The 56,140-nt window shown below is 57.0% G+C and carries 60 protein-coding genes and 2 pseudogenes (2 of these 62 only partly in view); 31 read left to right on the top strand and 31 right to left on the bottom strand.

All coding sequences use genetic code 11. The annotated features are described in order from the left end of the window. The 9 genes from AM329_RS19835 to livK all read right to left on the bottom strand — a co-directional run. Window positions 1-659 carry the 5' portion of a sn-glycerol-3-phosphate import ATP-binding protein UgpC gene (locus AM329_RS19835; protein ID WP_003861554.1) on the bottom strand. The gene continues 412 nt to the left of window position 1, outside the view, so 659 of the gene's 1,071 nt are visible here — the first part of the coding sequence; the start codon lies at window positions 657-659; its stop codon lies off the left edge, out of view. Window position 660: 1 nt separating this feature from the next. Further along, the gene (gene ugpE, locus AM329_RS19830) at window positions 661-1,506 is read right to left on the bottom strand and encodes a sn-glycerol-3-phosphate ABC transporter permease UgpE (protein WP_023314971.1); all 846 of its coding nucleotides are present in this window, start codon (window positions 1,504-1,506) and stop codon (window positions 661-663) included. Next, window positions 1,503-2,390: a sn-glycerol-3-phosphate ABC transporter permease UgpA gene (gene ugpA, locus AM329_RS19825; protein WP_003861551.1), complete on the bottom strand. Its 888-nt coding sequence runs from the start codon at window positions 2,388-2,390 to the stop codon at window positions 1,503-1,505. Before ugpA ends, ugpE begins: the two co-directional genes overlap by 4 nt. Window positions 2,391-2,492: 102 nt before the next feature. Further along, window positions 2,493-3,809 carry a sn-glycerol-3-phosphate ABC transporter substrate-binding protein UgpB gene (gene ugpB / locus AM329_RS19820; RefSeq protein WP_032608060.1) on the bottom strand — a complete coding sequence of 439 codons (1,317 nt, stop codon included), beginning with the start codon at window positions 3,807-3,809 and terminating at the stop codon, window positions 2,493-2,495. Window positions 3,810-4,059: 250 nt separating this feature from the next. Then, complete coding sequence (gene livF, locus AM329_RS19815; RefSeq protein WP_022651964.1) at window positions 4,060-4,773, bottom strand: high-affinity branched-chain amino acid ABC transporter ATP-binding protein LivF; 714 nt, start codon at window positions 4,771-4,773, stop codon at window positions 4,060-4,062. Window position 4,774: 1 nt separating this feature from the next. Next, the gene (gene livG / locus AM329_RS19810; RefSeq protein ID WP_003861544.1) at window positions 4,775-5,539 is read right to left on the bottom strand and encodes a high-affinity branched-chain amino acid ABC transporter ATP-binding protein LivG; all 765 of its coding nucleotides are present in this window, start codon (window positions 5,537-5,539) and stop codon (window positions 4,775-4,777) included. After that, window positions 5,536-6,813 (bottom strand): high-affinity branched-chain amino acid ABC transporter permease LivM, encoded by a 1,278-nt coding sequence (locus AM329_RS19805; RefSeq protein WP_003861542.1) that lies wholly within the window; start codon window positions 6,811-6,813, stop codon window positions 5,536-5,538. The genes livG and AM329_RS19805 overlap by 4 nt, the downstream gene beginning before the upstream one ends. Next, complete coding sequence (gene livH / locus AM329_RS19800; protein ID WP_003861540.1) at window positions 6,810-7,736, bottom strand: high-affinity branched-chain amino acid ABC transporter permease LivH; 927 nt, start codon at window positions 7,734-7,736, stop codon at window positions 6,810-6,812. The genes AM329_RS19805 and livH overlap by 4 nt, the downstream gene beginning before the upstream one ends. Window positions 7,737-7,782: 46 nt before the next feature. Further along, complete coding sequence (livK, locus tag AM329_RS19795; protein ID WP_003861537.1) at window positions 7,783-8,892, bottom strand: high-affinity branched-chain amino acid ABC transporter substrate-binding protein LivK; 1,110 nt, start codon at window positions 8,890-8,892, stop codon at window positions 7,783-7,785. A gap of 424 nt (window positions 8,893-9,316) precedes the next feature. Here livK and panM point away from each other — a divergent pair, with 424 nt between their 5' ends. Next, a complete protein-coding gene (panM, locus tag AM329_RS19780; protein ID WP_023314973.1) occupies window positions 9,317-9,700 on the top strand; it encodes an aspartate 1-decarboxylase autocleavage activator PanM in 384 nt (127 codons plus the stop codon). A 117-nt stretch (window positions 9,701-9,817) separates the two neighbouring features. Here panM and livJ read toward each other — a convergent pair whose 3' ends face one another. The 6 genes from livJ to ftsY all read right to left on the bottom strand — a co-directional run bounded on the left by livJ (window position 9,818) and on the right by ftsY (window position 16,802). Beyond that, complete coding sequence (livJ, locus tag AM329_RS19775; protein WP_003861530.1) at window positions 9,818-10,918, bottom strand: branched chain amino acid ABC transporter substrate-binding protein LivJ; 1,101 nt, start codon at window positions 10,916-10,918, stop codon at window positions 9,818-9,820. A gap of 197 nt (window positions 10,919-11,115) precedes the next feature. Next, window positions 11,116-12,381 carry a 4-aminobutyrate--2-oxoglutarate transaminase gene (locus tag AM329_RS19770; RefSeq protein ID WP_032608065.1) on the bottom strand — a complete coding sequence of 422 codons (1,266 nt, stop codon included), beginning with the start codon at window positions 12,379-12,381 and terminating at the stop codon, window positions 11,116-11,118. Window positions 12,382-12,517: 136 nt separating this feature from the next. Next, window positions 12,518-13,375, bottom strand: a complete 858-nt coding sequence (gene rpoH, locus AM329_RS19765; protein WP_000159624.1) for an RNA polymerase sigma factor RpoH — start codon at window positions 13,373-13,375, stop codon at window positions 12,518-12,520. A gap of 250 nt (window positions 13,376-13,625) precedes the next feature. Next, window positions 13,626-14,681, bottom strand: a complete 1,056-nt coding sequence (gene ftsX / locus AM329_RS19755) for a permease-like cell division protein FtsX (protein WP_003861527.1) — start codon at window positions 14,679-14,681, stop codon at window positions 13,626-13,628. Continuing rightward, entirely contained in the window at window positions 14,674-15,339 is a 666-nt protein-coding gene (gene ftsE / locus AM329_RS19750; RefSeq protein WP_006812284.1) for a cell division ATP-binding protein FtsE, read from the bottom strand. Before ftsE ends, ftsX begins: the two co-directional genes overlap by 8 nt. Window positions 15,340-15,341: 2 nt before the next feature. Then, a complete protein-coding gene (ftsY, locus tag AM329_RS19745; protein ID WP_022651969.1) occupies window positions 15,342-16,802 on the bottom strand; it encodes a signal recognition particle-docking protein FtsY in 1,461 nt (486 codons plus the stop codon). A gap of 127 nt (window positions 16,803-16,929) precedes the next feature. Here ftsY and rsmD point away from each other — a divergent pair, with 127 nt between their 5' ends. Further along, entirely contained in the window at window positions 16,930-17,532 is a 603-nt protein-coding gene (gene rsmD / locus AM329_RS19740) for a 16S rRNA (guanine(966)-N(2))-methyltransferase (protein WP_003861523.1), read from the top strand. Beyond that, window positions 17,516-17,797 carry a DUF1145 family protein gene (locus AM329_RS19735; RefSeq protein ID WP_022649670.1) on the top strand — a complete coding sequence of 94 codons (282 nt, stop codon included), beginning with the start codon at window positions 17,516-17,518 and terminating at the stop codon, window positions 17,795-17,797. Before rsmD ends, AM329_RS19735 begins: the two co-directional genes overlap by 17 nt. Before the next feature lie 60 nt (window positions 17,798-17,857). Here AM329_RS19735 and AM329_RS19730 read toward each other — a convergent pair whose 3' ends face one another. Then, window positions 17,858-18,214, bottom strand: a complete 357-nt coding sequence (locus AM329_RS19730) for a DUF2500 domain-containing protein (protein ID WP_003861518.1) — start codon at window positions 18,212-18,214, stop codon at window positions 17,858-17,860. A gap of 129 nt (window positions 18,215-18,343) precedes the next feature. Between AM329_RS19730 and AM329_RS19725 the strand changes: the two genes are divergently transcribed. Continuing rightward, on the top strand, window positions 18,344-18,970 hold the full coding sequence (locus AM329_RS19725; protein ID WP_003861515.1) for a lysoplasmalogenase: 627 nt from the start codon (window positions 18,344-18,346) through the stop codon (window positions 18,968-18,970). A 76-nt stretch (window positions 18,971-19,046) separates the two neighbouring features. Continuing rightward, entirely contained in the window at window positions 19,047-21,218 is a 2,172-nt protein-coding gene (gene zntA, locus AM329_RS19720; RefSeq protein WP_032608066.1) for a Zn(II)/Cd(II)/Pb(II) translocating P-type ATPase ZntA, read from the top strand. 89 nt (window positions 21,219-21,307) lie between these two features. On the opposite strand, the gene AM329_RS19715 is transcribed toward zntA, so the two are convergent. The 4 genes from AM329_RS19715 to tusA all read right to left on the bottom strand — a co-directional run bounded on the left by AM329_RS19715 (window position 21,308) and on the right by tusA (window position 24,575). Further along, entirely contained in the window at window positions 21,308-22,594 is a 1,287-nt protein-coding gene (locus AM329_RS19715) for a TRAP transporter large permease (protein ID WP_003861280.1), read from the bottom strand. Window positions 22,595-22,604: 10 nt separating this feature from the next. After that, on the bottom strand, window positions 22,605-23,114 hold the full coding sequence (locus tag AM329_RS19710) for a TRAP transporter small permease (protein WP_032103648.1): 510 nt from the start codon (window positions 23,112-23,114) through the stop codon (window positions 22,605-22,607). A gap of 12 nt (window positions 23,115-23,126) precedes the next feature. Next, a complete protein-coding gene (locus tag AM329_RS19705; protein WP_023323840.1) occupies window positions 23,127-24,098 on the bottom strand; it encodes a TRAP transporter substrate-binding protein in 972 nt (323 codons plus the stop codon). A 234-nt stretch (window positions 24,099-24,332) separates the two neighbouring features. Then, window positions 24,333-24,575, bottom strand: coding sequence for a sulfurtransferase TusA (tusA, locus tag AM329_RS19700; protein ID WP_032608069.1), 243 nt, complete (start codon window positions 24,573-24,575; stop codon window positions 24,333-24,335). Between the two features lie 169 nt (window positions 24,576-24,744). On the opposite strand from tusA, the gene AM329_RS19695 reads away from it, so the two are divergent. The 20 genes from AM329_RS19695 (at window position 24,745) to acpT (ending at window position 41,396) form a co-directional block, all read left to right on the top strand. After that, window positions 24,745-25,410, top strand: a complete 666-nt coding sequence (locus tag AM329_RS19695) for a 7-cyano-7-deazaguanine/7-aminomethyl-7-deazaguanine transporter (RefSeq protein WP_003861274.1) — start codon at window positions 24,745-24,747, stop codon at window positions 25,408-25,410. Window positions 25,411-25,482: 72 nt separating this feature from the next. After that, complete coding sequence (locus tag AM329_RS19690) at window positions 25,483-26,040, top strand: DcrB family lipoprotein (protein WP_003861272.1); 558 nt, start codon at window positions 25,483-25,485, stop codon at window positions 26,038-26,040. Window positions 26,041-26,175: 135 nt separating this feature from the next. After that, window positions 26,176-27,225, top strand: a complete 1,050-nt coding sequence (locus AM329_RS19685) for an AI-2E family transporter (RefSeq protein WP_003861270.1) — start codon at window positions 26,176-26,178, stop codon at window positions 27,223-27,225. A gap of 125 nt (window positions 27,226-27,350) precedes the next feature. Next, window positions 27,351-28,073 (top strand): beta-ketoacyl synthase chain length factor, encoded by a 723-nt coding sequence (locus AM329_RS19680; protein ID WP_017384119.1) that lies wholly within the window; start codon window positions 27,351-27,353, stop codon window positions 28,071-28,073. Further along, window positions 28,070-28,885 (top strand): 1-acyl-sn-glycerol-3-phosphate acyltransferase, encoded by an 816-nt coding sequence (locus AM329_RS19675; protein WP_023314978.1) that lies wholly within the window; start codon window positions 28,070-28,072, stop codon window positions 28,883-28,885. Before AM329_RS19680 ends, AM329_RS19675 begins: the two co-directional genes overlap by 4 nt. Then, window positions 28,866-29,123, top strand: coding sequence for a phosphopantetheine-binding protein (locus AM329_RS19670; RefSeq protein WP_003861263.1), 258 nt, complete (start codon window positions 28,866-28,868; stop codon window positions 29,121-29,123). The genes AM329_RS19675 and AM329_RS19670 overlap by 20 nt, the downstream gene beginning before the upstream one ends. An 11-nt stretch (window positions 29,124-29,134) precedes the next feature. Continuing rightward, window positions 29,135-29,386, top strand: a complete 252-nt coding sequence (locus AM329_RS19665; protein ID WP_003861262.1) for an acyl carrier protein — start codon at window positions 29,135-29,137, stop codon at window positions 29,384-29,386. Beyond that, window positions 29,358-29,957 carry a hypothetical protein gene (locus tag AM329_RS19660; RefSeq protein WP_003861260.1) on the top strand — a complete coding sequence of 200 codons (600 nt, stop codon included), beginning with the start codon at window positions 29,358-29,360 and terminating at the stop codon, window positions 29,955-29,957. Before AM329_RS19665 ends, AM329_RS19660 begins: the two co-directional genes overlap by 29 nt. Continuing rightward, window positions 29,950-31,296: an AMP-binding protein gene (locus AM329_RS19655; protein WP_003861258.1), complete on the top strand. Its 1,347-nt coding sequence runs from the start codon at window positions 29,950-29,952 to the stop codon at window positions 31,294-31,296. The genes AM329_RS19660 and AM329_RS19655 overlap by 8 nt, the downstream gene beginning before the upstream one ends. Beyond that, window positions 31,283-31,633, top strand: coding sequence for a hydroxymyristoyl-ACP dehydratase (locus AM329_RS19650; protein WP_003861256.1), 351 nt, complete (start codon window positions 31,283-31,285; stop codon window positions 31,631-31,633). The genes AM329_RS19655 and AM329_RS19650 overlap by 14 nt, the downstream gene beginning before the upstream one ends. Beyond that, entirely contained in the window at window positions 31,624-33,315 is a 1,692-nt protein-coding gene (locus AM329_RS19645) for a glycosyltransferase (RefSeq protein WP_023323844.1), read from the top strand. Before AM329_RS19650 ends, AM329_RS19645 begins: the two co-directional genes overlap by 10 nt. Window positions 33,316-33,318: 3 nt before the next feature. After that, window positions 33,319-33,741: a thioesterase family protein gene (locus AM329_RS19640; RefSeq protein WP_003861252.1), complete on the top strand. Its 423-nt coding sequence runs from the start codon at window positions 33,319-33,321 to the stop codon at window positions 33,739-33,741. Then, entirely contained in the window at window positions 33,738-34,343 is a 606-nt protein-coding gene (locus tag AM329_RS19635; protein WP_022651976.1) for an outer membrane lipoprotein carrier protein LolA, read from the top strand. Before AM329_RS19640 ends, AM329_RS19635 begins: the two co-directional genes overlap by 4 nt. Next, complete coding sequence (locus AM329_RS19630) at window positions 34,312-36,633, top strand: MMPL family transporter (protein WP_032608071.1); 2,322 nt, start codon at window positions 34,312-34,314, stop codon at window positions 36,631-36,633. The genes AM329_RS19635 and AM329_RS19630 overlap by 32 nt, the downstream gene beginning before the upstream one ends. After that, window positions 36,630-37,208, top strand: coding sequence for a DUF3261 domain-containing protein (locus AM329_RS19625; protein WP_003861246.1), 579 nt, complete (start codon window positions 36,630-36,632; stop codon window positions 37,206-37,208). The genes AM329_RS19630 and AM329_RS19625 overlap by 4 nt, the downstream gene beginning before the upstream one ends. A 1-nt stretch (window position 37,209) precedes the next feature. Next, window positions 37,210-38,376 (top strand): beta-ketoacyl-[acyl-carrier-protein] synthase family protein, encoded by a 1,167-nt coding sequence (locus AM329_RS19620; RefSeq protein ID WP_022651979.1) that lies wholly within the window; start codon window positions 37,210-37,212, stop codon window positions 38,374-38,376. Next, window positions 38,376-38,849, top strand: coding sequence for a 3-hydroxy-fatty acyl-ACP dehydratase (locus tag AM329_RS19615; RefSeq protein ID WP_003861241.1), 474 nt, complete (start codon window positions 38,376-38,378; stop codon window positions 38,847-38,849). Before AM329_RS19620 ends, AM329_RS19615 begins: the two co-directional genes overlap by 1 nt. Continuing rightward, window positions 38,843-39,574 carry a 3-ketoacyl-ACP reductase FabG2 gene (locus tag AM329_RS19610; protein ID WP_032608074.1) on the top strand — a complete coding sequence of 244 codons (732 nt, stop codon included), beginning with the start codon at window positions 38,843-38,845 and terminating at the stop codon, window positions 39,572-39,574. The genes AM329_RS19615 and AM329_RS19610 overlap by 7 nt, the downstream gene beginning before the upstream one ends. Beyond that, window positions 39,571-40,800: a beta-ketoacyl-ACP synthase gene (locus tag AM329_RS19605; RefSeq protein ID WP_023314986.1), complete on the top strand. Its 1,230-nt coding sequence runs from the start codon at window positions 39,571-39,573 to the stop codon at window positions 40,798-40,800. Before AM329_RS19610 ends, AM329_RS19605 begins: the two co-directional genes overlap by 4 nt. Before the next feature lie 2 nt (window positions 40,801-40,802). Continuing rightward, the gene (gene acpT, locus AM329_RS19600) at window positions 40,803-41,396 is read left to right on the top strand and encodes a 4'-phosphopantetheinyl transferase AcpT (protein WP_003861235.1); all 594 of its coding nucleotides are present in this window, start codon (window positions 40,803-40,805) and stop codon (window positions 41,394-41,396) included. A 60-nt stretch (window positions 41,397-41,456) separates the two neighbouring features. Here the strand turns inward: acpT and AM329_RS19595 are convergent, their stop codons facing one another. After that, window positions 41,457-41,963 carry a phenolic acid decarboxylase gene (locus AM329_RS19595; RefSeq protein ID WP_032608075.1) on the bottom strand — a complete coding sequence of 169 codons (507 nt, stop codon included), beginning with the start codon at window positions 41,961-41,963 and terminating at the stop codon, window positions 41,457-41,459. A gap of 99 nt (window positions 41,964-42,062) precedes the next feature. Between AM329_RS19595 and AM329_RS19590 the strand changes: the two genes are divergently transcribed. From AM329_RS19590 to AM329_RS26355, 4 genes and pseudogenes are all read left to right on the top strand, one after another. Next, a complete protein-coding gene (locus AM329_RS19590) occupies window positions 42,063-42,944 on the top strand; it encodes a LysR family transcriptional regulator (RefSeq protein ID WP_023314988.1) in 882 nt (293 codons plus the stop codon). A gap of 32 nt (window positions 42,945-42,976) precedes the next feature. Beyond that, window positions 42,977-43,771 (top strand): SDR family NAD(P)-dependent oxidoreductase, encoded by a 795-nt coding sequence (locus tag AM329_RS19585; protein WP_022651983.1) that lies wholly within the window; start codon window positions 42,977-42,979, stop codon window positions 43,769-43,771. A gap of 106 nt (window positions 43,772-43,877) precedes the next feature. Next, window positions 43,878-44,438, top strand: a pseudogene (locus tag AM329_RS19580) (HAD-IB family hydrolase); the annotation flags it as partial. Beyond that, window positions 44,366-44,533 carry a SipW-dependent-type signal peptide-containing protein gene (locus tag AM329_RS26355; protein ID WP_350324928.1) on the top strand — a complete coding sequence of 56 codons (168 nt, stop codon included), beginning with the start codon at window positions 44,366-44,368 and terminating at the stop codon, window positions 44,531-44,533. The pseudogene AM329_RS19580 and the gene AM329_RS26355, both read left to right, overlap by 73 nt. 67 nt (window positions 44,534-44,600) lie before the next feature. Here AM329_RS26355 and AM329_RS19575 read toward each other — a convergent pair whose 3' ends face one another. The 8 genes from AM329_RS19575 to pcoA all read right to left on the bottom strand — a co-directional run bounded on the left by AM329_RS19575 (window position 44,601) and on the right by pcoA (window position 52,905). Next, entirely contained in the window at window positions 44,601-45,626 is a 1,026-nt protein-coding gene (locus AM329_RS19575) for a TerC/Alx family metal homeostasis membrane protein (protein WP_015571505.1), read from the bottom strand. A gap of 427 nt (window positions 45,627-46,053) precedes the next feature. After that, window positions 46,054-46,488: a copper resistance system metallochaperone PcoE gene (gene pcoE, locus AM329_RS19565; RefSeq protein WP_000723069.1), complete on the bottom strand. Its 435-nt coding sequence runs from the start codon at window positions 46,486-46,488 to the stop codon at window positions 46,054-46,056. A gap of 217 nt (window positions 46,489-46,705) precedes the next feature. Next, window positions 46,706-48,106, bottom strand: a complete 1,401-nt coding sequence (gene pcoS / locus AM329_RS19560; RefSeq protein WP_001211180.1) for a copper resistance membrane spanning protein PcoS — start codon at window positions 48,104-48,106, stop codon at window positions 46,706-46,708. Further along, window positions 48,103-48,783 (bottom strand): copper response regulator transcription factor PcoR, encoded by a 681-nt coding sequence (gene pcoR, locus AM329_RS19555; RefSeq protein WP_001188930.1) that lies wholly within the window; start codon window positions 48,781-48,783, stop codon window positions 48,103-48,105. The genes pcoS and pcoR overlap by 4 nt, the downstream gene beginning before the upstream one ends. Window positions 48,784-48,837: 54 nt before the next feature. Continuing rightward, window positions 48,838-49,716 carry a copper resistance inner membrane protein PcoD gene (gene pcoD / locus AM329_RS19550; RefSeq protein ID WP_229692861.1) on the bottom strand — a complete coding sequence of 293 codons (879 nt, stop codon included), beginning with the start codon at window positions 49,714-49,716 and terminating at the stop codon, window positions 48,838-48,840. 55 nt (window positions 49,717-49,771) lie between these two features. Continuing rightward, window positions 49,772-50,152, bottom strand: coding sequence for a copper resistance system metallochaperone PcoC (pcoC, locus tag AM329_RS19545; RefSeq protein ID WP_000025662.1), 381 nt, complete (start codon window positions 50,150-50,152; stop codon window positions 49,772-49,774). A gap of 39 nt (window positions 50,153-50,191) precedes the next feature. Then, a complete protein-coding gene (gene pcoB / locus AM329_RS19540) occupies window positions 50,192-51,082 on the bottom strand; it encodes a copper resistance outer membrane transporter PcoB (RefSeq protein WP_001378118.1) in 891 nt (296 codons plus the stop codon). Window positions 51,083-51,087: 5 nt separating this feature from the next. Next, window positions 51,088-52,905 (bottom strand): multicopper oxidase PcoA, encoded by a 1,818-nt coding sequence (pcoA, locus tag AM329_RS19535; RefSeq protein WP_001378117.1) that lies wholly within the window; start codon window positions 52,903-52,905, stop codon window positions 51,088-51,090. A 234-nt stretch (window positions 52,906-53,139) separates the two neighbouring features. On the opposite strand from pcoA, the gene AM329_RS19530 reads away from it, so the two are divergent. After that, the gene (locus tag AM329_RS19530) at window positions 53,140-53,589 is read left to right on the top strand and encodes a copper resistance protein (RefSeq protein WP_001023257.1); all 450 of its coding nucleotides are present in this window, start codon (window positions 53,140-53,142) and stop codon (window positions 53,587-53,589) included. Window positions 53,590-53,877: 288 nt separating this feature from the next. Beyond that, window positions 53,878-54,615, top strand: a pseudogene (locus tag AM329_RS19525) (peptidoglycan DD-metalloendopeptidase family protein). 33 nt (window positions 54,616-54,648) lie between these two features. On the opposite strand, the gene AM329_RS19520 reads toward AM329_RS19525, so the two are convergent. Further along, window positions 54,649-54,846, bottom strand: coding sequence for a DUF2933 domain-containing protein (locus AM329_RS19520; RefSeq protein WP_000843494.1), 198 nt, complete (start codon window positions 54,844-54,846; stop codon window positions 54,649-54,651). Window positions 54,847-54,886: 40 nt separating this feature from the next. Continuing rightward, window positions 54,887-56,140, bottom strand: the 3' portion of a protein-coding gene (gene silP, locus AM329_RS19515; protein WP_001353604.1) for an Ag(+)-translocating P-type ATPase SilP. The gene runs 1,194 nt beyond the window's last position; 1,254 of the gene's 2,448 nt are visible here — the last part of the coding sequence; the start codon falls outside the window, past its right edge; it ends in the stop codon at window positions 54,887-54,889.

Raw genomic sequence — 56,140 nt, 5'->3', positions numbered from 1 at the left:
ACTGGGGTGCCAATCTGCTCGGCGATGCCTTTGTTCATCACCATCACGCGCTGGGCGAGGGTCATGGCTTCAACCTGATCGTGGGTCACATAGAGGGACGTGGTTCCCAGCCGCCGATGCAGCTGCTGTAGCTCAAGACGCATCTGCACGCGCAGTTTGGCGTCGAGGTTTGACAGCGGTTCGTCGAACAGAAATACCGCCGGATCGCGCACGATGGCGCGCCCCATCGCCACGCGCTGGCGCTGGCCGCCGGAGAGCTCGCGCGGGCGACGCTTGAGCAGGCCGTCCAGCTCCAGAATGCGCGCGGCCTCTTTCACGCGCTCCTCGATATGGCCTTTGCCCATACCGCGAATTTTCAGCCCCCAGGCCATGTTCTCTTCCACGCTCATGTGCGGATAGAGGGCGTAGTTCTGGAATACCATCGCGATGCCGCGATCTTTGGGTTCCATCTCGGTAACGCGCTGGCGGTCAATCCAGATATCCCCGGACGTCACACGCTCCAGCCCGGCCACCATACGCAGCAGGGTGGATTTTCCGCAGCCGGACGGGCCGACCATCACGATAAATTCCCCGTCCGCCACGTCGAGCGTCAGCGGCTGAATGACCTGGGTTTTGCCGTCCCAGCTTTTGGTTACTGCCTGTAATTTTAAACCTGCCATCTTATTTCTCGCTATCGACCAGGCCGCGGACAAACGCGCGCTGCATGGCTAAAACAATGACTACGGGTGGGATAAGGGTGAGCAGCATCGCCGCCATCACCTGGTTCCAGAGGGTGGTGCCTTCGCCGGTGGCGATCATGCCTTTGATGCCTGCCACGGCGGTGCCGAGGTTGACGTCCTGAACGATCAGCAGCGGCCACAGATACTGGTTCCAGCCGTAGATAAAGGTGATCACAAACAGCGCCGCGAGATTGGTTTTCGACAGCGGCAGCACGATGTCGCGGAAGAAGCGCATCGGCGAGGCCCCGTCGATGCGCGCGGCTTCAATCAGCTCATCCGGCAGGGTCATAAAGAACTGGCGGAACAGGAAGGTGGCGGTCGCCGAGGCCATCAGCGGCAGGGTTAAGCCCGCGTAGCTGTCGAGCATCTTCAGGTTGGCGATCACCTCCACCGTCGGGAAGATACGCACCTCCACCGGCAGCATCAGGGTAATGAAAATCATCCAGAAAAACAGGTTACGCAACGGAAAGCGGAACCAGACGATGGCGAAGGCCGAAAGCATCGACACGGTGATTTTGCCGACGGTGATGCCGAACGCCATGATGAAACTGTTGAGCATCATCAGCCAGAACGGCGCGCTGTTAGCGCCCACGCCCTGCGTCCAGATAGTCTTCATGTTCTCGAAAAGATGCGTGCCTGGGATCAGCGTCATTGGCGTGTCGAACACCGCTTTGGTGTCCAGCGTGGCGGCGACAAAGGCCACGTACAGTGGGAACAGGATGACGAGGATGCCCAGGATTAGCAGGGTATGGCTGAAAATCGTCAGCCCGCGACGGTTCTCAATCATTGGTAGCGCACCTTACTTTCGACATAGCGGAACTGCACCACCGTGAGGATGATGACGAGGAACATCAGCACGACCGACTGTGCAGCAGAGGCTGAGAGATCAAGCCCGGCAAAGCCCTCGCGGTAGATCTTGTAAATCAGCGTGGTGGTTGCCTGCACCGGGCCGCCCGCGGTGGCGGCGTCGATCACCGGGAAGGTGTCGAAGAAGGCGTACACCAGGTTCACCACCAGCAGGAAGAAACTCACCGGGGCGATCAGCGGCAGCGACAGCCGGAAGAAGCGGCGCACCGGCCCTGCGCCGTCGATGGCGGCGGCCTCCACCAGCGAACGCGGGATAGACTGTAGCGCGGCAAAGAAAAACAGGAAGTTATAGCTGATCTGCTTCCACACCGAGGCGAACACCACCAGGAACATCGCCTGACCGCTATTCTGGGCGTGGTTCCAGTCATAGCCAAACTCACCCAGGAAGTGGGTAATCAGCCCGCGGCCCGGGTTAAACAGGAAGATCCACAGCACGGCGGCCACGGCGGGAGCCACGGCGTAGGGCAGCAGCATCAGGGTCTGATACAGACGGCTGCCCCGTACTACGTAATCCACCAGCGCGGCGAAAAACAGCGACGCGACAAGACCGCTGACGGTGACCAGCGCGCTGAATTTGATCGTCGTCCAGAAGGAATCCAGGTAGTAGCTGTCGTGGAACAGCGCGGTAAAGTTGTCCAGCCCGACAAACTGGCTGGAAAGCCCGAACGGATCGACGCTTTGTACCGAGTACCACAGCGCTTCGCCCGCAGGCCAGATAAAGAAGATGACGGTGATGACCAGCTGCGGCGCGACCAGCAGGTACGGCAGCCAGCGGGAACGGAACACCGGACGGGATGATGACATAGGTTAGCTCAGGTTGGTTTCCCCTCACCCCGTCCCTCTCCCAAAGGGAGGGGGATATGTTCCCTCTCCCTTTGGGAGAGGGTTAGGGTGAGGGCAAAAAGATTAAGACTTCGTCGACTGCTCAAAGCGGCGCAGCAGCTGATTCCCGCGCTCTACCGCGGAATCCAGCGCCTGCTGTGGCGTTTTCTTCCCGGTCCACACGCTTTCCAGCTCTTCATCGACGATGGTGCGGATCTGCGGCATGTTGCCCAGACGCAGGCCTTTGGTGAACGGCAACGGCGGCTTGTTCAGCATCTGACGCGTCGCGATATCCGCGCCCGGGTTCTTGCTGTAGAAGCCCTGCTCGCGGGTCAGGTCGTACGCGGCTTTGGTGATCGGCAGGTAGCCGGTCTTCTGGTGCCACTCGGCGGCGTTTTCCGGCTTCGCCAGGAAGTCGAGGAACTCGGCCACGCCTTTGTAGGTGCCGTTGTCTTTACCCTGCATCACCCACAGGCTTGCCCCGCCGATGATGGCATTCTGCGGCGCGCCTTTGACGTCAGCGTCGTACGGCATCATGCCCACGCCGTAATTGAATTTGGCGTAGTGACGGATGTCTGCCAGCGAGCCAGATGAGGCGGTGGTAATGGCGCAGTCGCCGTTGTAGAACTTCTCGGTGGATTCGTCTTTACGCCCGAAGTAGCTGAAGTCGCCCTTCTTATTGAGTGCTTCCAGCAGCGCGATGTGCTTCACCTGCTCCGGCTTGTTGAACTCCAGCACCGCGTCGGTACCGTCGAAGCCGTTGTTTTTGGTGGCCACCGGCAGGCCGTGCCAGGCGCTGAAGTTTTCAATCTGGATCCAGCCCTGCCAGCCGCTGGCGTAGCCGCACTTCATCCCCGCCGCTTTCAGCTTCGCGGTGTATTCGGCCAGGTCCTGCCAGGTTTTTGGCGGCTGCTCCGGATCTAAACCGGCTTTCCTGAAGGCGTCTTTGTTGTAGTACAGCACCGGCGTGGAGCTGTTAAACGGCTGGGACAGCAGATGCCCGCTTTTGGAATCCGTGTAGTATCCCGCCACGGTTGGCACGAACTGGGACTCGTCAAAGTTAATGCCCGCCTCTTTGAACACCTCGTACACCGGCTTGATGGCTTTGGAGGCCATCATGGTCGCGGTGCCCACTTCATAAACCTGTAACAGCGCAGGCGCGTTACCGGTACGGAAGGCGGCGATGCCCGCGCTCAGGCTCTGCTCGTAGTTGCCTTTGTACACCGGCACAATTTTGTAATCCGGGTGGGTGTCGTTGAAACGTTGCGCCAGGGAGTCAACCTCTTTACCCAACTCCCCTTCCATGGAATGCCAGAACGGAATGGTCGTCACAGCTATTGCGTTCGTCGCAAAAGCCAGACCCAGTGCCAGACCCAAAGCTGTGTGTCGTAACGATGTCATTGTCATCTCTCTTATTGTGCCGGATGCGCGATATCACGCGTTTTATGCTCGCGAGGTAACATGACATGCTCGAATGACAGAAAAATAACTGTTTGTTTACAGACAGGTGACAGCCAGGCGTCAGAGGGATGATGGTTGTGTGAAGGGGTTTAGATGTTGGGTGCGGTCTGGTGCCCTCACCCCGGCCCTCTCCCAAAGGGAGAGGGAGAAAACACTAAAAAGGCAATTTGCGTTGCCTTTTTGCTTTTACCTATCCGCCCAGGTACGCGCTCCGCACCGCTTCGTTCGCCAGCAGCGCATCGCCGGTATCGGAGAGCACCACGCGCCCGTTCTCCAGCACATAGCCGCGGTCAGCGAGCTTCAGCGCCTGGTTGGCGTTCTGTTCGACGAGGAAGATGGTCATCCCCTCTTTGCGCAGCTGCTCAATGGTGTCGAAAATCTGCTGGATGATGATGGGCGCAAGACCGAGCGACGGTTCATCCAGCAACAGCAGACGCGGCTGGCTCATCAGCGCGCGGCCAATCGCCAGCATCTGTTGCTCGCCGCCGGACATGGTGCCCGCGCGCTGAATACGACGCTCCCACAGGCGCGGGAAGAGTTCGTACACCCACTTGATGCGGGTCTGGTATTCATCCCGGTGGGCGAAGAAACCGCCCATCGCCAGATTCTCTTCCACCGTCATGCGGGAGAATACACGACGCCCTTCCGGGACAATCGCCACCGCTTCACGCATGATTCTGGCGGTCTGCCAGTCGGTAATGTCTTTACCATCAAACACAATCCGCCCGCTGGTGGCGCGCGGGTCGCCGCACAGGGTGCCGAGCAGCGTGGTTTTGCCCGCGCCGTTAGCCCCAATCAGGGTGACGATTTCGCCCTGATTGATATGCAGGCTGACATCGTGCAGCGCCTGAATTTTGCCGTAGTGCGCGTTGACCTTGTCGAACGTTAACATCGCTTTTTCCATCTTATGCCTCACCAAGGTATGCGCGGATCACGTCCGGGTTGTTGCGGATCTCTTCCGGCGTGCCGTTTGCCAGCGGCGTGCCCTGGTTTACCACGTAGATACGGTCCGAAATGCCCATCACCAGCTTCATGTCATGCTCAATCAGCAGGATGGTGGTGTCGTGATGGTCGCGCAGCTCGGCAATCAGCTCGTCCAGCTCTTTGGTCTCTTTCGGATTGAGACCTGCCGCTGGTTCGTCGAGCATCAGGATCTCCGGCTGGGTCACCATGCAGCGCACGATCTCAAGGCGACGCTGATCCCCGTAAGCGAGGTTGCTCGCCTGACGGTTGGCGTGCTGGAGCAGGCCGATACGGTCGAGCCAGGTCGCGGCGCGATCGAGCGCCTCTTCCTGCGTGCGGCGGAAGGCCGGGGTTTTCAGCAGGCCGGAGAAGAGGCCGGTTTTCAGCTGCTGATGTTGCGCCACCAGCAGGTTCTCAATCACCGTCATCTCGCGGAACAGACGCACGTGCTGGAAGGTACGCACCACGCCCATGCGGGCAATCTGCTGGCCCGGCAGCCCTTCAAGATGCTGATCGCGCAGCATGATGGTGCCGCCCGTCGGCTTGTAGAAGCCGGTCAGGCAGTTGAAGACCGTGGTTTTTCCCGCGCCGTTCGGGCCAATCAGGGAGACAATCTCTTTCTTGTGCAGATCCAGATTCACATTGTTGACCGCCAGCAGGCCGCCAAAACGCATCATCAGGCCGTTAACGGATAATAAAGGCTTCATGCCTGCTCTCCTTTCGCCTGTGTGCGTTTCAGCTTCAACTGTGGACGGGTCATCGGCAGGAGACCCTGCGGACGCCAGATCATCATCAGCACCATCAAACCACCCAGCATTAACATACTGTATTCGTTAAAGTCGCGCATCAGCTCGCGGGAGACCACCAGCAGGATAGCCGCGAGGATCACGGCGAACTGCGAGCCCATTCCGCCGAGCACCACAATCGCCAGCACGAAGGCCGATTCGGCAAAGGTGAACGATTCCGGGCTGACGAAGCCCTGACGCGCGGCAAACAGCGTTCCGGCGAAACCGGCAAACGCGGCGCTGATGGTAAATGCGGTCAGCTTGATGCGGGTCGGGTTCAGGCCCAGGGAGCGGCAGGCGATCTCATCTTCGCGCAGCGCTTCCCACGCGCGACCCAGCGGCATGCGCAGCAGACGGTTGATCACAAACAGCGTAATCACCACCAGCAGCAGCGCCACCAGATAGAGCCAGATCACGCGGTCGGACGGATCGTATTTGATGCCAAAGAAGTTGCTGAAGGTATCCCAGCCGCCTTCGCGGGCGGTACGGCTGAACTCCAGGCCGAAGAAGGTCGGTTTCGGGATCTGGCTGATGCCGTTCGGACCGCCGGTCACCTCGGTATTGTTGAGCAGCAGGATACGGACGATTTCGCCGAAGCCTAAGGTCACAATCGCCAGGTAGTCACCGCGCAGGCGCAGCACCGGGAAGCCGAGCAGGAAGCCCGCCGCGGCAGAGACCAGCCCCGCAAGCGGCAGACAGGTCCAGAAGCCGAGGCCGTAATAGTGGTTCAGCAGCGCGAAGGTGTACGCGCCGATGGCGTAGAACCCGCCGTAGCCCAGCACCAGCAGGCCAGACAGCCCCACCACCACGTTCAGACCCAGCCCCAGAATCACGTAGATCATGGTCAGGGTGGCAATATCCACCGTCCCGCGCGATACCATAAACGGCCACGCCACGGCAGCCACCAGCAGCGCCACAAGGAACAGCTTCTGTTTCACGGTTGTACCGTCGATCGCCGGCAGGACGAATTTCGGCCCGGAGACGTTTTTCAGCGTCTTCTGGAACAGCGGACGCAGCAGCTGGAACAGGAACACCACAGCGGTGCCGATAAACACCCACTGCCAGCGGATGTCGGGGGCGGTATCCACCACCAGCTTCGTGCCGTCCAGCCCTAACTGGACGCCCATAAAGACGCCCGCCAGGACGAAGAACATGGCGGCAGAGAGCAGCGCCATCGCAAAATGCATCGGTTTCATACTTTCTCTACCTCCGGACGGCCCAGAATACCGGTAGGCATCACCAGCAGAACCAGAATCAGCAGGGCAAACGACACCACATCTTTATATTCGGTGCTCAGATACGCAGAGGAGAGCGCTTCGGCCACGCCCAAAATCAGGCCGCCGATCATCGCGCCCGGAATGCTGCCGATGCCGCCCAGTACCGCTGCGGTGAAGGCTTTCATCCCGGCCATAAAACCGATGTACGGGTTGATTACGCCGTAGAACTGACCGAGCAACACGCCAGCCACCGCCGCCATCGCTGCGCCGATCACGAAGGTCAGGGCAATCACGCGGTCGGTGTTGATCCCGAGCAGGCTCGCCATCTTCAGATCTTCCGCGCAGGCGCGGCAGGCGCGTCCCATGCGGGAGTAGCGGATGAACAGGGTCAGGGCCAGCATCGCAATAAAGGTCACAACCCAGATTACCAGCTGCATGGTGGTGACAGAGGCGGAGAAGTTTTCGCTGGCCCCCACAATCCACTGGCCGTTAAACAGGCTTGGCAGCGCCACGTCGCGTGAACCTTCAGTCAGGCTGACGTAGTTTTGCAGGAAAATGGACATCCCGATGGCGGAGATCAGCGCGATCAGGCGCTTGGAGCTGCGCACCGGTCGGTAGGCTACCCGTTCGATACTCCAGCCGTAGGCGCTGGCGATCACAATCGCGCCGACAAACCCTGCGGCCACCAGCAGCCAGCTGCTGTCGATGCCCATCATCATCAGCGCGGCGATGATCATAAAGGAGACGTAGCTACCGATCATGTACACCTCGCCGTGGGCGAAGTTAATCATGCCGATAATGCCGTAAACCATCGTGTAGCCGATGGCGATCAGCGCGTAGGTGCTTCCCAGCGTGACGCCGTTAAACATCTGCTGCAAAAAGTAGAGAAACTGCTCGGACATATGCAAACCTTTTTATACCCGCCCGGTGAGCCGGGCGGTGGGATGATTATCTGGCGACCGAGGACGAACCGTCGGCGTGCCACTTAAAGACACCAAATTCAAATCCCTTCAGATCGCCTTTCTCATCCCAGTTCAGCGGCCCAATCACGGTGTTCGCCCCGTGCGCTTTTAAATCTTTCACCAGATCCAGCGGTTCTTTGCTGCCGGTACGGTCCAGCGCGGTGGCCAGAGACTGCACGGCCGCGTAGGTGATCCAGACGTACGGACCACTTGGATCTTTCTTCTGCGCCTTGAGCGCATCCACGATAACCTTATTCGCCGGATCCTGGTCATAGCGTTTTGGCATCGTCACCAGCATGCCTTCGGCAGAATCCCCCGCGATGTTGGACAGGGAGGCATTGCCCACGCCCTCTGGCCCCATGAACTGGGTTTTCAGGCCGGTGGCGCGCGCCTGGCGCAGCATCTGCCCCATTTCCGGGTAGTAGCCGCCGTAGTAAACGAAGTCGATATTCTCTTTTTGCAGGCGGGCGATCAGCGCGGAGAAGTCTTTTTCACCGGCGGTAATGCCGTCGAAGAAGACGATGTTCGCCCCGCCTTTTTTCAGGCCGTCCTGTACGGAACGCGCCAGGCCTTCGCCGTACTGCTGTTTATCATGAATGATGGCGATACGCTGCGGCTTAACGGTTTCGAGGATGTATTTGGCGGCGGTTGGCCCCTGAGAGGAGTCCAGACCGGCGGTACGCATGATGTGCTGGTAGCCGCGCTGGGTCAGTTCCGGGTTGGTGGCGCCCGGGGTGATCATCAGAATGCCTTCGTCTTCGTAGATATCAGACGCAGGCTGCGTGGAAGAGGAACACAGGTGCCCTATGACGTACTGGATACCGTCGTTAACAATTTTGTTGGCGACCGCGACGGCCTGTTTTGGATCGCAGGCGTCGTCATACTCCACGCCCACCAGCTTGTCGCCTTTGATCCCGCCTTTGGCGTTGATATCTTTGATGGCCTGACGCGCGCCGTTGAACTCCATGTCACCCCACTGGGCAACAGGGCCGGACATCGCCCCCACTACCGCAACTTTAATGTCGTCTGCCATAGCGGCATGCGAGATCGACAGTGCGACCATCCCCGCGATTAACGTCTTCGCGTTCCTTTTCATCTCTGAATCCCCATTCGTGATGTCGTGTTTATATTTTGTTTTATTATGGTTAAAAAGCATTCTGTACTTTTAATGAACAACGCTATTTTTACCAGTGCCTTTAATGGTTTAGCGCAGTTTTTTGTCAAAAACCAGACTAATATCTCTATTTTTCAGGCGATTAAGCAAAGATAATATTCTGAAATCAGGCGGAGATAAACAAATAAAAGCGCAGTTGGCAGCATAAAATAACGGTACAAAGCGCCGAATAAATCACTGCCCTTCAGGTTAAAATTCTGCTTATTTTTCGATCCATGTGTTTTCAAACTGCGCATTACGCTGTCAAAAAACTAATCACCTGGTAAATGGGAAGAAAAAGAGAAAGCGCCTGAGCAAATAAATTGAGTACACTGGCCCTACTCTTTTTGATTTGGACAAGCAGCTAATGAAACTGACTATCGTGCGTCTGGTGACCTTTAGCGACCAGGATCATATCGACCTGGGCAAGATCTGGCCGGAATATTCCCCTTCATCGCTGGCCGTCGATGAAAACCACCGCATCTATGCCGCGCGTTTTAATGAACGTCTGCTGGCCGCCGTCCGCGTAACGCTGAGCGGCACGGAAGGGGCGCTGGACTCCCTGCGCGTGCGCGACGTGACCCGTCGTCGCGGGGTCGGGCAGTATTTGATTGAAGAGGTGATCCGCGAAAACCCGAGCGTAACCTCCTGGTGGATGGCCGACGTGGGCGTGGAGGATCGCGGCGTGATGGCAGCGTTTATGCAGGCGTTAGGGTTTACGGCGCAGTCGAACGGGTGGGAGAAGCGCTAGATCTGTGCGGCCTGATACCCTCACCCCGGCCCTCTCCCTAAGGGAGAGGGAGAAAACCGGGTAATCCCCTCTCCCCGTGGGAGAGGGTTAGGGTGAGGGCATCAACCCGCACCAGCATTATTTGGCATCAGTAGCAGTGCCATTGGCATGCCAGTCAAACACGCCGAACTCGAAGCCCTTCAGGTCGCCCTTCTCATCCCAGGACAGCGGTCCCATCACGGTTTCCACCGAGTTCGCTTTCAGCCAGGTGGCAATCTCCGCCGGATCGGCTGACTGGTTCAGGCCCGCTTGCAGAGACTGCAACGCTGCGTAGGTGGTCCAGACGAACGCACCGCTTGGATCCTGTTTCTTCGCCTTGATGGCATCGACAACAGGTTTGTTCGCAGGCACCTGGTCGTAGTTCTTCGGCTTGGTCACCAGCAGACCTTCAGCGGATTCACCCGCGATGTTAGACAGGGAAACGTTCGCGACACCTTCTGGCCCCATGAACTGCGTCTTCAGACCCGCCGCACGCGCCTGACGCAGGATCTGCCCCATTTCCGGGTGGTAGCCGCCGTAGTAAACGAAATCGATATTTTCCTTCTTCAGACGCGCGACCAGGGTCGAGAAGTCTTTCTCACCGGCGGTGATACCGTCAAAGAACACCACGTTGGCGTTCGCTTTTTTCAGGTTATCCTGCACCGCACGGGCCAGGCCTTCGCCGTACTGCTGTTTGTCATGAACAATCGCGATGCGCTGCGGCTTCACTTTTTCCACGATGTATTTCGCGGCGGTTGGCCCCTGATCGGAGTCCAGACCGGTGGTACGCAGGATCAGCTTATAGCCGCGCGCGGTCAGCTCTGGCGCCGTCGCGGCCGGCGTGATCATCAGAATGCCTTCGTCTTCGTAGATGTCAGACGCGGGCTGGGTGGAAGAGGAGCACAGGTGACCAATAACGTATTTGATCCCGTCGTTTACCACTTTGTTCGCCACCGCGACCGCCTGTTTCGGGTCACAGGCATCGTCATATTTTACGATTTGCAGCTTTTCGCCCTTGATGCCGCCCTTAGCATTAATGTCTGCAACCGCCTGTTCCGCGCCCGTAAATTCCTGGTCGCCGTACTGTGCTACCGGACCGGACATTGCGCCCACCACGGCCACTTTAATATCGGCCTGCGCCATGGCGCTGAATGCCAACGCGATACATCCTGCCAGTAACGCTTTACCCTTCATGTTCATCCTGAGATTCCCCATTATTATGGTTATAACGATTGTTGTGATGTTGTTGTGTAGCGCTTTATTTCAGTTATAGGCGTGCTGTTCGCGCTTTTTCAGCATACTCTGCTAAAACATACCCCATTTTTATGATTTTGGAATAGCTAATTTGAAATGAAAATATGATAATCCCGGCCTTCATTTCAGCCGGGCTTTTGGCTTTATCGTGTCAGCGAGGCGGAAATAATATCCAGCGCTTTACGAAACTGCGCTTCGGAGATGGTGAGTGGGTAGAGGAAGCGAATAACGTTGCCGTAAACGCCGCAGCTCAAAAGCAGCAGCCCTTCGTTCAACGCGCGCTCCTGAACCTGACGGGTAAATTCCGGCGACGGCTGTCCGGTGTGCGGATCGGTAAATTCCACCGCCACCATCGACCCCTGCCCACGGATATCGGCGATATACGGACAGCCATCCTTCGCTTTATTCAGCACCTCGACCAGATGATGCCCGAGATGCGCCGCGCGGGTGCAGAGATCGTCCTCGTCAATCACATCCAGCACCGCATGGGCCGCCGCAATCGCCAGCGGGTTACCTGCGTAGGTTCCGCCAAGTCCGCCCGGGGCCGGCGCATCCATTACCTCCGCCCGGCCAGAGACGGCAGAGAGCGGCATCCCGCCCGCCAGGCTTTTCGCCATAGTGATCAGATCGGGCTTCACGCAGTGGTTTTCCATGGAGAACAGCTTGCCGGTACGGGCGAAGCCGGTTTGCACTTCGTCGGCAATCAGTAAAATCCCGTGGGTATCGCACAGGGCACGCAGCGCCTGCATAAAATCAGCGGGCGCGACGTTGAATCCGCCCTCGCCCTGAACCGGTTCAATAATGATTGCCGCCACCTGATCGGGCGCGATATCGGCTTTGAAGATGCGCTCCAGGCTTTTTAACGCTTCGGCGGTACTGACGCCGTGCAGGCTGTTAGGGAATTGCGCGTGGTACACCGAGCCGGGGAACGGGCCGAAGCCGAGCTTATAGGGCGCCACTTTGCCGGTCAGCGCCATGGTCATAAAGGTACGGCCGTGGAACGCGCCGCCGAAGGTGATAAGGCCGGAACGTCTGGTGTACGCGCGGGCGATTTTCACCGCGTTTTCGACCGCTTCCGCCCCCGTTGAGAAGAAGGCGGTTTTGGCTGGCCCCTCTATGGGTACGCGCTGGTTGATGCGCTCGGCAAGCGATACATAGCCTTCATAAGGGACGATTTGATAAGCGGTATGGGTAAAGGCGTGAAGCTGTTTTTCGACGGCGGCGATAACTTTAGGATGGCGATGCCCGGTATTCAGCACGGCGATCCCGGCGGCAAAATCAATATACTCGTTACCTTCCACGTCCCACACCGTGGCGTTTTCGGCTTTATCGGCATAGAAGTTACACATGACGCCGATACCGCGCGGCGTCGCCTGTAAACGCCGGTCGTTCAGTTCGTTATTTTTCACCCTGTCACCCTCTGAAAGTCGCCTGCTTAGCGCATCAGTAAGTGTTTGCCAGGGGCAGGGAATTCGCCAGAGCGGGCGCTAAAAAAACAAAACCCCCAGACTCTCATCCAGGGGTTCTCGGTGTACTTCGCGAAAATTACGCTTCGATAGCGGCGCGAAGTTTTTTCATGGCGTTCTTTTCAAGCTGACGCACACGTTCAGCGGAGACGCCGTAGCGGTCGGCCAGTTCCTGCAACGTGGACTTGTTATCTTCGTCCAGCCAGCGGGCACGGATGATATCCTGGCTACGCTCGTCTAGGCCTTCCATCGCGAAGGTCAGCTTGTTCGCCGCCTGGTCTTCCCAGTTATCCTCTTCAATGCCGTCAGCAAAGTTAGAGGTTTTATCCTGTAGATACAGAACCGGGGCCATCGGCTGGCTGTCGGACGCGTCATCGTCGGCAGACATATCAAACGTCATGTCCTGAGCGGCCATACGGGATTCCATCTCGCGGACGTCTTTGCTGGAAACGCCCAGCTCGCGCGCCACCATTTCCACTTCATCCTGATTGAACCAGCCCAGACGCTGCTTGGTTTTACGCAGGTTGAAGAACAGTTTGCGCTGCGCTTTCGTCGTGGCGACTTTCACAATACGCCAGTTACGCAGGACGTATTCGTGAATTTCCGCTTTGATCCAGTGCACGGCGAAGGAGACGAGTCGCACACCCACTTCCGGGTTAAAGCGACGTACCGCCTTCATCAGGCCAATATTACCTTCCTGAATCAGGTCCGCCTGCGGCAGGCCGTAGCCCGCATAATTACGAGCAACGTGAACAACAAAGCGCAGGTGAGACAGGATCAGCGTTTTAGCTGCTTCCAGATCGCCCTGGTAATGCAGCTTTTCAGCAAGCTCCTTTTCTTCCTCAGCCGTTAACATCGGCCAGGTGTTCGCAGCCCGGATGTAAGATTCCAGGTTACCAACAGGGGCTAAAGCTAAAGTTTGCATTTCTTTGGTCATTCATTCCTCTCAATGTTTCTTCTGGTCCAGGTTGTCCCCGTCAGGCAACAACCATGCCAAAGCGTTTGAGCAACGAGATTAGCATTCACTCTTTTATCAGACAGTGATTTTATCCACAAGTTCCAGGTGGAACAGTGAATAAATTACGCACAAAATGTGACATGAAGATGATTACAGGGGAAGAGACAACAGGGACGCTTTCCCTGCAAGCGAACATCTCGGTGCAGGGAAAGATTATATCACGCTTTTATTAGTCGGGAGTAAAGTGGCGTAAATGTTGAACCGTTGCCAGCCATGCCGCCACCCAGCCGATCATGGAGCACACCAGCAGTAACAGCAGGCACTCATCGAAACCTAAACCACTGATATCAAACTTAGTTCCGAAAACCTGCGCCACCTCGGTGACTGCTGACGACAGCCGCATCACCAAAATTTCTGACAATATCAATGAAAGAAATGCACCAGAAAAACCTAATAACGCGCCGCCGTAAAGGAACGGGCGGAGGATGAAACCATCCGTTGCGCCAATCAGTTTCTGCACGTTGATGGTATCGCGACGGGCGAAGATGCTCAGGCGCACGCTGTTACCGATGACGAGGAACACCGCCGCCACCATCAGCACGCCGATCATCGCCGACACGCGTCCTACCAGCCCGGTCAGGGCGGCAAGACGGGCAAACCAGCTGTCGTCCATGCGCACTTCATCAATCCCGTTAATGCGGGTAATGCGGTCGCGCAGGGTGTTGAGCGAATCCGTGCCCTGGAAATCGAGTTTCGGGATCACCACCGCCACCGCGGGCAGCGGGTTCTCTTCAAGCATATCCAGCGCGCCGCCGAATCCGGACCAGTTGCGGAACTCACCCAGCGCTTCATCGCGGGAAAGATAGTTCACCTTCTCCACGCCCTGCTCGGCCTGAATCTGCCCCACCACCTGAGCCGCCGCGTTATCGTCGAGGGCTTTATCCAGATAAACGGTGATCTGCGGCGACGGATAGTACTGGGACGCCGCCTGGTTTACGTTTTTGTAAACCATGTAGCAGACGCTGGGCAGCGTCAGGGAGATGGCAATCACCATCACCGTCAGGAACGTCGCCAGCGGTTTGCTTTTCAGATCCTGCAACGCGCCCTGGAAGGCATACCGCACCTGCTCGTTAAAGACGTTGGTTTTGCGGGAGTTCGGTTTCGGTGTCGCTTTGGCACGCTTAGGCGCATTGCGATTGCCGTCACCACCGCCCTGAGGCTTGCGGAAACGGTCAAACCGGTTGCTGAACTGCCGAATCTGGTTCATTGCATCACGCTTATTCACCGTGGCCTCCGTGCAAATGCCCGTCGCTCAGGGTCAGCATGCGGTACGAACGGCGGGAGATCAGCCCCATGTCGTGCGTCGCCATCAGTACCGTGACCCCCACGCGGTTAAATTCCTCAAACAGACGCAGGATCCCTTCAGAGAGGGCATCGTCCAGGTTACCGGTCGGTTCATCCGCCAGCAAAACGGCAGGCTTGTTCACCACCGCACGGGCGATACCCACGCGCTGCTGCTCACCGCCGGAGAGCTGGATCGGGAAGTTCTTCGCTTTGTCCAGCAGCCCGACCTTATCCAGCGCCGCCGAAACGCGACGGCGGATATCATCGTAACTGGCGCCGGCAATAATCAGCGGGATCGCGACGTTATCGAAAACCGTGCGATCCATCAGCAGGTGGTGATCCTGAAAAATCATGCCAATCTGACGACGCAGGAACGGCACTTCACGGTTCTTAAGACGGCTAATTTCATGGCCGCTGAACCAGATTTTACCGGCGCTTGGCCGCTCGATCCCACAGATCAGCTTGAGCAGGGTACTTTTCCCCGCGCCGGAATGGCCGGTCAGGAATGCCATCTCGCCTGGCTGGAGGTGGAATGTCACCCCCTGTAGCGCTTGTCTCCCGCCGAGATAGGCCTTGCTGACGTGTTCAAAGCGAATCATTGTTAGTCCTCTCGGGCAAATAGTGCCTCAATAAAGTCGTCCGCTTTAAACGGACGTAAATCCTCAATACGCTCGCCCACACCGATGTAACGGATAGGAATGCCGAACTGGTCGGCCACGGAGAAGATCACCCCGCCTTTCGCGGTGCCGTCCAGCTTGGTCAGCGTGATCCCGGTCAGTCCTACCGCTTCATGGAACAGCTTCGCCTGGCTGATGGCGTTCTGTCCGGTGCTGGCGTCGATAGTCAGCATAATTTCATGCGGTGCATCTTCGTCCAGCTTCTTCATGACGCGAACGATTTTCTTCAGCTCTTCCATCAGGTGCGATTTGTTCTGCAAACGCCCCGCGGTATCCGCAATCAGCACGTCCACGTTACGCGACTTCGCCGCCTGGATGGCATCGAAAATCACGGACGCGGAATCCGCGCCGGTGTGCTGAGCAATGACCGGAATATTGTTGCGCTGGCCCCACACCTGGAGCTGTTCCACCGCTGCCGCACGGAAGGTATCGCCCGCCGCCAGCATCACCGATTTGCCCTGCTGCTCAAACTGGCGCGCCAGCTTGCCGATGGTGGTGGTTTTACCCACGCCGTTGACGCCAACCATCAGGATAACAAACGGCATTTTGCCTTCAATATTAAGCGGTTCGTCAACTTTTGCGAGAATTTCACCCATCTCGTCTTTCAGCAGGCCGTACAGCGCCTCGGCGTCGCGCAGCTGTTTGCGGCTCGCCCCTTCGGTCAGGTTGGCGATGATCTTACGGGTAGTTTCCACGCCCACGTCCGCAATCAGCAACTGCTCTTCCAGCTCTTCAAACAGATCGTCGTCGATCTTTTTGCCGCGGAAAAGACTGATAAATCCGGAACCTAAGTTTTCTTTGGTTTTGAGCAGGCTGCGCTTCAGGCGCGCGAAGAAACCTTCTTTTGTCGGTTTTTCCTGCTCCTGAACGATCTCTTCTTCGGCCTGCTCTTCCACCGGTACGACGATGACCGCTTCTTCAGCCGCTTCCGCCGCCAGCGCCTGGGCTTCCAGCTCTTCGTCGGTCAGCTCTGGCTCAAGGACCGCTTCTTCTTCCACCGCCTCAACAATTTCAACGGTTTCCGCTTCGGCCAGCCACTCTTCGGCAGAAACCTCTTCAGCTTTAACCTCTTCGGGCAGCGGCAGCGCTTCGTGTTCGATAGCGGCCTGCGGCGCTTCGGTAAGGGTTTCAACGATAACCGGCTCTGGCTTCTCGCTCTCCTGAACCTGCTCAGTGACCTCAACCACCTCTTCAGCAAAGGATTCAATCTCTTCTTTGCTGTGCGCTGGCTCTTCCGCTTCGACAACCGCAGCGGTTTCGACAGGCGTTTCAGGCTGTGACTGCTCTTCTACAACCTGCTGTTCTTCGGTTTTCTGTTCTGTTTCTTGCTCTTTTTCACCGAAACCCAACCAGGAAAAGAAGCCACGTTTTTTTTGTTTTGCCATCTGCGACTACACTCCTCGCGGCGCTATATACAGGGAAGCTAAAAAAATGATGAAATAGTCTAACACTTTACTTAATTGACATCACCGCCCGCAATCGCAGGGCAATGGTTAACAGAGCTTTCCTGAGATGAAGAAACCCACCCGCGCCCCGGCCGGTCAAATTCGCATTATCGGCGGTCAGTGGCGAGGCCGGAAATTACCGGTGCCGGACAGCCCCGGTTTACGCCCCACCACGGACCGCGTTCGCGAGACGCTGTTTAACTGGCTCGCCCCGTCTATGGTAGACGCCAACTGCCTGGACTGCTTCGCCGGAAGCGGTGCATTAGGGCTGGAAGCGCTGTCGCGCTATGCTGCCAGCGCCACGCTGCTGGAGATGGAGCGCGGCGTCGCGCAGACGTTGCAGCAAAATTTGGCTACGCTGAAGGCAACCAACGCCAAAGTGGTGAATACCAACACGCTGAGCTTCCTCGCCCAACAGGGGACGCCGTACAACGTGGTGTTTGTTGACCCGCCGTTCCGTAAAGGGCTGCTGGAAGAGACGCTATCCCTGCTGGAGCAAAATGGTTGGCTTGCGGATGACGCGCTGATTTACGTTGAAAGCGAAGTGGAAAATGGTCTGCCGCCCGTTCCCGTTCACTGGGATCTGCACCGCGAGAAGGTCGCCGGCCAGGTGGCTTATCGTCTGTATCACCGTCAGGCACAAGGAGGATCCGATGCCAGTACTGATTAACGTAGGGCGCTTGCTGATGCTGGGCGTCTGGGCATTTTTGATTTTGAATCTGGTGCACCCGTTCCCGCGTCCGCTGAATATCTTCATTAACGTGGCGCTGATTTTTACCGCGTTCATGCATGCCTTACAGATGGTGATGCTGAAAAACGGACTGCCGAAAGATAGCCCACCGATGACCGGCTGGCAGCAGCTGCGGGTGTTTATTTTCGGCGTATTTGAGCTGCTGGTGTGGATGAAGAAGTTTAAGGCGCAGGTGAAGAAGTAAGGTGCGGTGTGATGCCCTCACCCTAACCCTCTCCCACTGGGAGAGGGGACCGATCGCGCATTATTCAGCCCTAAAACCTACAAAACGCGACCCTTTATAGCTCAGCGTGCCTTTCTCTCCCACCGTCAGCTGATGGTACTGCTGCGCCTCCAGGCGGAAGGTCATCTCCAGCCCGCCGGTTTCCGGCTTAAAGCTCGCTTCATAGCGCATCGTTGTGCCCGCAGGCGTCACCTGCTGCTGGCGGGAGCGGCGGTCGTTAAGCGGCTTCTCACGCTTGTTCGTCACCACCACGCGCTTTTGCATCAGCGGCGCGGCGTCATTGTCGGCCTTCTCACGGCGCTGCTGCACGAAGCGAAACGAGGCAGCAATGACGATAATCGCCACTACGATAATGAAAAACAGCGGCATCTTGCTCATTGAAAAATCCCATCAGATTATGCGGAATTCAGGATACCTCGCCTGCCCCGGCATTGCCAAACGCCCGCTCGCGTCACTACACTGGATCAGGAACTGATCATTCAGCCTCAACAGTTACAGGGAGTTAATATGCTTTGGTCATTTATCGCTGTCTGTTTTTCCGCATGGCTTTACGTCGATGCGTCCTACCGTGGCCCAGCCTGGCAGCGCTGGTTATTTAAACCCGTCACGCTATTACTCCTGCTGTTGCTTGCCTGGCAGGCCCCGATGTTTAACGCCGTTAGCTATCTTGTCCTCGCGGGGCTGTGTGCTTCCCTGATTGGCGATGCCTTAACCTTGCTGCCGCGTCAGCGCCTGCTGTACGCCGTGGGGGCGTTCTTCCTGTCACATCTGCTCTATACCATCTACTTTGCCAGCCAGATGACGCTCTCCTTCTTCTGGCCGCTGCCGCTGGTGCTGCTGGTGATTGGCGCCCTGCTGATCGCGGTGATCTGGTCGCGTCTGGAAGAGATGCGTCTCCCGGTCTGTACGTTTATCGCTATGACGCTGGTGATGGTGTGGCTGGCGGGCGAGCTGTGGTTCTTCCGTCCGACCGCTCCGGCAATGTCTGCGTTCTTCGGTGCCGCACTGTTGCTGTTGGGTAATATCGTCTGGCTGGGCAGCCACTATCGCCGCCGCTTCCGTGCGGATAATGCGATTTCCGCCGCCTGTTACTTTGCCGGACACTTCCTGATTGTGCGTTCGCTGTATATCTAAATAACGCTTGACTCTGGAGTCGACTCCAGAGTGTATGCTGCGGTTAATGAGAAAATTATCATTACCGGAGACTGCCATGTCGACTCCAGAAACACCTAAAAAAGTTCCCCAATTCTTGGCACTTAAGCTCAGCCCGGTTCCGCCAAAAGAGGACTGCTGCTGCGAGGGCGCGTGCGAAACCCGGACCGAAGCGCTGCTTGGAAGCGGCAATCACTACAGCTGGGTGGTCAACGGCATGGACTGCGCGGCCTGCGCTCGCAAAGTGGAAAACGCGGTGAAGCAGGTGCCAGGCGTGAATCACGTTCAGGTGCTGTTCGCTACCGAAAAGCTGCTGGTCAGCGCCGAAAACGACGTCAGCAGACAGGTTGAAGCCGCCGTCAGCAAAGCGGGTTATACCCTGCGCAGCGAAACGGCGCCCGCAGAAAAAACGTCCCCGCTAAAAGAAAATCTGCCCCTTATCACCCTCATCATCATGATGGCCCTGAGCTGGGGGCTGGAGCAGATCAACCACCCATTCGGCAACCTGGCGTTTATCGCCACCACGCTGGTTGGCCTGTTCCCGATTGCGCGTCAGGCACTGCGTCTGATGAGAAGCGGCAGCTGGTTTGCCATCGAAACGCTGATGAGCGTGGCGGCTATCGGGGCGCTGTTTATTGGCGCGACGGCGGAAGCGGCGATGGTGCTGCTGCTGTTCTTAATTGGCGAACGCCTTGAGGGCTGGGCGGCGAGCCGGGCGCGTAAAGGGGTGAGCGCGCTGATGGCGCTGAAGCCGGAAACCGCCACGCGGGTTATTGATGGTCAGCGTGAAACGGTCGCCATCAACACCCTGCGCCCGGGCGACGTGATTGAAGTGCCCGCAGGCGGACGCCTGCCAGCCGATGGGGCCCTCGTTACTGCCACCGCAAGTTTTGACGAAAGTGCCCTGACCGGGGAATCCATCCCGGTAGCGCGCGCGGCGGGTGAAAAGGTGCCTGCGGGCGCCACCAGCGTCGACCGACTGGTGCAGTTGACGGTCCTTTCCGAACCGGGCGACAGCGCCATCGACCGCATCCTCAGGCTGATTGAAGAGGCCGAGGAGCGCCGCGCGCCGGTAGAACGCTTTATCGATCGCTTCAGCCGGATTTACACCCCCGCCATCATGCTGGTGGCGCTGCTGGTCACCGTCGTCCCGCCGCTGTGCTTCGGCGCGCCGTGGGAGGGCTGGATTTACAAAGGGCTGACGCTGCTGCTGATAGGCTGTCCGTGTGCACTGGTGATCTCCACCCCGGCGGCGATTACCTCAGGGCTGGCGGCAGCGGCACGTCGCGGGGCGTTGATTAAGGGCGGCGCGGCGCTGGAACAACTGAGCCAGATTCAGCACATCGCCTTCGACAAAACCGGCACGCTGACGGTCGGCAAGCCGCAGGTAACCGGCGTGTATCCGCAGGATGTCAGTGAAGACGATCTGCTGACGCTGGCCGCCGCCGTGGAGCAAGGCTCCACTCACCCGCTGGCGCAGGCGATTGTGCGAGAAGCGCAGTCGCGCGGGCTGAACATCCCTCCGGCAACCGCCCAGCGAGCGCTGGTCGGGTCAGGGATTGAGGCTGTGGTCGAAGGCAAAAAAGTGCTGATTGCCGCGGCGGACTCGCGCTCTACTCCACAGGTTGAGGCGCTGGAGCAGGCCGGGCAGACGGTCGTTGCCGTGATGCAGGACGGTGTACCGATGGGCATGCTGGCGCTGCGCGACACCCTGCGCGACGATGCGAAAGACGCCGTCGACGCGCTGCACAGGCTGGGAGTACAGGGCGTGATCCTGACCGGCGATAATCCGCGCGCGGCGGCGGCGATTGCCGGTGAGCTGGGGCTGGCGTTTAAGGCCGGATTGCTGCCTGCGGATAAAGTCAGCGCGGTAACCGAGCTGAAAAGTAACGCCCCGCTGGCGATGGTCGGGGACGGGATAAACGATGCCCCGGCAATGAAAGCTTCCACCATCGGCATTGCGATGGGCAGCGGCACCGACGTGGCGCTGGAGACCGCCGACGCGGCGCTGACGCACAACCGCCTGACCGGGCTGGCGCAGATGATAGATCTTGCGCGGGCGACGCGCGCCAATATTCGGCAGAACATCGGCATTGCGCTGGGTCTGAAGGGGATTTTCCTGGTCACCACGCTGCTCGGCATGACCGGACTGTGGCTGGCGGTACTGGCGGATACGGGGGCGACGGTGCTGGTTACGGCGAACGCGTTGCGGCTGTTGCGCCAAAGGTAAAAGTGAAACGGCAACCGGGTTGCCGTTTCTCGTGTTTGCCCCCTCTCCCTGCGGGAGAGGGCCGGGGTGAGGGCATCAGGCCGCACGCATCACTGCATCCCTAGCAGCCCCGGCAACCACAATGAAATCGCCGGGATGTACGTCACCATCCCCAGCACCACCAGCAACATACCGTAAAACGGCAGCATCGCCCGCACCACGTGCTCGATCTTCTGCTTACTCACCGCGCTCGCCACAAACAGCACCGATCCGACCGGCGGCGTGATCAGCCCAATCCCCAGGTTCACCATCATGATCATCCCGAAATGCACCGGGTCGATCCCCAGCGAGTTGGTCACCGGCAGCAGCACCGGGGTCAGGATCAGGATGATCGGCGCCATGTCCATCAGCGTGCCAATCAGCAGCAGCATGATATTGAGGTACATCAGGATCACGTATTTGTTATCGGAGAGCGACGTGAAGAATTCGGTGATGCGCATCGGCAGCTGCATGTAGGTCATTACCGCGCCAAACGCCGCGGCAAAGCCAATCAAAATCATCACGATGGTGACGGTTTTCACCGTGCGGCACATCAGCTTCGGCAGTTCGCTCCATTTATAGTCGCGGTAGATAAACATGGTGACGAAAAACGCCCACAGGCAGGCCACGGCGGCAGATTCGGTCGCCGTGAATATCCCGGACAAGATCCCGCCGAGGATAATCACCACCGTCATCAGCCCCCACAGGGCATCGAGCATGATTTTCAGCGCCTGCCTGAACGGGATTTTGTCCCCCTTCGGATAGCCGCGCTTGCGGGCGAAGCACAGGCAGAGCACCATCAGGCTCACGCCCAGCAGCAGGCCCGGCAGCACGCCCGCGATAAACAGCGTGGCGATGGAAACCGTTCCCCCTGCCGCCAGGGAGTAAATCACCGAGTTGTGGCTGGGCGGGATCAGGATCGCCTGCACCGACCCGCTGGCCGTCACCGCCGCCGCGTATTCACGCGGATAGCCCTTCTTCTCCATCTCCGGGATCATCACGCTGCCAATAGACGCCGTATCCGCCACCGACGAGCCGGAAATCGCGCCGAAGAACGTTGATGCCACGATGTTCACCAGCGACAGCCCGCCGCGAATAAAGCCGACAAAAACGTACGCGAAGTTAACCAGCCGTCGGGCAATGCCCCCTTCCGCCATGATCGCCCCGGCAAGAATGAAGAACGGGATCGCCAGCAGGGTAAATTTATTCACTCCACTGGTGATCTGGATCATCAGCGCCTCCAGCGGCAGGTCAATCCACAGCGCGCCCGCCACGGCGCTTAAGCCGACGGCGAAGGCCACCGGCATCCCCAGCGCCAGCAAAATGGCGAGGGTGAATAACAAAACAAAAGCATCCATTGTTCACCCCTTAACTGTGATTGCCGATCAGCACGACCGGACGGTTTTCCTGCGAGCCAAACAGCAGGCGTTCAAGCACAAACAGGATCAAAATGGCCGACCCGACAGGCAGCGGCAGATAGCTTTCGCCGGAGGTCAGGAGCGGAAACTCCGCCACCGGCTGCTCCCACAGCTCGACGCACAGCCAGTAGCTGTACCAGCACATCAGGCCGGAGATGAGCAGCATCAGCAGATCTACCACTCGCGCGCACACTCTTTGCAGCGACGCGGGCAGGCGGTCGGTGAGCATGTTGACCGCGATATGCGACCCGGCGCGATAGCTCACCGCCGCGCCGATAAAGGTAAACGTCACCATGCAGATAATGGCGATCGGCTCCGGCCAGGATTCGCCGCGATTGAGCACATAGCGAGAGAAGATGCCAATGGGGATCACAATCGTCATCACCAGTAGCGAGAGACCCGCCAACACCATGGCGAGCAGGTACAGACGGTCCATCCACTTCAGGTAGAGTTCGGACATACGTACTCCGGCTTACTGAACGTCAGCGATGGCTTTCATCAGATCCTGATGCTTATCGCCATACTGCGCGCGCACCGGCTCTGTCGCCTTGATAAACACCGTTTTATCGATGTCGTGGAACTGCACGCCGCCGGCCTTCATTTTCGCCAGCGCCTGGTCGTTATACGCATTCCACAGCTTGCGCTGCTCGAACTGCGCTTCGCGGGCCAGCGTCAGGATCTTTTGCTGTTCGTCAGCGCTGAGCTTGTCCCATTTCACTTTGGAGTAGAGCAGCATTTCCGGGGTGATGAAGTGGCCGCTCAGCGTGTAGTTTTTGGCGACCGGCATATAGTTGTGGGCGATAAAGGTTGGCGGGTTGTTCTCCGCGCCGTCGATCACCCCGGTCTGCATGCCGCTGTAAACCTCGCTGACGCCCATCGCCACCGAGTTCGCCCCCATCGCTTTCAGCGTGGCCAGCGCCACCGGGCTGCCCTGCACGCGGATTTTCTTCCCTTTCAGATCGTCCGGTTTGACGATCGGCTCTTTGGTGATCAGGTTGCGGGTGCCGGAATCCATCCAGCCAAGGAAGACCAGACGCGATTTCGGGTTGGCGGTGAGTTTGTCGCCGATCTGCTTGCCGATATCCCCGTCAATCACCTTGTGCATGTGGTCTTCATCGCGGAATACGTAGGGCAGGGTAAACACTTCGATATCCGGCAGGATGGCGGCCACCGGCGCCATGGAGACGCGGATCATGTCGATCGCCCCCATCTGCGCCTGCTCAATCATCTGCTTTTCATCCCCCAGCACGCCGCCGGGGAAGACCTTAATCTCCAGCTTGCCATCGGTTTGTTGTTTGAGTTTTTCACCCATGTGCTGGACCGCCACCACGTTCGGGTAGCCTTCGGGATGCACATCGGCGGCTTTAATGGTCTGGGCAGAAACGGTGCAGGCGAAAGCAGTCAGACACAGCGCGGCCAGTAACGGCTTGAGGGTCGTTTTCATTAAGTCAACTCCAGGGTAGTGAGATAAGCGTTAAAACGATGTTTTAATTTTTGACGCTTAAAAATTAGACTACGGCTGGAAAAGGGAGGGTGAAGCGCCTCACAAAAAGCGCGAAATTTTGAAACGATGGTTCGAAATTGTGATGAGTACTTGTCGGGTGGCGACTGCGCCTTACCCGACCTACTACACCCGTAGGCCCGTGCAAGCGAAGCGCCGCCGGGCGTCAGGCCGCACTTACCTCTTACGAATCAAATACCGGTACGGCAAGGTCTCGGTTTGCTGCGCCACCAGTTCATGTTCCATAAAGGTACAAAAGCCGGGGATATCACGGGTGGTAGCCGGGTCATCGGCGACGATCAGCAGCGTTTCGCCACTCTGCATGTTACGGACGGTTTTACGCACCATCATTACCGGCTCCGGGCAACGGAGGCCCTGAGCATCAAGCGTGTGGTCTGGGCTGGAAAACAGGTCGGTCATTTTCTTCTCGTTCAGGTAAAAACGGCTGTAGTTTACGCCCCGCTATCGCCAATGCAAACCAGGTTAACGATTGCGTGAAAATTAGCCATTGCAAAGTGTCGTCAAAGCAGTATCATGCGGCGGCTTTATTGGGTTCCCTCACCCCAAATATTAATCAAAAAGGTACAATATGAACTCCTTTACACAATCGCAGCGCGTCAAGGCGTTGTTCTGGCTTTCGCTATTTCATCTGCTGGTGATCATCTCCAGTAACTATCTGGTACAGCTCCCCATCTCCATTTTTGGTTTCCATACCACCTGGGGCGCGTTCAGTTTCCCGTTTATTTTCCTTGCGACGGATTTAACCGTGCGTATTTTTGGCGCACCGCTGGCGCGGCGGATTATTTTTGCGGTGATGATCCCGGCACTGTTTGTCTCCTACGCCATCTCCTCGCTGTTTTACATGGGAAGCTGGCAGGGCTTCGAAGCGCTGACGCACTTCAACCTGTTCGTCGCGCGTATTGCCACCGCCAGCTTTATGGCCTACGCCCTGGGGCAGATCCTCGATGTCCACGTGTTTAACCGCCTGCGTCAAAACCATCGCTGGTGGATGGCGCCAACGGCCTCCACGCTGTTCGGTAACGTGAGCGATACGCTGGCCTTCTTCTTCATCGCCTTCTGGCGCAGCCCGGACGCCTTCATGGCAGAACACTGGATGGAAATCGCTCTGGTGGACTACGCCTTTAAGGTGCTTATTAGCCTGGTCTTCTTCCTGCCGATGTACGGCGTACTGTTGAATATGCTGCTGAAAAGGCTGGCAGATAAATCTGAAATCTCCGCATTGCAGGCAGGTTAAGGGTTCGCTTTATCAGTTGTGATAAGATGAACGAATGAGCCGTTATGGCCGTTTATCGAAAGGAAGAAGTCAATGCGCAATCTGGTTAAATATGTCGGGATTGGCCTGCTGGTTGTTGGCCTTGCAGCCTGTGATAACAGCGACACCAAAACGCCTGCTCAGGGCGCGTCAGCAGAAAGCAACGCCACCGGTCAGCCGGTGAGCCTGATGGATGGCAAACTCAGTTTCTCTCTGCCCGCGGACATGACCGACCAGAGCGGTAAGCTGGGTACCCAGGCGAACAATATGCACGTCTATTCCGATGCCACCGGCCAAAAAGCGGTGATTGTGATCGTCGGTGACGATACCAGCGAAGATCTGGGCGTGCTGGCCAAACGCCTGGAAGATCAGCAGCGCAGCCGCGACCCGCAGCTTCAGGTGGTCACCAACAAGTCTGTTGAACTGAAAGGCCACACGCTGCAACAGCTGGACAGCATCATCTCTGCCAAAGGCCAGACCGCGTACTCCTCCGTGGTGCTCGGCAAGGTGGACAATAAACTGCTGACCATGCAGATCACCCTGCCGGCAGATAATCAGCAGAAAGCGCAGACCGCCGCTGAAAACATCATTAACACCCTCGTGATCCAGTAATCGTTCACCGGGATGCCGTGGCCTCCGTCGCTTGCGCCGGGGGCCATTTTTTTGCCACGACTTTCAGACTAACGCTCCAGACGAAGCCCATCCGGCACACTACAATTAACACGCCCCCCGGAAAAAGGAATTCTTATGACTGCCAGCCCGCCCGACAAAGCCGGACTTCATATTTTATTAAAACTTGCCTGCCTGGTGGTTATCCTTGCGGGTATCCACGCGGCGGCGGATATCATTGTTCAGCTTCTGCTGGCGCTGTTTTTCGCCATTGTGCTCAACCCGCTGGTGACATGGTTTTTACGCCGGGGCATCAGCCGCCCAGTCGCGATTACCATTGTGGTGATGGTGATGCTGGTTGTCCTGACGGCGCTGTTCGGCGTGCTCGCCGCCTCGCTGAGCGAATTTTCCACCATGCTGCCGCAGTACAATAAAGAGCTGACGCGCAAGCTGGTCGATCTTCAGCGCATGTTGCCATTCGTGAATCTGCATATCTCACCGGAACGGATGCTGCGCCGGATGGATTCCGAGAAGGTGATGACCTACGCCACCACGTTGATGACCGGGCTTTCCGGGGCAATGGCCAGCATTCTGCTGCTGGTGATGACGGTGGTGTTTATGCTGTTCGAAGTGCGCCACGTGCCGTATAAGCTGCGTTTTGCCCTGAACAATCCGCAGATCCACATTGCCGGCTTGCACCGCGCGCTGAAGGGCGTGTCCAAGTATCTGGCGCTGAAAACATTGTTAAGCCTGTGGACCGGCGTGATCGTCTGGCTGGGGCTGGTACTGCTGGACGTGCAGTTCGCGCTGATGTGGGGCGTGCTGGCGTTTTTACTGAACTACGTACCCAATATCGGCGCGGTGCTTTCCGCCGTTCCGCCGATGATCCAGGCGTTCCTGTTTAACGGTTTTTATGAGTGCATGCTGGTAGGGGCGCTGTTCCTCGTCGTGCATATGGTGCTGGGTAACATTCTTGAGCCGCGCATGATGGGCCACCGTCTGGGCATGTCGACGATGGTGGTGTTTTTATCGTTACTGATCTGGGGATGGCTGCTGGGTCCGGTGGGCATGCTGCTCTCCGTGCCGCTCACCAGCGTCTGTAAAATCTGGATGGAAACCACGAAAGGAGGCAGTAAACTCGCCATTCTTCTGGGTCCGGGTCGGCCAAAAAGCCGTTTGCCGGGATAACCGGGTGGAAAGGGTCAAAAGTGACGTTTATTCGCCAGCGCGACGACAACATTGTACGATGTGCGCAGTAAATCGCGCTGGCGAAGAAAAAGTCACAGAAACAGGTTTATCGCGGACGCGCGTAGATGAAATTTACACTTACCCTTATCGACTGGCAGGCAAGAGCGCCAGGACTCAGCGATGCCGACGAATGGCAGGCATGGTCACGCCGGTCTGACGCCATCGATCCCGCTGCACCGCTGGCGAAACTGACCGATCTGCCGATGATGACCGCCCGCCGCCTGAATTCAGGCAGCAGGCTGGCCGTCGATCTTGGCCTGATGATGCTGCGCAAACACCGCATCGATGCCGTCGTCTACAGCAGCCGTCATGGGGAGCTGGAGCGCAATTTCCGTATTCTCCAGGCCCTGGCGGCAGAACAGCCCGTTTCCCCCACCGATTTTGCCATGTCGGTACACAACTCGGCGGTCGGCAATCTCACTATCGCCGCGCGTCAGCCTGTTGTCTCTTCGTCGGTTTCCGCCGGTATGGATACCTTCCAGCAGAGCTTGTGCGACGTGCTGAGCCTGCTGCATGCGGGCTACTCCCGCGTATTGCTGGTGGATTTCGACGGTCTGCTGCCTGATTTTTATCACGCCGGGTTGCCACCGCAGATGCCCGTCTGGCCCTACGCGCTGGCGCTGGTGATTGAAGCCGGAAATACGCTCAGCTGTGAAACGCACGTCAACCGCACGCCTGAAGAGCCCGCGCTGCCGCAAAGCCTCCAGTTCCTGCGCCATTACCTGCGGGACGAGCGCCAGTTCACCCTGCCGGGCGAGCGCCTGCTGTGGCAATGGACGCGCCAATGAGAGGGTTACGTTCCCGCCTCGATCGGTTATGGCGGATGCTGATGACCGGATTGTGCTTCGCCCTGTTCGGCCTCGGCGGACTGACGCTGTCGCTGGTATGGTTTAACCTGCTGCTGATTTTCCAGCGCGACCGCACCCAACGTCGCCGCCTGGCACGCCGTACTATTTCTGCCAGTTTTCGCCTGTTCCTCGCGGTGGTACGCGGTGTAGGGGTACTGGATTACCGTTTCAACAACCTGGACGTTCTACGCGCCGAGCGGGGCTGTCTGGTGATTGCGAATCATCCCTCGCTGCTGGACTACGTTCTGCTGGCGTCGGTGATGAACGAAACCGACTGTCTGGTGAAAAGCGCGTTGCTGCGTAACCCGTTCGTCAGCGGCGTGATCCGCGCGGCTGACTATCTGATTAACAGCGAAGCCGACACGCTGCTTGCCGCAAGCCAGCAGCGTCTGTCCCAGGGCGACACCCTGCTTATCTTCCCTGAAGGCACCCGCACCCGGGTGGGGGAAGTCATGACCCTGCAACGTGGGGCGGCGAATATCGCCGTTCGCTGCAACAGCGCCGTGCGCGTGGTGGTGATCCACTGTAGCGAACGGATGCTGGATAAACAGAGCAGCTGGTATAACGTGCCCCCCAACAAACCTGTTTTCACCGTGGATGTTCGCGAACGCATCAACATTCATGATTTTTATGATGCGAGTCAGCACGAACCCGCGCTGGCAGCAAGGCAGTTAAACCGGCATATGCAGCATCAGTTAACAACCGGTCTTCAATCTTTGTCAGGAACGAAAGATGCAAGCGCTCTATCTTGAAATTAAGAATCTCATTATCTCTACGCTGAATCTGGAAGAACTTACCCCAGAGGATATTGATACAGACGCCGCGCTCTTTGGCGACGGCCTCGGTCTGGACTCAATCGACGCCCTTGAGCTGGGGCTGGCGGTAAAAAATCAGTACGGCGTAGTGCTTTCTGCCGAAAGTGATGAGATGCGTCAGCACTTTTATTCCGTTGCCACGCTCGCGGCTTTTATCCATCAACAACGCGCCTGAGAATGACCGCTATGACAGAACAACAAACGATTTATCAGGAAGTCTCTGCGCTTCTTATTACGCTGTTTGAAATCGCCCCGGAGGATATTACCCCTGAGGCACGTCTTTACGAGGATCTGGACCTCGACAGCATTGATGCCGTCGATATGGTGGTGCACCTGCAAAAGAAAACGGGCCATAAAATCAAGCCTGAAACCTTCAAAGCGGTGCGCACGGTGCAGGACGTCGTGGACGTTGTGGAACAGCTTCAGCGCGACGCGTAACGTGCGTTCGATTCCAGTTCTTCCCGCCCTGACGGGGCTGATGCTGCTGGCATGGCCGTTTTTGATCGGCTTCGGGCTGGCGAATAATAGCCTGCACGGGATACTGCCCGTGATGGCGCTGGTGCTGCTGATGCGCGTCTGCCAGGCCCGTCGGCAGGGCGGCCCCCTGCGTTATCTGTTCGTAAGCGTGGCGCTGGCCGGCATAGCGCTTTGCGCGGCGAGCTACGTCCTGCACGCGCACCAGTGGGTGCTGTTATATCCGGTGGTGGTGAATCTGGTGATGCTGGTGGTGTTTGGCGGTTCGCTGTGGACGGCAATGCCCGTCGTCGAACGACTGGCGCGCCTGCGTGAACCGGACCTCTCCCCCGTCGGGGTACGTTACACGCGCCGGGTTACCCAGGTCTGGTGCGGCTTTTTTATTATCAACGGGGCGATCGCGCTGTTTACCGTATTACACGCCGATATCCGTCTGTGGACGCTGTGGAACGGGATGATTGCCTATCTCCTGATGGGCACGCTGATGGCTGGCGAGTGGCTGGTGCGACAACGGGTGAAGAAAAACGATGCTTAACCCTCTTCCGCTTAGCCAGTGGCTCAGTGCGCCCCGCCCTGACGACACCCCTGTCGCCTGGCAGGACGACCATCTCTGGACGCTTGGCGATCTGCGCCACGACGTCACTCAGCTGGTCGACACGCTGCGTCGTGAAGATGGCGAGCGCTGGGCGCTGTGCATCGAAAACGGCTATCTGTTTATTGTCGCGCTGCTGGCGACGCTGCATGCGGGTAAAACGCCGGTCCTCCCCGGGCACAGCCGGGCGGCGCAGCTTAACGAACAGCGGGCGCTGTTCAGCGGCGTCCTGAGCGACACCACGCTCGATTTTCAGGGGCAACAGCTGCGGGTGGCTTCCGCTCAGCGGGCAGGCCATCCCTTTTCACCGCTGCCTGCCATCGGTGAGATGCGCACGATCGAGCTTTACACCTCCGGCTCGACCGGCACGCCGCAGCGGGTGAGTAAGCCGGTGGTCAGCCTGGATCGTGAGGCTCGTCTTCTGGCGGCGCATTTTGGCGAGCGTCTGGCGGGCTGTCACGTCGTGGCTTCCGTGGTGCTGCACCACCTGTATGGCCTGACGTTTCGTGTCGTCTTACCCATGGCGCTCGGCCTGCCGCTGCACGCCAGCCTGCTCAACTATGCCGAGCAGCTCTCTGCCCTTCCCGACGATAAACGCTATCTTTTCATCAGCAGTCCGGCGTTTCTCAAGCGGCTGGACGCGTCACTGACGCCGCCCCCCGTCAACCTGCTCTTCTCCGCTGGCGGCGCGCTGCCCTGGCAGGAGGTCGCCGCGGTTCAGGCCTGGCTCAACGTCTGGCCGGATGAAATATACGGCAGCACGGAAACAGGCGTAATGGCCTGGCGCTATCGTCAGGAGGAAAGCACCCGCTGGCAACCTTTCCCCGGCGTGACGTTTCACGGCGATCGCGTGATGTCGCCGCTGATCCCCGAGGTGGAGGGGGTCGTGCTGGATGATATCCTGCACTTCACGGCTGACGGGCAGTTCAGCCTCGTCGGGCGCCGCGGTCGGGTGGTCAAAATTGAAGATAAACGCATTTCACTCGATGACATTGAGCGCCGCCTGTTGGCGCTGGACGGCATCCGCGAGGCCGCCGCGCTGACGGTGACGCGCGGCGGGCGTCAGGGCATTGGCGTATTGCTGGTGCTGAATGAAGCGGTGCGTCAGCAACACGAACAGGGCAAAAAAGCGCAGGAGCTCGCCTGGCGATGCGCCCTTCGCCCCTGGCTTGAACCGGTTGCCGTGCCGCGCTACTGGCGGATCGTTGATGAAATCCCGGTCAACAGCATGAACAAGCGCGTGACTGCGCAGCTACAGGAGTTGTTTCATGAAGATCCCTGAAATCGGGCGCCTCCAGCCCGATCCACAGCATCTGGAGATAACCTTTTATCTTGATCCTGACCTGCTCTGGTTTAAGGGACATTTCGCCGTACAGCCGCTGCTGCCGGGCGTGGCCCAGCTCGACTGGGTAATGCATTACGCTGCCGCGCTGGCGCCGGGCTACCGTTTTCACAGTATTCAGAACGTGAAGTTCGCCGCCCCGCTGTTGCCGGAGAATACGGTCACGCTGCTCCTTGCCTGGCAGCCCGAACGCGAGATGCTGACCTTTAGCTACCAGCGCCATGCGGGTAACGAGCGCCACACCGCCAGCAGCGGGAAGATTCGCTTATGTCAGTAACCTTCCGTCCCTGCGTGCTGATCCCGTGCTATAACCACGGGGTGATGATGGCTTCGGTGCTGGCGCGCCTGGCGCCTTTCGATCTGCCCTGTCTGGTGGTGGACGACGGCAGCGATGAAACCACGCGCCGCACGCTTGAAGCGCTGGCGGCGGATCGTCCGCAGGTCACGCTACTGCGGCTGGCCGAAAACAGCGGCAAAGGCGCGGCGGTGATGCAGGGGCTGAAAGACTGCGCCGATCGCGGCTTCACCCACGCCGTTCAGGTGGACGCTGACGGCCAGCACGCTATCGAAGACATCCCCAAACTGCTGGCGCTGGCCGAACGCCATCCCGATGCGCTCATTTCCGGGCAGCCCGTTTACGATGACTCGATCCCCCGTTCGCGCCTGTACGGCCGCTGGATAACGCACGTCTGGGTCTGGATTGAAACCCTCTCCCTGCAACTGAAAGACAGCATGTGCGGGTTTCGCGTTTACCCGATAGCCCCGGTTTTGCGCCTTGCAGCAACCACGCCGCTCGGCAGGCGAATGGATTTTGATACCGAAGTGATGGTGCGCCTCTACTGGCAGGGCAACACCAGCTATTTTCTGCCCACCCGCGTGACCTATCCGCCGGACGGGGTATCCCATTTCGATGCCCTGAAAGACAACGTGCGCATCTCGTTGATGCATACCCGTCTGTTTCTCGGCATGCTGCCGCGCATTCCTTCCCTGCTGATGCGTCGCCGCTCGCAGCACTGGGCGCAGCAGCAGGAGGTGAAAGGATTATGGGGCATGCGCCTGATGCTGCGCGTCTGGCAACTGCTGGGGCGTAAGGCGTTTACCGCCCTGCTGTGGCCGGTTACGGCCGTCTACTGGCTAACCGCCCGCGCTGCGCGTCAGGCGTCGCAGCAGTGGCTGGCGCGGGTTAAAACGGTGATGGCACAGCGGCAAATGCCGCAACCCGCGCGGCTTAACAGTTTTTCCCACTTCCTGCGCTTCGGTCATGCCATGCTGAACAAAGTGGCCAGCTGGCGCGGCGAAATGAAACTCCATCGCGATCTGGTCTTTGCGCCAGGCGCGCAGGAGGCGCTGGGGCTCGACGATCCTCAGGGCAAACTGCTGCTCGCGTCGCATCTTGGCGATGTGGAAGCCTGCCGGGCGCTGGCCCAGCGCGAAGGGGCGAAAACCATCAACGCGCTGGTCTTTAGCGACAACGCCAGACGTTTTAAGCAGGTGATGGAGGAGATGGCGCCGCAGGCGGGCATTCACCTGATGCCGGTCACCGACATTGGCCCGGAGACCGCCATCCTCATCAAAGAGAAGCTGGATCGCGGCGAATGGGTGGCGATCGTGGGCGATCGCATTGCCGTCACCCCGCAGCGCGGCGGCAGCTGGCGGGTGATATGGAGCGAATTTATGGGCCAGCCCGCGCCGTTCCCGCAGGGGCCGTTTATCCTGGCGTCCATTTTGCGCTGCCCGGTGGTGCTGATTTTTGCCCTCTGTCAGCAGGGAAAGCTGACCCTGCACTGCGAGCCGTTTGCCGACCCGCTGCTGCTGCCGCGCGGCGAACGCCAGCAGGCGCTACAGCAGACCGTCGACCGCTATGCGGAGCGGCTGGAGCATTACGCGCTCTTGTCGCCGCTCGACTGGTTTAATTTTTTCGATTTCTGGCAGCTGCCAGAGATCAACGAGAAGGAGTAAAGGGTGCTGACCGATCCCCGCTTTACGGCTGAAGTTGAAATCACCGTTCCGTTCCACGACGTCGATATGATGGGCGTGGTGTGGCACGGCAACTACTTCCGCTACTTTGAGATTGCCCGCGAAGCGCTGCTCAACCAGTTTGATTACGGCTATCGCCAGATGAAAGCGTCCGGCTACGTCTGGCCGGTGGTGGATACCCGGGTGAAATACCGCGACGCGGTGACCTTCGAGCAGCGCATTCGCATCCGCGCCCACATTGAAGAGGTTGAAAACCGTCTGCGCATCGCCTATCAAATCTTCGACGCGCAAACCGGGAAACGCACCACCACCGGCTACACCATTCAGGTGGCGGTGGAAGAAGCAAGCCGGGAGATGTGCTTTGTCAGCCCGGCCATTCTGTTCGAACGCATGGGGATCGCGCCATGAAATGGATAACGCTACTCGCGCTGCTGGTAAGCCCGCTGGTGAACGCGGTCACGCTGGATGAACTGCAACAGCGGTTTGCGGAGCAACCGGTAGTGCGCGCACACTTCGAACAGACCCGCACGATCAAGGATATGCCTCAGCCCCTGCGCTCGCAGGGGGAGATGCTAATCGCCCGTGACAATGGCCTGCTGTGGGATCAAAAAGCGCCGTTCCCGATGACGCTGCTGCTGGATGACAAACGGATGGTGCAGATCGTCAACGGTCAGTCGCCGCAGACCATTACCGCCGACACTAACCCGCAGATGTTTCAGTTCAACCATCTGCTGCGGGCGCTGTTCCAGGCCGACCGCAAGGTACTGGAAGAGAACTTCCGCGTCGATTTCAAAGACCTGGGCGAAGGCCGCTGGTCGCTGGTGCTGACGCCCGTCACCACGCCGCTGGACAAGATTTTCTCCACCCTTGATTTGAAGGGCGCGATCTATCTGGAATCCATTCGCCTGAACGATAAGCAGGGCGACACGACGGATATCGCCCTCTCCCGCCACCAACTGACGCCCGCCCGCCTGACTGATGCAGAACGCCAGCGCTTTGCCGCACCGTAACGCCCTGCGCCCGGCGCTGCTGTGGGCCGCGGTATGCCTGATCCTGCTGGGCGTGCTGCTGTCGCTGCTGCCTGGCGCGCGGCTGAACAGCAGCGTGCTCGCCATGCTGCCGAAACAGACGCTCGGCGCGATCCCTCCCGCTCTCAACGACGGATTTATGCAGCGCCTCGACCGCCAGCTCATCTGGCTGGTCAGCCCCGGCAAACAGCCGGACCCGCGCGTGGCGCAGCAGTGGTTAACCCTGCTGCAACGCAGCCAGGCGCTGAGTGTCGTAAAAGGTCCGCTGGATGCCGCCGGGCAACAGGCCTGGGGAGATTTCTTCTGGCAGCACCGCAATGGCCTGGTCGATCCGGCCACCCGCGCCCGCCTGCAAAACGGCGGTGAAGCGCAGGCTCAGTGGATCCTGTCCCAGCTCTACTCCGCCTTTTCCGGCGTGAGCGGCAAGGAGCTGCAAAACGATCCGCTGATGCTGATGCGCGGCGCGCAGCTCGCGCTGGCGAAGAACAGCCAGAAGATGCAGCTGATGGACGGCTGGCTGGTGACAAAAGATGCGGCCGGGAACTACTGGTATCTGCTACACGGCGAGCTGGCGGGCTCGTCGTTTGACATGCAGCAAACCCACCAGCTGGTGACCACCCTCAACGCGTTGCAGCAGACGCTGAAAAGCCAGTATCCACAGGCGCAGCTGCTCTCGCGCGGGACGGTGTTCTACAGCGATTACGCCAGCCAGCAGGCTAAAAACGATATTTCCACGCTTGGCGTCGCCACGGTGCTCGGGGTGATCCTGCTGATTGTGTCGGTGTTTCGCTCCGTGCGTCCGCTGCTGCTGAGCCTGCTCTCCATTGCCATCGGCGCGCTGGCGGGGACGGTCGTGACGCTCCTGCTGTTCGGTGAGCTGCACCTGATGACGCTGGTGATGAGCATGAGCATTATCGGCATCTCGGCGGACTATACGATTTACTACCTCACGGAGCGGATGGTGCACGGCGCGGAACACTCGCCCTGGCAAAGCCTGGCAAAAGTGCGTAACGCGCTGCTGCTGGCGCTGCTGACCACCGTCGTGGCGTATCTCTTCATGATGCTGGCCCCCTTCCCCGGCATTCGTCAGATGGCGGTGTTCGCCGCCGCAGGGCTGAGCGCCTCGTGCCTGACGGTAATGTTCTGGCATCCGTGGTTGTGCCGTGGCATGCCGGTCCGCCCGGTCCCCCTGAGACGGATAATGCAGCGCTGGCTGGACGCCTGGCGCGACGGTAAAGCCCTCTCCGTCGGGCTGCCGGTAGCACTGGCGCTGCTCTCCGCCATCGGGATCGCCAGCCTGCGGGTGGATGACGATATCGCCCGGCTTCAGGCGCTGCCGCAGGACATTCTGGCGCAGGAAAAAACCATCACCGCCCTGACCGGGCAAAATGTCGATCAGAAGTGGTTCGTGGTGTATGGCGCGTCGGCTCAGGAAACGCTGGAGCGGCTGGAGGCATTTACCCCGGCGCTGGCGCAGGCGCAAAAAGCCGGTGAATTAACCCGCTGGCGTACCCTGCCGCTGAACTCGCTGGCGCGACAGAACAGCGATCTGCATCTGCTGCGCAACGCCGCACCGACGGTGGTGAAAATGCTGCAAAGCACGGGGCTGAATGCCGTCCCTCCGAACCTGAACGCCATGCCTGTCAGCGTGGAAGCGTGGCTCGCCAGCCCGGCCAGCGAGGGCTGGCGTTTGCTGTGGCTGACGTTGCCGGACGGCAAAAGCGGTGTGCTGGTCCCGGTCGATGGCGTCAGAAACAGCGCCGCGCTCGGTGAGCTGGCCACCCGCCATCCCGGGGTCGTCTGGGTTGACCGTAAGGCCAGCTTCGACAGCCTGTTTGCGCTCTACCGCTCGCTGCTGTCGGGGCTGCTGGGCGTGGCGCTGGCGGTGATTGCCGGCGGCGCGATGCTACGTCTCGGCTGGCGAAAAGGGCTGGTGGCGCTGGTGCCATCCGTGCTGTCGCTGGGCGGCGGGCTGGCGGCGCTGGCCGTGACGGGCCATCCGGTGAACCTGTTTTCCCTGCTGGCGCTGGTGCTGGTCCTCGGCATTGGCATCAACTACACGCTGTTTTTCAGCAACCCGCGCGGCACGCCGCTGACCTCCATGTTGGCGATTACCCTCGCCATGATGACCACCCTGCTGACGCTGGGGATGCTGGTATTCAGCACCACTCAGGCCATCAGCAGCTTTGGCATTGTGCTGGTGAGCGGTATCTTCACCGCGTTCCTGCTCGCCCCGCTGGCGATGCCGTCTAACAAAGAGAACTTACCATGACCCGTTTCATTCGCCTGGCGGCAGTGATGATGGCCCTGTTGCTGGCGGGGTGTAGCCATACGACGAACCGCGATGACGCGCGCCCTCAGGCCTGGCTCCAGCCCGGTACCCGCGTCACGCTGCCCCCGCCGGGCATCACGCCTGCCATCCGCGCGCAGCAGTTGCTTACCGGCAGTTTTAAAGGCCAGACCCAGTCGCTGCTGGTGATGCTGAACGCCGACGGAAATAAAGTGACGCTTGCCGGCCTCTCCTCCGTCGGGATCCGCCTGTTCCTCGCCACCTACGACGACACCGGGATCCACACCGAGCAGTCGGTTGTGATGCCGCAGCTGCCGCCCGCCAGCCAGGTGCTGGCCGACGTGATGCTGAGCCACTGGCCGCTCAGCGCCTGGCAGCCGCAGTTGCCGAAAGGCTGGACGCTGAACGATACTGACACCAGACGCGAACTGCGCAACCCCGATGGCAAACTGGTCACGGAAATTGTCTACCTGAACCGTAACGGCAGGCGCGAACCGATTAGCATTGTGCAGCACGCTTTTCACTACCACATCACCATTCAATATCTGGGTGACTGAGATGATTTACCTTTCTGCCGTTGGCATGGTCAACGCGCTCGGCAACTCGGCTGATGAAATAGCGGCGAACCTGATCGCTGGCGTGGCCCCCGGGATGCGCCAACGTGCGGGCTGGCTACAGGGCTTACCCGAGGCCGTGCTGGGAGGCGTGGAGGGTGAACTTCCCCCTGTCCCCGAGTCTTTTTCCGCCCATCGCAGCCGCAACAACCAGCTGCTGCTGGCGGCGCTTGCGCAAATCTGGCCCGCCGTCGATGCGGCCATTGCGCGCGTGGGGCGAGACCGCGTGGCGGTTGTGCTGGGCACCAGCACCTCCGGACTGGACGAGGGTGATGAGTACGTGCGCCGCGCGCAGAACGGCGAGCGCAGCCCGCAGTGGCAATATCCGCAGCAGGAGCTGGGCGATCCGTCGCGCTTTCTCGCCAGCTGGCTTGCGCTGGACGGCCCGGCGTATACCATTTCGACCGCCTGCTCCTCCAGCGCGCGGGCGATCATCAGCGGTCGTCGCCTGATCGACGCCGGGCTGGTGGACGTCGCCATCGTCGGCGGGGCCGACAGCCTGAGCCGCATGCCGGTCAACGGCTTCAACAGCCTGGAGTCCTTCTCCCCGACCCTGTGCGAACCGTTTGGCCGCCACCGTCGGGGGATCACCATTGGCGAAGCGGCGGCACTGATGGTGCTGACCCGCGAGCCGGGCGAGGTTGCGCTGCTGGGCGCGGGGGAATCCAGCGATGCGTACCATATTTCCGCCCCACATCCGCAGGGCGAAGGGGCGATCCGCGCCATCAACCAGGCGCTGAACGAGGCGGGCATAACGGCGGCGGACGTCGGCTATATCAACCTGCACGGCACCGCCACGCCGCTGAACGATCGCATTGAGGCGCAGGTTATCCACGATCTCTTTGGCGACCGCGTGCCGTGCAGCTCCACGAAACATCTTACCGGCCACACGCTGGGCGCCGCGGGGATCACCGAGGCCGCCCTGAGCTGGCTGATCCTGACCCGAGACCTGCCGCTGCCGCCGCAGGATTTTTCCCGCTACGCGCCGGACGACACCCTGCCCGCCTTCGGCCTACTGCACCAGAGCGCACCGCTGAATAAACCGGTGATCCTGTCAAACTCCTTCGCGTTTGGCGGCAACAACGCCAGCCTTCTGCTGGGGAGAGTATGATGCACTACTTACCTCCCGGGGATTATCTTCCTCACGACACGCCGATGCTGCTGCTTGAGAGCGTGGAAAGCGTCACCGATGACCGCGCCGTTTGCAGCGTGACGGTGAACGAACGGGGCGTTCTGGCCCCGTTCCTGGACGCGGACGGCAACCTGCCTGGCTGGTTTGCGCTGGAGCTGATGGCCCAGACCGTGGGCGTCTGGTCTGAATGGCACCGGATGCAAAAAGGGCTGCCGCACTGTGCGCTGGGCATGGTGCTGGGCGCGCGCGAGCTGGTGTGCGACGCAGGGCATTTTGCCGCAGGCAGCACGCTGACCATCACCATCGAACGTCTGATGCAGGATGAACGCTTTGGCAGCTTCGAGTGCACCATTCATGCGGATAGTGTCCCCCTCGCCACGGGACGCGTGAACACCTTCCAGCCGAGCGAGGAAGAATTAACCACACTTTTCAACCAGGGAACACCATCATGAGATCCGTACTGGTCACTGGCGCCAGCAAAGGCATTGGCCGCGCTATCGCCCTTCAGCTTGCGGCGGACGGTTTCACCGTCGGCGTGCATTACCATCGTGATGAAGCGGGCGCGCAGGAGACGCTGGAAGCGATTATCCAGGCAGGCGGCGCGGGCCGTTTACTCACCTTCGACGTGGGCAACCGCGAGCAGTGCCGCACGGTGCTGGAACAGGAGATCGCTGACCACGGCGCGTGGTATGGCGTGGTCAGTAACGCCGGTATTACCCGCGACGGCGCATTTCCTGCGCTCAGCGACGATGACTGGGACAGCGTGATCCACACCAATCTCGACAGTTTTTATAACGTCATTCATCCCTGCATTATGCCGATGATCGGCACCCGCAAGGGCGGGCGGATCATCACCCTGTCGTCGGTGTCAGGCATTATGGGCAACCGTGGGCAGGTGAACTACAGCGCGGCGAAAGCCGGGATCATCGGCGCCACCAAAGCGCTCGCCACCGAGCTGGCAAAACGCAAAATCACCGTCAACTGCATCGCGCCGGGGCTGATCGATACCGGCATGATCGAGATGGACGAAGCCGCACTGCACGCGGCGATGTCGATGATCCCGATGCAGCGTATGGGCCAGGCCGAGGAGGTCGCGGGGCTGGCGAGTTACCTGATGTCGGATAAAGCAGGCTATGTGACGCGTCAGGTGATTTCGATTAACGGAGGCATGCTATGACCCGCCGGGTAGTGATTACGGGCATGGGCGGCGTCACCGCGTTCGGCGAGGACTGGCCGACCATCTCGCGCCGTCTGCGCAAGTATGAAAATGCGGTGCGTACCATGACGGAGTGGCAGGCGTATGACGGCCTGCAAACCCTGCTCGCCGCGCCGATTGAAGACTTCACTCTCCCCGCTCACTATACCCGTAAGCGCATTCGCGCCATGGGCCGCGTGTCGCTGCTCTCTACCCGCGCCACCGAGCTGGCGCTGGAGCAGGCGGGACTAATCGACGACGCGGTGCTGACCAACGGTCAGACCGGCATCGCCTACGGCTCGTCGACCGGCAGCACCGGGCCGGTCAGCGAGTTTGCCTCTATGCTCACCGAAAAGCACACCCACAACATCACCGGCACCACTTATGTGCAGATGATGCCGCACACCACGGCGGTGAATACCGGGCTGTTCTTTGGCCTGCGCGGACGGGTGATCCCCACCTCGAGCGCCTGTACCTCTGGCAGCCAGGCGATTGGCTACGCCTGGGAAGCGATTCGTCACGGCTACCAGACGGTGATGGTGGCAGGCGGCGCGGAAGAGCTGTGCCCGTCGGAAGCGGCGGTTTTCGATACCCTGTTTGCCACCAGCCAGCGTAACGACGCGCCAAAAACCACGCCGTCGCCGTTTGACGTTCAGCGCGATGGCCTGGTGATTGGCGAAGGGGCGGGTACGCTGGTGCTGGAAGCGCTGGATCACGCCAGAGCGCGCGGAGCGACAATTTATGGCGAGATCGTGGGCTTTGCCACCAACTGCGATGCGGCGCACATCACCCAGCCCCAGCGTGAAACCATGCAGGTGTGTATGGAGCAGTCGCTGGCGATGGCGGGTCTTGGCCCTCAGGACATTGGCTACATTTCTGCCCACGGCACGGCAACCGATCGCGGGGATATCGCCGAGAGTCAGGCGACCGCCGCCATTTTCGGCGACAGCGTGCCCATCTCATCCTTAAAGAGTTATTTCGGTCATACCCTGGGTGCCTGCGGAGCGCTGGAAGCCTTGCTGAGTCTGCATATGATGCGGGAGGGCTGGTTCACGCCGACGCTCAATTTAAGACAACCGGATGAGCAATGCGGCGCTTTAGATTATATTATGGGGGAAACCCGCCCGATTGATTGCGAATTTATTCAGAGCAATAACTTTGCCTTTGGCGGCATCAATACCTCGATAATCATTAAACGCTGGGCGTAACTATGTACCAGTTTGTACTGGGAAAGATCTCCACCCTTAGCGCGGACCCGCTGGCGTCAACGCTCGCAGACATGGCACCTCAGGGTGCACGACACGCTTCCTGGCTTGCAGGCCGGACGCTGCTCGCCAGAACCTTATCCCCCTCGCCCCTTCCCGAGATAATTTACGGCGAGCAGGGAAAACCGGCCTTCGCTAACGGCCATCCGCTGTGGTTTAACCTGAGCCACAGCGGGGACGATATTGCCCTGCTGATGAGCGATGAAGGTGAAGTGGGCTGCGATATCGAAGTGATCCGCCCGCGGGAGAACTGGCAGGCGCTGGCAAATGCCGTTTTCAGCCTCACCGAACATGACGAGCTGGAACGTGAAGCGCCGGAAGAGCAGCTTTCCGCATTCTGGCGCATCTGGACACGCAAAGAGGCAATCGTCAAACAGCGTGGCGGCAGCGCGTGGCAGATAGTCAGCATTGACAGCACCGCCCAGTCGCTCCCGGTCAGTCAGCTACGCTTCGGCTCGCTGAGCCTGGCGGTCTGTACCCCTACGCCTTTCACCTTAACGGCGGAAGCGGTTACTTACTCCGGTATTCCTGCGGCATAAAAAACGGCCATGCCGGTTAAAACCAACATGGCCAATGTCCCGTTCACGTTGTTCTCGATCTTATTTTAAATTTTCCGGGAAGTTTGCAGGCAGCTCGCTGGCCGCGCAATTGATCACGCTATCGTCATTCGCACCGCAGTCACGCACGAAGGTGATGGCGGCAAATTCATCAATCACTTCGGTTGGATACGCTGGTCCGGCATCACGGTAGCTATTCATCAGCGGAATGTGATCGTTCTGGAAGCAGACGGTTTTTTCCGGATTATTCATGACCCAGCGCGGGAAGAAGATGGTGCCGTGGAACAGGCGGTCGCCCAGGTTCACGATCAAGCTCACGTCAGTACCGGTTGGCTCCGACCAGGAAATTTTATAGATGCTCTCCCCAACACGGACGATGTAGGCCTGCTGATCTTTCACCCAACGGTTGCCAACCAGACCACTGTGAATACGGTAGTCCAGGGTGTTTTCGTTTTTAACGTAAATTTCGTAATTCCAGCCATTATCGTAGGTATATACAAGATGTTTGCCGACGAAGCCGCTTAAATCATGTTTATCGAAGGTGCTCATACGATGTCTCCTTTGTTTTGATGAGACGATCGTACCCCTTCAAAAAATGAATGAATAACGCTATGTTTGAATCAAATTCATCCAAAATTTAGATTAATTATGCACAAGACGACGCTCGAACAGTGGGCCTTGCTGGAGAGAGTCATCGAGGCTGGCAGCTTCGCTAAGGCGGCGGAAGAGACCTACCGCAGCCAGTCCTCGGTCAGCTATAACCTGTCGCTTTTGCAGGAGCGGCTGGGCGTGGCGCTCCTGATGACAGAGGGACGGCGTGCCGTGCTAACCCCGGCGGGTGAGCTGTTGCTGAATCAGGTTAAACCGCTGCTGAAAGCCTTCGCCTATGTTGAAACGCGCGCTGCGACCCTGCGCAGCGGGATGCGAACCCGTATCGACCTGATGGTAGACAGTATTTTTCCGCGTAGCCGGCTGTTCGCGATTTTGCGCCAGTTTCAGCAGCTGTACCCGCAAACGCAGGTGCGGCTTACCGAGGTTCTGGAAAACAGCCGCGCAGATGCGCTCAATGATGAAGCCGACGTGATGGTCTTAACCCGCCGCCAGGACATTACCGGCCTGGGCGAATGGCTGATGAATATCGATTTTGTTGCCGTCGCGCATCACGCGCACCCGCTGTTTTCGCTGGATACGCCGCTTAATGACGAGATGCTACGGCCGTGGCCGCGCATTCAGATCGCAGACAGCCAGCCCACCACTCACCCCACCGGGGAGTCGTGGACATTCTCCACTATCGATGCCGCGATCGAAGCGGTGATGTATCAGGTTGGGTACGGCTGGTTACCGGAAGAACGCATTCAGACCCCGCTCCAGCAGGGCATCCTTAAAACGCTGCCGCTCAGCCACGGCGTACGTCGCGCCACGCCGCTGCACCTCATCGTCAAACGCTCCCTCAGCCCGCTGGACGAGCAGGTTGAGACGCTGTTGCGCCTTTTTAAGCAGGAGCCGTCATCGTCAACTGCTACGCTTTAAGTTTTGAACCATAAAACGACAAGGAGTGAACGATGAAAATCGATTTAACGGGGAAAGTAGCGCTGGTGACCGCGTCCACCGGCGGTATTGGGTTTGCCATCGCCCGCGGGCTGGCGGAGAGCGGTGCGGAAGTGATCGTAAACGGACGCAGCGTCGACTCGGTGAATAAAGGCATTCAGGCGCTACAGCAGGTGGTGCCTGGCGTACAGGTCCGTGCCGCCATCGCCGACCTGAGCTCGCAGGAGGGCGTTGACGAACTGCTCAGGGTCGCCACGCACGTCGATATTCTGGTGAATAACGCCGGGATCTATGGCCAGCAGGATTTTTATTCCACCGACGACGAGACCTGGGAACGCTACTGGCAAACCAACGTGATGTCCGGCGTGCGCCTCTCCCGTGCCCTGTTGCCCGGCATGGTACAAAAGGGCTGGGGTCGGGTAGTGTTTATCTCGTCAGAATCGGCCTGCAATATTCCTGCGGATATGATCCACTATGGCGTGACAAAAACCGCCCAGCTCTCGCTGGCGCGCGGTCTGGCGAAGTTCGTGGCAGGCAGCGGCGTGACGGTGAACAGCGTACTGCCGGGCCCGACAATGTCGGACGGTTTTGCCGCGATGATGAAAGACGAAATCGAAAGAACCGGTAAATCGCTGGAGCAGCTGGCGAAAGCGTTCGTGATGGAGAATCGTCCCAGCTCGGTTATTCAGCGCGCCGCAACGGTAGAAGAAGTGGCGAATATGGTGGTGTATGTCTGTTCCATGCAGGCCTCCGCGACTTCCGGCGCGGCGCTGCGCGTTGACGGTGGCGTGGTGGATGACATAGTTTGACCCGTCAGGCCACAGGTTCAGGAAAAAATGCGACCTGATATAAGGACTATGAAGGTAAAGCAGGTAAACTAGTGAACAGAATGTGTATTTCAGCTAAGACGTATTTATGACCAATATGATTGCCGACGAAGCCGTGGCGAAGTCCAGCGTGCTCTCTGTCTTTGACTTTGATGGTACGTTGACGCACCACGACAGTTTTATCCCGTTCCTGCGCTTTGCCTTTGGCAAGCGCTACTTTGCTGGCCGACTGGTGCGCATGGCCCTGCCTACGCTGCACTGTGTGCGCCGCAAGCTGACGCGAGATGAGCTGAAAGAGGTGTTGATCAAAACCTTCCTGACGGGGGTGGATGAGCACTGGTTACGTCAGCAGGCGGAAGCCTTCTGTGAAAAATACTGGAACAAGCTGATGCGCCCGGAAGGGGTGCTGGCCGTCGCCAACGAGGTCAATTCCGGTGCGGAAGTGACGATTTGCTCTGCTTCCCCGGCGCTGGTATTGCAGCCGTGGGCCGATAAGCTCGGCATTAAGCTGATTGGCACGCAGCTGGAAGTGAAAGACGGCAAGCTGACCGGGCGGATCACCGGCCACAACTGCCGGTGTGCCCAGAAGGTGGCGAGGCTGGAGAAGGTGTATGGGGATTTGAACGCGTATCACCTGCGCGCCTGGGGCGACACGCGTGGCGACCACGAGTTGCTGGCGGCGGCGCAGGATCCACACTGGCGGCATTTTCATCATCCGAGCAAGCGCCGAAATTCACCAATTAAGGGTTAGGTGCGGCCCGGTGCCCTCACCCCGGCCCTCTCCCACAGGGAGAGGGAGAAAAGCGGTACATCAGGCCTCACGTTTTCCCGGGAACATCACGCTCGCAATAATCCCCAGCGCCAGTACCCCCAGCACCACAAACAGGCTTGCCGTGGCGCCGATGTTATAACCGTGATGCCAGAAGTGGTCGGTCGCATTCAGCCCCAGCTTGAACGCCACGAAGAACAGCAGTAACACCACCGCTTTCTCCAGATGCACCAGATACTGCTTCAGCGCTTCCAGCACAAAGTAGAGGGTACGCAGGCCGAGGATCGCGAACATCATTGCGCTGTAGATAATCAGCGGCTCACGGCTGACGGCAATGATTGCGGGTACGGAATCGAAGGCGAACATCACGTCGGACAGCTCCACCACCGCAACACAGAGCAGCAGCGGCGTCGCGTAGCGCTTCGCCTTCTTCACGCGGCCTACCATTACATCCTTGTTTTCAGGCTTCTCCAGTTCGGCATCCACCTCTTTCTGGGTCAGGATAAACGCATGGCTGCTGATTTTTGGCCACACCGGGTAGAAGCGTTTCACCAGGCGGTACGCCAGATGGTTGGAATAATCTTCTACTTCATCGCTCTCTTCATTGCGTTTCAGCATCATCACCGCCGTCCAGCCGACGACCAGCGCAAAAATGACCTCAACATACGGCCCCAGGCTCAACAGACTGGTGCCGATGGCAACAAAAATACCGCGGAACACAATCGCCCCGAGCACGCCCCAGTAGAGCACGCGGTGACGATATCTATCCGGCACGCCGAACCAGGCGAAGATCGCCATCATCACAAACAGGTTGTCGACGGAGAGCACCTCTTCCAGCGCATAGCCGGTCAGGAACAGACTGGCCATCTCCGCGCCGTGGTGCACGTATAAAAATCCGGCGAAGGCCATCGCCATCATGACCCAGAAGATGGACCACATAACCGCGCTTTTCAACGAGATCGGTTTATCGTGACGGTGCATGAAGAGGTCGATAAACATCGCCCCAACGGCCATCACCACGAAGACAACAACGGTTTCCGTCGGGAAACCGAGATGAGCAGCAGACATAGACAACCCTTTTAAGAAGACAAAACACCATGCACACAATAAAAAGCGTGGGCCCGTTAAGGACGCATCACGCTAAAAAATAAATATTAACCGTTCTTTTCAGCTGTGTAGAGACATTAAAGTTGTATCCTTTAACCTGAAAAAGACTTTAAAGTTGTAAAGTTTTAAAAAAACACATACAAAACATGATGCTAAGTGTGTATCACACGCTGTTCCAACATTATACCTTGATGTTCTTGCAGGAACTGCAATTTACAGGAGGAAAAAGGTGTTTTTGTAGTTATCTGGCGTTACGTGACAGTGTTGGTCAGATACTTCCACCTCTTCAGAGTTAAAGTTTGATATATGGGAAAAAAAACGCTCCCGGACGGGAGCGTAAGCCAGTGACTTCGGCGTCAAATGAGGGTCTAACAAGTGGAGCTGCGGGTTAATTCTGGGTGATCTGACTGCGATGCTTATCAGCCTGCTGCTGGTGAACAACGGAAGACTGACCATTATTCGCCTTCTCATGTACAGCTGCGGCCTTCTCATGCTCGCTCATTTCAGAAAATGACTTTGCTGTTTCGTTGGTAGCTCCGGGTTTAGCTTTCATCATTTTTTTATGCATTTCAGCCATGTCCTGGTGGGCAGCAGAATTGCTGTTTTGCATCATGTCATGGGACATTGCGGCCTGATCGTGACTGCTCATATCCATCATTGTCATGCTGTCTCCCTGAATTGCACTTTTTTCAGCAGATGACTGCATCTGGTGGGCAGGTGCCTGTGCATTATTTACCTGGTCATGCATGTTCATTGTCTCTGCAGCCATGGCAGATGAAGCGGCAGCCATAATGGCAACAAATGATACGAGAATCTTTTTCATGGTTGGGTCTCCGGTGTTTACATACCCAAACAATCAATGGCTTATAACAGAGAAAGCAGTTGATCTCAGGGCGGGTTAATCATCACTCCAGGAACCAGGTGATTGTGTTATCACGCTGCTCCTGATTTATGAATAATTATAAAAAACCGCCTCTGTTTATCGCGTGACTGAATGATGACAATTTTGTCACCTTCCAGGTTTCTCCTGAACAACGGGATTAATCCATTAACAGGCGCACTTTGAACACAATTTCACGCCCCTGCTGTTCTGCTGACAGCTCGCCGCCGTGAGCATGAATGATCGACCTTGTAATTGATAATCCCAGCCCCGCGCCTTCCGTGTTGTAGAACCTTGATGAGTCTGCGCGATAGAACCGGTCAAACAAACGTTCCAGATTAGCGGGAACCTGGCCGGACATCGTATTCGTAATCATCACGTTCACACAGTCACTGTCACGCTCAAGGTGTATCGCTGTACAGGTGTTATCGGGAGAATACTTGATTGCATTGGAAAGCAGGTTACTGAAAGCACGTCGGAGCATATCGCTGTCTCCGGCAACAACGCCCTCTCCTTCAACCGTGATTGTCTTTCCTGTTTCGTCTGCCAGGGGCTCGAACAACTCACGTAATTCATTCAGTTCGGCTGCCAGATCCACATCATGTTTATCCAGCCGCAGCAGACCATGCTCTGAACGTGCCAGAAAAAGCATGTCACTGGTCATTCGTGACAACCTTTTCAGTTCTTCCAGGTTAGCGAATAAAATTTCGCGGTAATGCGAAACATCCCTTTCCTTAGCCAGTGCAAACTGCGTCTGCATCATCAGATTACTGACTGGTGTGCGCAGCTCATGCGCGATGTCAGACGAGAAATCTGACAGTTTCCGGAATGCCCCCTCCAGGCGATCAAACATATTATTGAACTCCTGCATGGTCTCAGAGATTTCCGGCGGAGCCAGATCGGGATTTAGACGCTGATCCAGGCTGTGTACGGTCATGGAGGAAGCCAGACTGGTCATTTCCCGTAGCGGTTTCAGACCAATACGTGTGGTCAGCCAGCCCAGAAAAACAGAAATAAAGACCAGACCGATATTGAACCAGAACAGCCAGGTACTGAGTTTGTCCATAAACAGGGTGTGATACCCAGTATCCGTGGCAACCGTAATGATGACATGTTTGCTTTTACCCTGTTCCGGCGTCACGGCAACCCGCCGCGAGATACTGCGGTACACGGTGTTATTTTCTTCCGTCTGGATCATATAGTCGAGAATATCACCCGACTTATTAAGCAGGACCGCTGGAACAACAGAATTTTTGGCATAGAGTTCAACAATTTTTTCATTTTCCATGTTTTTTATAGAAATGAATAAGCCATTGTGCCCCACCATCGCATCGTTTATTTTTTCTGATAATGACTTAATATCCGTTTTGTTCCTGAACGTCTCTGTTTTAAGAAACTCTTCGGTGAGCTGAAGTTTACCTGTCAGAAAATCGCGGTCCTGATTATCGAAATAGCCATTAAGGGTGCTAATCAGGATAAAACTTGATAACCACCATACCGTAAGCATCACCGCAGAAAAAATCAGGCTCAGGCGTGTGGTCAGGGAAATTTTGAACCTCACTCTTCTCTGATCTCCAGGACATATCCGGCACCGCGAACGGTATGGATCAGTTTTGGCTCAAAGTCATCATCAATTTTACTTCTCAGACGTCTCACGGCGACATCAATCACATTCGTATCACTGTCAAAATTCATGTTCCAGACCAGGGACGAGATAAGACTCCTGGGTAACACTTCTCCGGTGCGTTGCAGCAGCAACTCAAGCAGAACGTATTCTTTACCGGTGAGATGGATCTTCTTCCCCGAACGGATCACGGTCCGGCGCACCATATCAACGGTCATATCGGCGATGGTGCAGACTGTTGCGGCCTGCGAGCGTGCCCGGCGCAGTAGGGTTCTTACACGTGCAACCAGCTCCGTAAAATCAAAGGGCTTAATCAGGTAGTCATCTGCGCCAAGCTCCAGTCCTTTCACTTTGTCCCGCACGTTGTCCTTTGCGGTTAAAAACAGGACCGGTTCTTCGTGCCCGGACTCCCTCAGTGCGCTGATGATTTGCCACCCGTCGAGGAAAGGCAGCATCACGTCCAGTATTATCAAATCATACTGTCCCTTCGACGCGGCCCCGAGACCATCGCGGCCATTATTAAAGAGATCGGCCTGATAGCCTTCCTCAACCAGTCCCTGCTGCAGGTAACGACCTGTTTTTTGTTCGTCTTCAACGATTAAAATACGCTGCATGGTCAACTCGCTGATATGAAAGTAAAAATCTCACGCATGAGCTTTGGCTGTCCCCTAGCTGACCTGAGACGGAGCAAGCATTCCGAGCCACGCTACGGCGCCCAGAATGATAATCGCAACAACGAATTCTGTCAGGATGCTGTTTCGCATCAGGGCAACGCTGCGATCATAATTCCCTTCCCTGACCATAACTTCAAGCCGGGGACCCAGGTGAAACCGGTTTGCTGCAGCCAGAAGAAGCATCAGAACAAACAGAGCCGTCTTGGCAAGCAATATCCTCCCCCAGGAACTGTTGAATAAGGGAGTTAAGTTACCCTCAGCAATATACAGATAGTTGACCAGCGCACTCAGGATCAGGGCTACAACAATCACCGTTCCTGCCGTGGCAAATTTTGCCAGGGAGTCAGATATCACAATGACGCTCTGTGCATTATGCTCGTTTCTGCGCATCAGCAGGATAGCAAATGCAACCAGAGCACCTGTCCAGGCACCTGCAGCGCCGAGATGGGTCAGATCGCTCAGTAAATGGAGATAGTAATGCAGACCGTCATGCATAACGGCGTGTCCTCCCCAGGCAAGTGTAGCCAGCGCCACGCCCCCACTCATCGTCATCAGCAGGCAGGACAATACTCTCTTATTAGTGTAAAGGAACAAAGCACCGAGTGTGGTAAACAGGGCACAGAGCCTGACAATCCAGCTAATACCCACATCAGTTTCTTCTATCACCATCTCGATAACATGGATGGATAATTCTCTGAGGTCAGTTACTCCACTCATGGCATTAGATACCAGGAGCATATTAATGCCAGTAAGAATGATGCCTGTAACAACAGCAAAAGTTATAAACGACCTGAAATTAGTCAGGTTATAGGTTTCATGTCTGACACCGCTTATTCCATATATCTGAAAAAATGGCAATCCAAATATTACCATCAAATCCAGATAAAGAAGAAAACGAATAACAATCATAATCAGGTCGTTCATAATATTACTTCACTGTAAAGGTGTAATTACCGGTAATAGGGTGCGTATCTGAAGAAACCGCGCGCCAGTCAACACGATAAGTGCCAGCGGGTAAAGGCTCTCGCGGAATAATGACCATCGATTTAGGGTCAGCGCCTGGCGCCACTTTTGCCGCGACCGGCATCGGAGAATGTGATGACATGCCTTTCATACCCGTCATCGTTAATTTTGCACCTGAGAATTTCACGGTCAGATTTTCCGAGAAATTAAGCTGAATCTTTTCCGGGGCCGCTACGGCTGAATCAGCCTGTGGCACAGAGCTTTTTAATTCCGGATGGGCCATAGCAGAGAAAGCAACGCCCATAACGAGGCCACCTGTAAGAATGGCTTTATTTAAAATCGACATTTTATTTACCTGTTTAGTTGAGTGTTTTATATCAGTGCGTTAAAACCAGATTCTGGCTCCCGCCAGGAATACTACCTGATGGTCTTTCTCACCTTCTCTTTTCGCCATATCGGATGTTTTCCCGTAAAGTTGATTCCAGGAAACGCCTATATAGGGTGCAAACTCACGGCGTATTTCATAGCGCAGCCGGAGCCCCAGCTCTGTGTCAGTCAGTCCCCTGCCGCGACCCCGCGATTCATCATCCTGACTGTAGAAATTCACCTCATAGGATGGCTGGAGTATGAGCCGGTTAGTCAGTAAAACGTCGTATTCTCCTCCCAGACGAAGGGCTGCTTTTCCGCCATTACTGACAAAACCCGTAATTTCAGACTCAAAATTATAGAGTGCCAGCCCCTGAAAACCGACAGCAGCCCAGGTCCGGGCAGAAGCAGGTCTGAAATCCTGCCTGACACCCGCAACCAAATCCCACCATGGGCCAACCGCATGTCCCCAGAGTAACTGCGCTTCAGCCGCCTCCGTTTCCCCATTGCTTCGTTCACCTTCACTCTTTAGCCAAATCCGATCTGTGTCGCCTCCAATCCAGCTGTTAACACTCCAGCTGAAATTGTTGGTGTTATCCGACCGTTGCCATTCCAGTTGATCCAGCAGAACCAGATAATTAATCGCACTGTCGTGAATCGCATGCCCCTGTAAATTGCCGAATGCAGCCTTCCGGTCGGCATCGGTAACAGGCGGAATTGGCGTTCTGCTCTCAGTTACAATGGGCTCCATTGACGTCATCTCAGTGAAATTCTCATCTGCTGGCATCTGCATGGCAGACATGTCGTGCCCGGCGTGGGGATCTGCAGAGACGGAGCCCGCCGCAATAGAAAGCTGTGAGGTAAACAAACCGGCGACCAGAACAGGTATGGCCTTCAAATTTCTCTTCATTCGCATCATTCCTCCACCCGGACTTCACGAAACATTCCCATTTCCATGTGATAGAGCAAATGGCAGTGATACGCCCAGCGGCCAAGCGCATCTGCTGTCACTCTGTAACTGCGTTTTGTACCAGGGGGAACATCTATTGTGTGTTTACGAACCATGAAATTACCGTTTTCATCTTCCAGATCGCTCCACATACCATGCAGGTGAATGGGGTGAGTCATCATGGTATCGTTGATCAGCGTGATCCTGAGCCGCTCACCGTATTTCAGCAGCACCGGTGCGGCATCTGAAAACTTGATTCCGTTAAATGACCAGGCAAACTTTTCCATGTGGCCGGTTAAATGCAGTTCTATGGTACGGCCAGGTTCACGTCCGTCAGGATCCTCAAAGCGGCTTTTCAAATCCGCGTACGTGAGAACCTTTCTTCCGTTATTTCGAAGACCAATACCCGGATCATTTAATTTCGGAGAGACGCTCATCGCCTGCATATCAACCAGTGGGTTATCCGTTTCTGACGCAGGATGACTTTGCATACCCGGCATTCCGGCCATCCGGGAATGATCCATACCGGCCATGCTGCTGTGATCCATGGGCGCGGAGGATGTCCCGCTATCCGGAAGGCCAGCACCGTCCATAGACATCATCTCTCCGCTGTTATCCATGCCTCCCATCTGGCTGTGGTCCATTCCTGCCATATCATGTCCCATTCCCCCCATACCCATATCTTCCATGGTCAACAGAGGACGGGGATCGAGGGGGGGAACGGCAGCACTTAACCCCTCTCTCGTGGCCAGTGTCCCTCGAGCGTAACCGGTCCTGTCCATGGATTGTGCGAAGATGGTATAGGCCTCACCCTGAGGCTCCACAATGACATCATAGGTTTCGGCAACGGCAATCCTGAATTCGTCAACGGTAACCGGGTTTACATACTGGCCATCTGCAGCCACGACCGTCATTTTCAGCCCGGGGATACGGATATCGAAATAGGTCATTGCCGAGCCGTTGATAAACCGTAAGCGTATCTTTTCACCGGGACGGAACAGTCCGGTCCAGTTTTTCAGCGGGGCCTGCCCGTTCATGAGATAGGTGTAGGTGTAGCCACTGACATCCGCGAGGTCAGTCGGATTCATTTTCATTTCAGCCCACATTTTCCGATCGGCAATGGTGGCTGACAGCCCCCTGGTATTCACGTCGCGGAAAAAAGAGCCAACGGTTGGTTTATTGAAATTGTAGTAATCCGACTGTTTTTTTAATTTTTTCAGCAGGCTGTGAGGATTTTCATCGGTCCAGTCAGACAACATGACCACATGCTCACGATCGTAAGTAAACGGTTCTGGCTCCCCGGCATCGATGATAATGGCACCGTATACCCCCTCCTGTTCCTGCAGACCGGAATGGCTGTGGTACCAGTAAGTCCCGTTCTGCTTAACCTTAAAGGTGTAAACGTAGGTATCATCAGGCTCTATGCCCATAAAACTCAGCCCCGGAACACCATCCATATTGGCCGGAAGAATAATGCCGTGCCAGTGAATGGACGTCTGTTCATTAAGACGGTTTTTGACCTTCAGGGTAATGGTGTCACCTTCTTTCCAGCGAAGAACGGGCCCCGGCAGGCCTCCATTGATTGTTTTGGCCTGACGCTCACTGCCCGTGATATTGACGGCCGTTTCACCAATGGTCAGGTCAAACTGAGTACCCTGCAGGGATGCGGCAACTGGCAGGCTCAGACTGGAACGCGCATTGAAACTCCATACGCCAAGACTTCCGGCTACGCCAGAGAGGGTTAACCCCTTCAGGAAAGTTCGTCGAGACGTTTTCAACAGCATGCGCATTCCCTTATTTAAAGTATGGTTACTGACAGAATTCGAGAACCGATTTAAATTAAATTACTGGTTCATCCACTTACAATGAAATGAATCTAGCACACCTTAAGAAACAAATTCATTACAATCGTGTAATGTACATAGCTGTATTACATTTACGTCATCTTCCCCACAGGTTGATTATTTTTATATATGATCATAAGGACATCTTTTATGTACCTCAGAAGGTAATTACACATGAATATATTAATCACGACCACTGCGTTTACAGCTTTATTTTGTGGGGCAGCTTTTGCTCAGTCCAGTGATATTGCCCATGAAGCACATCGATTTGTTAATAATGCCTCAGCCGTCAGTCATGTGAATTCCTCGACGCATGAAAACTTACCGGACAGGGTTAATAAAAACAACACGCCCTCATTCTCTGAAATGAATGAACATGAAAGGGCCATTGTTGCTCATTCATTTATGAACAACAGCGCGTCCTATGCGCATCAGAAAATGATTGAGGAACATAAAAAAATGCTGTCCGGCAGTGATGCAAATTCAAAGACCTCGTCTTCTTCTTTTAACGAACTGAATGCCGGAGAAAAAGCCGCTCTCGTGCATGAGCAGGTCAATAATGCCGGTGCGGAAGCACATCAGACGCAGGCAAGAAAGCTTCGCGGGCTGTATTCGACCAGGTAACTGCAGGCGGGTTAGTGCTTAGCGTCAGGTGCGCAGCAGGGCTTTACTGACGGGTTACGTAGCAGGACATGAGCCCCATATTGCTCTGCCGTAACCTGTTTCAGTCCCGTTAATCATCACCGTCGGGCTGGTCATACAGTTCCCAGAGCTTCAGGAGCAAACGGGAAACAAGATATGTTACAAAAATGACGACCATCAACGGTGCTCCCGATTAACTGACAGATGACACGCCTCCTGAAAACCCCTAGCATACGCCGCAGTGTTCATGCTAACGGCGAATTCCAGTAAATGTATTCTACCGATGTCGTAAAAGAAAATGCCTACCTTTCAGCCACCCGCTCGGGGCTGGAATCGAACGAGATCGCTACTCTTCAGCGCTCCTTGCCTTCCCGGTTTAATCTGCGGCATTTGAAAAAAATGAATCATTAAAACTCGTACTGCAAAAGAAAGCGGGAAAATCACGTGTCGTGGCCTATAAATTTACGTCCGGTTCATTTAATTACACGGCGTATCGTATATCAGATAAAAAGTTCTATAACCTTTCCGATACTTCCGGGAAAGGCAGTCTCGATTATCCGTTACCGGCCACAGCAAGACTCAGTTCGCCTTTCAATCCTGCAAGACTTAACCCGGTATCGGGAAAAGTGAGTCCCCATAATGGCATTGATTATTCCATGCCCATGAACACGAAAATAGTCAGCGTCATCGACGGAAAAATCACCCGGGCCGAATACAACAGTACCATGGGATATTTTGTTGAAGTAACGGGAAAAGCCGGTGTTAAAACTCGCTATCTCCACCTCAATAAAATACTCGTTACTAAAGGGGCCAGGGTTACACGGGGAGGTGCTATTGCGTTATCCGGTAACAGCGGACGTTCATCCGGTCCTCATCTGCATTACGAGCTGGTCATCAATAACAACCCTGTTAACTCTCTGGCGTTCCGGGCAGCGGCACCCGCTGATAACAAACTCGAACAGCATGCCTTTTGCGCATGCCAGAGACTACGAACGATACCTGGACTGATAACGGGACCGCGACGCGGCCCCGTCTGCCGGATTAATTTTTTTTATCGTTTTCACTTCCGTGATGTTGATGATCTCCATGCCCTCCGTGGCCGTGGAAAAGATGCATTAGCGGGCAGACCAGCAATAACAGATATGGCCAGTAACCTGCCACATGTGACCAGTGTTCGCGCAGGAGGGCAAATGCCGCGATCGCGGCGACAGCAATAAGCGCATAGGTGGTACTTTTCATACTGGACTCCTTCTGTTCGTAACTGACCCTTCACTCAGTGTTATTTCCCGAGCCTGACACTTTTCAGACGCAACGCATTCACAATGACGCTGACGGAGGAAAGAGCCATGGCCGCCGCCGCAATAACTGGCGACAGCAGTATTCCATACACAGGATAAAGCAGACCTGCAGCCACAGGCACGCCAAGTGCGTTGTAGATAAATGCAAAAAACAGATTCTGACGGATATTTTTCATGGTGATCTCTGACAGATGACGGGCCCTGTTCAGTATCATCAAGTCGCCTTTGAGAAGGGTGACTCCGGCACTTTCAATTGCCACATCTGTACCCGTTCCCATGGCTATACCCACGTCAGCCGCTGCCAGCGCCGGGGCATCATTCACACCGTCTCCGGCCATCGCAACCACATGGCCAGACTCTTTCAGTCGGGTTATCACTGCTTTTTTGCCATCCGGCAGAATTCCGGCTTCAACCTCATCTATTCCCAGTTTCCGTGCGACTGCTTCAGCAGTAAGCTGGTTATCCCCGGTGAGCATAACGATGCGGATCCCCGCCTGACGCAAAGCTTTAAGCGCATCCGGCGTGGTTGTTTTCACGGGATCCGAGATAGCTATCAGGCCTGCAAGGTCCCCGTCTGTGGCCACATAGATAACGGTAGCGCCTTCCATCCGCAACGTATCCGCAACGGCCTTTTGATTATCAATAACTATACTGTTTTCCTGCATAGCCAGTTCATTACCAATAACAACCCGTTGACCTTCGACATCGCCTGAGACACCTTTACCCGACGGTGCATCGAAATGAGTGACTGCGGGTATTGCGATCCCCTTTTCCTGTGCTGCTTTAACTACTGCCATACCCAGCGGATGCTGCGAGCCTTTTTCCACTGCGGCTGTTACACGCAAAAGAGATGTTTCCCCACCCGGATTGAGACTGATAATCCCTGTCACCGTAGGCGAACCTTCCGTGAGCGTGCCTGTTTTGTCGACAACCAGCGTGTCCACTTTTTCAAGACGCTCAAGGGCTTCGGCATTCCTGATTAACACCCCGGCCTGGGCTCCTTTGCCCACCCCCACCATTATCGACATCGGCGTGGCCAGCCCCAGCGCGCAGGGACAGGCAATAATCAGGACCGACACAGCCGCAATGAGACCGTGCGCCATCCTGGGCTCGGGCCCCCAGACAGACCAGATCACGAAAGCAACAACCGCGATAAGTATCACCAGAGGAACAAACCAGCCTGAAACGCTGTCAGCCATTCTCTGGATGGGGGCACGCGAACGCTGTGCATCAGC

It is taken from the genome of Enterobacter cloacae complex sp. AR_0002, from assembly GCF_001922365.1.
Classification (GTDB): Bacteria; Pseudomonadota; Gammaproteobacteria; order Enterobacterales; family Enterobacteriaceae; genus Enterobacter; species Enterobacter hormaechei_C.
Note: the sequence above shows the minus strand (reverse complement) of the source record. Positions and strands in the feature narration are given on the sequence as shown.

Coding starts and splice junctions, on each gene's coding strand:
- AM329_RS19710 (WP_032103648.1), bottom strand. CDS start 23,114: ATGTCCGAACTCTACCTGAAGTGGATGGACCGTCTGTACCTGCTCGCC.
- AM329_RS19585 (WP_022651983.1), top strand. CDS start 42,977: ATGAAAATCGATTTAACGGGGAAAGTAGCGCTGGTGACCGCGTCCACC.
- AM329_RS19730 (WP_003861518.1), bottom strand. CDS start 18,214: ATGAGCAAGATGCCGCTGTTTTTCATTATCGTAGTGGCGATTATCGTC.
- AM329_RS19620 (WP_022651979.1), top strand. CDS start 37,210: ATGATTTACCTTTCTGCCGTTGGCATGGTCAACGCGCTCGGCAACTCG.
- AM329_RS19625 (WP_003861246.1), top strand. CDS start 36,630: ATGACCCGTTTCATTCGCCTGGCGGCAGTGATGATGGCCCTGTTGCTG.
- AM329_RS19675 (WP_023314978.1), top strand. CDS start 28,070: ATGAGAGGGTTACGTTCCCGCCTCGATCGGTTATGGCGGATGCTGATG.
- livK (WP_003861537.1), bottom strand. CDS start 8,892: ATGAAAAGGAACGCGAAGACGTTAATCGCGGGGATGGTCGCACTGTCG.
- AM329_RS19635 (WP_022651976.1), top strand. CDS start 33,738: ATGAAATGGATAACGCTACTCGCGCTGCTGGTAAGCCCGCTGGTGAAC.
- rsmD (WP_003861523.1), top strand. CDS start 16,930: ATGAAGAAACCCACCCGCGCCCCGGCCGGTCAAATTCGCATTATCGGC.
- AM329_RS19530 (WP_001023257.1), top strand. CDS start 53,140: ATGAATATATTAATCACGACCACTGCGTTTACAGCTTTATTTTGTGGG.
- AM329_RS19605 (WP_023314986.1), top strand. CDS start 39,571: ATGACCCGCCGGGTAGTGATTACGGGCATGGGCGGCGTCACCGCGTTC.
- AM329_RS19615 (WP_003861241.1), top strand. CDS start 38,376: ATGCACTACTTACCTCCCGGGGATTATCTTCCTCACGACACGCCGATG.
- AM329_RS19705 (WP_023323840.1), bottom strand. CDS start 24,098: ATGAAAACGACCCTCAAGCCGTTACTGGCCGCGCTGTGTCTGACTGCT.
- acpT (WP_003861235.1), top strand. CDS start 40,803: ATGTACCAGTTTGTACTGGGAAAGATCTCCACCCTTAGCGCGGACCCG.
- AM329_RS19595 (WP_032608075.1), bottom strand. CDS start 41,963: ATGAGCACCTTCGATAAACATGATTTAAGCGGCTTCGTCGGCAAACAT.
- ugpE (WP_023314971.1), bottom strand. CDS start 1,506: ATGATTGAGAACCGTCGCGGGCTGACGATTTTCAGCCATACCCTGCTA.
- livJ (WP_003861530.1), bottom strand. CDS start 10,918: ATGAACATGAAGGGTAAAGCGTTACTGGCAGGATGTATCGCGTTGGCA.
- AM329_RS19680 (WP_017384119.1), top strand. CDS start 27,351: ATGAAATTTACACTTACCCTTATCGACTGGCAGGCAAGAGCGCCAGGA.
- tusA (WP_032608069.1), bottom strand. CDS start 24,575: ATGACCGACCTGTTTTCCAGCCCAGACCACACGCTTGATGCTCAGGGC.
- livH (WP_003861540.1), bottom strand. CDS start 7,736: ATGTCCGAGCAGTTTCTCTACTTTTTGCAGCAGATGTTTAACGGCGTC.
- ugpA (WP_003861551.1), bottom strand. CDS start 2,390: ATGTCATCATCCCGTCCGGTGTTCCGTTCCCGCTGGCTGCCGTACCTG.
- AM329_RS19520 (WP_000843494.1), bottom strand. CDS start 54,846: ATGAAAAGTACCACCTATGCGCTTATTGCTGTCGCCGCGATCGCGGCA.
- pcoA (WP_001378117.1), bottom strand. CDS start 52,905: ATGCTGTTGAAAACGTCTCGACGAACTTTCCTGAAGGGGTTAACCCTC.
- AM329_RS19645 (WP_023323844.1), top strand. CDS start 31,624: ATGTCAGTAACCTTCCGTCCCTGCGTGCTGATCCCGTGCTATAACCAC.
- AM329_RS19805 (WP_003861542.1), bottom strand. CDS start 6,813: ATGAAACCGATGCATTTTGCGATGGCGCTGCTCTCTGCCGCCATGTTC.
- AM329_RS19670 (WP_003861263.1), top strand. CDS start 28,866: ATGCAAGCGCTCTATCTTGAAATTAAGAATCTCATTATCTCTACGCTG.
- livF (WP_022651964.1), bottom strand. CDS start 4,773: ATGGAAAAAGCGATGTTAACGTTCGACAAGGTCAACGCGCACTACGGC.
- pcoE (WP_000723069.1), bottom strand. CDS start 46,488: ATGAAAAAGATTCTCGTATCATTTGTTGCCATTATGGCTGCCGCTTCA.
- AM329_RS19690 (WP_003861272.1), top strand. CDS start 25,483: ATGCGCAATCTGGTTAAATATGTCGGGATTGGCCTGCTGGTTGTTGGC.
- AM329_RS19630 (WP_032608071.1), top strand. CDS start 34,312: ATGCAGAACGCCAGCGCTTTGCCGCACCGTAACGCCCTGCGCCCGGCG.
- AM329_RS19735 (WP_022649670.1), top strand. CDS start 17,516: ATGCCAGTACTGATTAACGTAGGGCGCTTGCTGATGCTGGGCGTCTGG.
- livG (WP_003861544.1), bottom strand. CDS start 5,539: ATGAAGCCTTTATTATCCGTTAACGGCCTGATGATGCGTTTTGGCGGC.
- ftsY (WP_022651969.1), bottom strand. CDS start 16,802: ATGGCAAAACAAAAAAAACGTGGCTTCTTTTCCTGGTTGGGTTTCGGT.
- pcoC (WP_000025662.1), bottom strand. CDS start 50,152: ATGTCGATTTTAAATAAAGCCATTCTTACAGGTGGCCTCGTTATGGGC.
- ugpB (WP_032608060.1), bottom strand. CDS start 3,809: ATGACATCGTTACGACACACAGCTTTGGGTCTGGCACTGGGTCTGGCT.
- pcoR (WP_001188930.1), bottom strand. CDS start 48,783: ATGCAGCGTATTTTAATCGTTGAAGACGAACAAAAAACAGGTCGTTAC.
- AM329_RS19685 (WP_003861270.1), top strand. CDS start 26,176: ATGACTGCCAGCCCGCCCGACAAAGCCGGACTTCATATTTTATTAAAA.
- AM329_RS19665 (WP_003861262.1), top strand. CDS start 29,135: ATGACAGAACAACAAACGATTTATCAGGAAGTCTCTGCGCTTCTTATT.
- pcoD (WP_229692861.1), bottom strand. CDS start 49,716: ATGGTAATATTTGGATTGCCATTTTTTCAGATATATGGAATAAGCGGT.
- AM329_RS19590 (WP_023314988.1), top strand. CDS start 42,063: ATGCACAAGACGACGCTCGAACAGTGGGCCTTGCTGGAGAGAGTCATC.
- pcoB (WP_001378118.1), bottom strand. CDS start 51,082: ATGAAGAGAAATTTGAAGGCCATACCTGTTCTGGTCGCCGGTTTGTTT.
- zntA (WP_032608066.1), top strand. CDS start 19,047: ATGTCGACTCCAGAAACACCTAAAAAAGTTCCCCAATTCTTGGCACTT.
- ftsE (WP_006812284.1), bottom strand. CDS start 15,339: ATGATTCGCTTTGAACACGTCAGCAAGGCCTATCTCGGCGGGAGACAA.
- AM329_RS19715 (WP_003861280.1), bottom strand. CDS start 22,594: ATGGATGCTTTTGTTTTGTTATTCACCCTCGCCATTTTGCTGGCGCTG.
- rpoH (WP_000159624.1), bottom strand. CDS start 13,375: ATGACCAAAGAAATGCAAACTTTAGCTTTAGCCCCTGTTGGTAACCTG.
- panM (WP_023314973.1), top strand. CDS start 9,317: ATGAAACTGACTATCGTGCGTCTGGTGACCTTTAGCGACCAGGATCAT.
- AM329_RS19575 (WP_015571505.1), bottom strand. CDS start 45,626: ATGTCTGCTGCTCATCTCGGTTTCCCGACGGAAACCGTTGTTGTCTTC.
- AM329_RS19695 (WP_003861274.1), top strand. CDS start 24,745: ATGAACTCCTTTACACAATCGCAGCGCGTCAAGGCGTTGTTCTGGCTT.
- AM329_RS19655 (WP_003861258.1), top strand. CDS start 29,950: ATGCTTAACCCTCTTCCGCTTAGCCAGTGGCTCAGTGCGCCCCGCCCT.
- AM329_RS19650 (WP_003861256.1), top strand. CDS start 31,283: ATGAAGATCCCTGAAATCGGGCGCCTCCAGCCCGATCCACAGCATCTG.
- AM329_RS19725 (WP_003861515.1), top strand. CDS start 18,344: ATGCTTTGGTCATTTATCGCTGTCTGTTTTTCCGCATGGCTTTACGTC.